The sequence below is a fragment of the Streptomyces sp. NPDC050315 genome (assembly GCF_040655775.1).
In the GTDB taxonomy this organism is placed as follows: Bacteria; Actinomycetota; Actinomycetes; order Streptomycetales; family Streptomycetaceae; genus Streptomyces.
In genome coordinates, this window is sequence record NZ_JBFAKN010000004.1 from 690,244 (window position 1) to 747,914 (window position 57,671).

Sequence of the window (57,671 nt, forward strand, 5' to 3'; positions counted from 1 at the left end):
GGCAGGGCCGGGGGCCGTCACCCGCACCGGCCCGGCCACCGGCTGCTTGTCGATACCGGTCGTTCCGGACGGCGCACCGGTGTACTCGACCGCCTTCGCCGCCCCGACGTTCACACTGAGGATCTTCATAACCAGAATCTAGGCTCTAACGGGACCATTGGGTCGTAGTCGGGCGGCCCGCTGGTGGGTCGCCGCAGAGTTATCCACAGGCTCCGTACCCTCGATTGCAGCGCTCATCCCGACTTGATACATATGACTCCACTTAAGACGACAGTCGTCCAGCCCGGCAGGGGGAGCCTGATGAAGTTCGACATGGGAGCGCAGACGCTGTCGACGCTGCAGTCGAAGTCGCGTGGGTCGAGTGAGGATCTGGGGACGCTGATCCGGCAGCTGGTGGACGCCGCGGCGCCGTTGGAGGGCAAGTTCAACGGTTCGGGCAAGGCCGCCTTCGACCAGTTCAAGGCGCGCTCGGACGAGATCGCGTCTGCGCTGCAGAGTTCTCTGTCGGGGATTCTGGGGGGTCAGGCGGGGATGGATTCGGCGTTCAGCTCCGGTGATCAGGAGCACGGGGACAATGCGCGGCAGCAGATGTCGGCGGCGAATTTCGATGCGGCGCGTTTCGGCGCGCGCTGAACTTTCTGTGTGACGTGACGGGGAGTGTGTGATGGCTGGTGGGCAGGATCGTCGTTCGTATGACACGGCGGCGTCGGGTGATGCGCAGGGCAATATCCAGACGGTGATCGCGCGGCTGGAGCAGGTGATCACGGCGCGCGATGGTCAGGTGAAGGCGGCGATGGCGGATTTCACCGCCGATGGCGTGGCGGATGAGTACCACGGCAAGGAGCTGCGCTGGAACCGTGCCTCGCAGGAGGTCAAGAACATCATCCAGCTGCTGAAGACGACGCTGGAGAAGAACGACGGCACGGCGCAGCACACGCTGTCCCGGGCCAAGGCTGCGGTCGACAACATCGGCTGACCTGCCCGGACAGGGTCCGGTGCGGGCAGTAACGGGGAGCGTGGGTAGGCATGGCGGGCTGGGACCTGCAGCCGCAGGGCATTTCGGGCGTGCTGAAGACGACCGGTGAATTCGCCGGAAAGATCGAGGGACACGCCAAGGCGTACGGCGATCATCTGCAGTCCGCCGCGAGCAGCGCGGGCACGATCACCGCCGAGGGCGGCGGCCAGGGCGGGGAAAAGGCCGCCGGCGGCCTGGTGGCCCTGGCGCTTTCGCAATTTGCCGAGCACACCACCAGCGACCTGAAATTCATCGCCGCCCGGGCCGGAAAGTCCCTCACGGGCGCGGTGGAGGCCACCACCGCTTACCTCAACGGCGACCTGGACATGGCAGCCGAAGCCCAGCGCAAGGCCCTCGGCGTACCGGACCTGGACCCGAAGAAGCCAGGGGTGCAGTCCGCATGAAGATCGAGCTGAAGCCCGACCAGATCCCGCAGTACACCGGTGACCTGGCGCAGCTGGAGAAGGACCATGCCGCGCTGAAGACGGATGCCGGGCACATCCGTACCACCGGCTCGGACGTCCACTCCCACTTCCAGGGCCTGTCCGCGTACTACAAGGCCCCCGAGGCCGAGCAGCTGTTCGCCACCACCAAGCCGGTGCAGGACCGCGCGGACGGCTTCGCCGACGGCCTGGAGACGGTCGCCTCGGCCCTGTCCTCCTACGCCGACGAAATCCGCCCCCTCGTCCCCAAACTGGCGGAGCTGAAGACCAAGGCGCAGAACTTCATCCGCGACCACAAGGACGACGAGGACGGCGACTACGACGAGGACCTGATCGCCGAGCACAACCAGATCCGCGACGACATCACCGCCACCGTCGCCGCCTTCTGGGCGGCGGAACGCACCTGCCACAACAAGATCACCGCCCTGTGGGGCGGCACCCAGATGGTGGCCGGGGACGGCTCGGACAAGAAGAACCAGTACGGCTTCTCGGCCGAGGACATGAAGAACGCCAAGCTCCCCTGGGGCGACCCGGTGGAGGAGCAGCACCACTGGTACGAGGTCGGCCACTGGGTGAAGTCCTTCGTCTGGGACGGCCTGATCGTCGACGGCATCTGGGGCACCATCAAGGGCCTGGGCACCCTGGTGGGCTTCGGCGGCTGGGACGCGATGGGCCAGGCCTGGAAGGGCCTGGCGCAGCTGGCCACCGGCCTGGCCATCTCCTCCATCCCCGGGGTGGGCGCGGCCTTCTGGGCCCTGCCCGACGACAAGCTGCCGTCCTGGCTGCGGGATTCGCGTACCGCGATGAAGGAGACCGGCAAGGCGCTGGTGGCCTGGGACCAGTGGGGCAAGAACCCCGCCCGGGCGGCCGGCGCGGTGACCTTCAACGTCGTCACCACCGTCTTCACCGGCGGCGCGGGCGGCGCGGCGGCCGGCGCGGGCAAGGCCGGAGCCGTCGCCAAGGCGCTGTCGGTGGCCGGCAAGGCGGGCAAGGTCATCGACCCGATGACCTACATCACCAAGGGCGCGGGCGCCGGCCTCTCCAAGATCGGCGACATCACAAAGAGCCTGAAGGGGATCGGCAATGTCGACATCCCCAAGCTCCCCGACGGCTCGGTACAACTCCCCGACGGCCGCCTCCTGGAGCCCAACGGCAACCTGGTAGGCACGAACGGCGTCGTCGAAACAACCCCCATCCCCCACGAAACAATCCCCGGCACCTCCGGCCTCCCGAAGTCCTGGACAATCGACCAACCGGCAATGTCGGGCGCCCACGCCGAGACCGGTTTCCCGGGCCCGGCCCACGCGACCGACCCGGCGCCGATGGGCGGCCACAGCGACACCCCGGTCAACCCCGGCGGCCCAGCGAGCCACGCCCCCAGTACCCCGGCGGGGCACACCCCCGGCACCCCGGCAGGCCACTTCCCGGGCGGCCCGACGAACCACTTCCCGGGTGCCCCGGCAGGTCACGTGCCGGGCGAGGTAGGCACCCACGTCCCGGGCCAGGCAGGCCCACACCTCCCCGAGGGCCCACACACCCCCGGCCACGACCTCCCGCCGACCAGCCACCCGCACACCCCGGATGCTCCGCACGGCCCGAGCCACGACGGCCCCGGCACGCACGGGCACGACGGCGGACACGGCGGCACGCACGGGCACGACGGCACGCACGGCGGCGGACACGGTGACGACGCGGCGGGCCACGGTGACGACGCGACGGGCCACGGCGATGACGCGGCGCACGCCGGTGACCACGGCGGGCACGTGGACCCGCACGGCCTGGGCGACGATGCTCTGCGCGGCGCGGATGACGCGACGGCGGTCGGCCACCACGGCACGGACGCGCCGGGCGCGGGCGGCGCGGCGGACGAGTTCACGTACGAGCCGCACATCTCCGCGGACGACTTCGACGACCTCCCGACGGCCGAGAAGCACAAGGTCGCCGCGGCCGAGCTGTCCGAGGGAACGCTGCCCTTCGCCGACGACGGTGCGGCGAAGACGTACGGCAAGCAGTACTGGAACGACTACGTCGACAATCTGGATCCCGACGCGAAGCGGTCGCTCTGGAACTACAGCGGCGAGTCGTTCCCGTCGTACCACGACATGAACGGCTACCTGCGCGGCATCGACGGCTACGGCCCCGCACCGGAGGTGCTGCGCGACATCGACGGAGTGGACCGCGTCCTGGGGTCCCGGCCGGTGCCTGACAACGTCATGGTCGTACGCGGAACCGGCCTGGGCCATCTCAATCTGCGTTCCCCGCTCGACATGCTCGGCAAGACGTACCCGGACAAGGGGTACTTCTCGACCTCGCTCGGCAATCACCCCGTGCCCAGCTTCGCCGGGAAAGAGGCGATCCTGCATCTCCGAGTACCGAAGGGGACGCCGGCCCTCTGGCTGGAGAAGGTCAGCCAGTTCGGTGACTCGGAGCGGGAGCTGCTTCTCGCCCGGGGTTCGGAATTCAAGGTGACGCGTGTCTTCATGGACAATGGCCAGGCCCACGTCTACGGCGAAGTCCTGCCTGCGAAGTAAGGGAGCAACACACGTATGAGCAGGGAACAGCGGCCCAACCCGCGGCTGAACGAGGACCTGTTGTTCAACGAGGCGCCGGGCGGACCGCCGCGGTACAACCCGCAGACCGACAAGCCCGTCCAGTACCTCACTGTCGCCGACAAGAGCGGCGCGGTGATCGGCTATGTCTGGGCAAATGACGACGATGACGCCGCCGGATGGGAAGTACGCAAGGCCGGCGGCGACGAGGCGTTCAACAAGGGCGGCAGGTGGGCCAGGAAGCTGCACGACGCCAAGGCAAGGGGCATCTCGCCGACCGCGGCCCTCGCGGAAATGATCCAGGAATCGGACCCCAGCAAGAGCAGCCACGTCGTCCCCGGATCGCTGACGGAAGCGCCGAGCCTCACCCATATCGAAGAGCTGGCGGACCGGGATTGAACGGCTCCAGGCCTTGAGCAACATGTCCGACCCCGTGCACTACGTCAGCGTCGCCGCCCCCGATGGGCAGGTGATGGGGTACGCCTGGGGTGGCTCCGGTGAGGTCGGGTGGGTGGATCGTAAGGCGAGCAGTATTGACGCCTACAGGGCGGGGCTGGAGTGGTACGACGCCAAGGTGCGGGACGCGCGTGAACGCGGCGTCGCGCCCCTGGACGTCCTCGGCCGCCTCAGCCGGGAGCCCGGTGTCGGACCCGTCACCGCCGCCCCCGATGTGGCCGCGATCGAGGAGCTCGCCCGTGCCGTCACCCCCGCCGATGACCAGCGTCTGATCGCCGCGCTCGACCGGGGCAACGCGGCGGCCTGGCGCGAGCTCGCCGATGCCTTCGACGCGCTGACGGAGGAGGACCGGAACGTCGCGTGGGGAGGCGGGCAGGAGGACGCCCGCGGCGTGATCCAGTGGCCGTATCCCCGCTACAGCAAGGCGCTGCTGCACGCCGTCAACGCGCTGCGGGGCGTCGCCCTCACGACCGAGTACCGGTGGTCGGCCAACCCCCTTCCCCAGCTGTCGCCGGACGGACGGCTGTCGCCGGCCGATGCCGTCCGCGCGGCCATGGCGCTGGTGCTCGGGGAGCGGATCAGTGAAGGAATGATCGACGAGGCACTGCGGAGCGGCCTCCTGGACGCCGCCGTCGAATCGCTCCGCACCTGGTACGAGGCCGAGGGCGCCCCATAAATGACCGCGGTGTGTCAGCGGTCGGTCGTCCATATCGCGCTGATTCCCGTGGCGGGGATCAGTTTCATGATCTTCCGGGGAGTCGCTCAGTTCCTGATCTCCTGGCCCTCTGCCCCTGGGTGTACTGCTTAGTCGCCGATGCCATATGTTCCAGGGATCAGCACGACCAACAGGACCGACACTACGGACGACGAGACGTATGGCACGGGATTACGACAGCCAGCTTCTGGAGTCGGTGGCGGTGCGCCGGCGGAGGATGCGGGACGCGCTGCTGTTCGGCGCGCAGCGGGCGCGGCGGACGGCGGATGAGCGGATCGGGAAGATGTTCGCCGGTATCGCCATCGCCGCCGTGCTGTGCGCGGGCTGCGTCGGGTGGTCCTTCCTCCAGCACACACTGGCGCAGCAGAAGGCCGAAGAGCAGAAACAGCAGCAGCGGCAGGAACAGCAGTACGAGCAGTCGGTGAAACAGTAGAAATGGTGGGGGATTGTCGGTGTTGGCGACAGTTTGCCGACAACACCGATATCCGTAACTCGGGTGGGTAAAGCGGGAATTCGGCGCATGGGCGGTGGAATTCCCCGCATAAGGGAATGGGCGGGGCACCAGTAACATGGGAACGCCGTACTGGCCCGAGTCCTCAACGTCGCGACGATAGGTTCCCGTAAGTGGTGAGCACAGCAACGACATCCCGGGCGCAACTCAGCCGGGTGACCTTGGTCGGCGAGCGACGCCGGGCCGACATCGTCCTGCCCTCCGACACCCCGATAGGGCAGCTGCTGCCGGACATCCTGCAGCTGCTGGACGACCGGGCCGCGTCCCGGCCGATGACCCGGCAGCTGATCACGTCGGACGGGTCCGCGCTGCCGCACGACAGCACGCTGTCGTCGGCGGAGGTCGCGGACGGCGCCGTGCTCCGGCTCGTCCGGGCCCACTCCGCGCCGCCGGCCCCCGTCGTGCACGACGTGACCGACCTGGTCGCCGACGACCTGGACCTGCAGGCCTGGCGCTGGCGGCCCGCCGCGCGCCGGGTCAGCGCGGGCGTGGCGACGGTCGCCTTCGCGCTGGTCGCCGCGCTGCTCGCGCGCCGCGAATTCGCGCTCGACGCGCTCGTGGGCGTACTCGTCGCGGTCACGCTGCTGCTCCTCGCGGCCGGCGCGCTCGTCGCGAAGATCGGGCAGGGCAACCGCGGGCTCGCCACGGCGCTGCTGCTCGCCTCCGGCGGCCTCGGCGTCCTCACCGCCTGGACCGCCGCCGACGCCTACGACTGGTCGGGGACCACGCGGCTGGCCGCCGTCGGCGGCGCGCTCGTCGTGACGCTGGCGCTCCTCGGGTACTTCTCGCCGCTCGGCCGCGGCGGACTCATCGGCGCCGGGGCCACCGCCGGGATCGCCGTGGTGTGGGAGGCGGTCGCCGCGCTCCAGGACGACCCGGTGCGGCTCGGCGCCGTGATGGCCGTCTGCTCCGTGATCCTGCTCGGCCTGCTGCCGCGGCTCGCGCTGATGGCCTCCGGGCTCACCGCGCTCGACGACCGCCGCTCCGGCGGCACGTCCGTCAGCCGCCACCAGGTGGGCAACGCGCTCGCGGCCACCCACCGCGGCCTCGCCCTCGCGACGATCGTCACCGCGGCCTCCGCGACGGCCGGCGGCTGGCTCCTCACCACGGCCGCGACGCCGACCGTGTGGACCGTGACGCTGCCCGCGCTCGTGGCCCTCGTACTGCTCTCCAGGGCGCGCGCCTTTCCGCTGGTGGCCGAGGTCGTGGCGCTGTTCGCCGCGGCGGCGGTCCTCGTCGTACGGCTGGTCGTGGTGTGGCTGGACCACGCCGGGAGCGCCGGGCCGTTCGTCGTACTGTGCGCGGCCGCGGTGCTGCCGCTGCTCGTTCTGGCGGTGCAGCCGCCCGAGCATGTGCAGGTCCGGCTGCGGCGCGTGGCCGACCTGGTCGAATCCATCGGCGTGATCGGGCTGTTCCCGCTCGCGGTCGGGGCGTTCGGCGTGTACGGACAGCTGCTCAACAAGTTCTGATGCTCAACAGGTCAACACGTGCTGATGCTCAACAGCGTCAACACGTTCTGAGTTCGACGCGCAGGCGCTCCGGGCGGGGCAGCAGGGCGGAAAAGAAGGGCTGACATGCCGAACGGAGACAACTGGCAGGGCGATGTGCTGCGTGACCTGCGGGGCGCAGCCGCGCCGCAGCAGGGCGCGGCACAGCCGACCACGCCGCAGCCGAGCACGCCACAGCCGGGTACGCAGACGCCCGCCGCTGAGCAGCAGGGCACCCCGGGGCACGCCACGCCCCAGCAGAACCCCGCACCCCAACAGAACCCCGCGCCCCAACAGCAGCCCGGCCACCCGGCCGCGCCACTCCCGCCACAGCAGCAGTACCCGCAGCAGGCACCGCACTACGAGCAGCAGCAGCCGCCCCAGTACCAGCAGCAGATGCCCGAGTACCAGCAGCAGGCACCCGCCCAGCCCGGATACGCGCAGGCCGCCTACGCCCCGGCCCGTCCCCACCGCACCCCCGACTCCCGCCCCGTAGTGGACCAGGGCCTCGCCCGGACCGGGCGCAAGCCGCGGCACGGTGAGTCGTTCGCCGCCCGCGCCGCGCGCAATCTGCGGCGTACCGTCTCCTCCTCCGCCGCCCGCGAGGTCGCCGAGACCACCGCCACCGCCGAGGTGCTCCAGCAGCCCGTGACCACCGGCCGGCAGATCGCCGTGACCTCCATCCGGGGCGGCTCCGGCAAGTCGACCGTTGCCGCGCTGCTCGGCACGACGTACGCGCACTACCGGCAGGACCCGGTCCTCTTCGTCGAGGCCGATCCGTCGCTCGGTTCGCTGCCGCTGCGGCTCGGCGCCGAGACGCTGCGCTGGACCACCGGCGATCTCGCGGGCATCGTCGAGCCGCAGATGTCGCTGCTGGACGTCACCGGGTATCTCGTCCAGCTGCCCAACAACGCCTGGCTGCTGCCCGGCAGCCAGGGGCAGATCGGCGCGATGCTGCCGCTCAAGGCGTACGAGCGGGTGATGGTCTCGTTGCGCCGGTACTTCGGCGTGACGGTGGTGGACTGCGAGACGCTGCCCGCCGAGGTCGCCCGGGTCGCGCTCTCCGCCGCCCAGGCGCGCGTGCTGACCGCGCCCGCCACGCTGGAGGGCATCACCAGTACGCATTCGGTACTGCAGTGGATGCAGGGGTTGCCGCCGCACGTGATCGCGGGCACGGTCGTCGTACTCACCGAGCTCGTGCCGCACGGCGGTCTCGATCTCGACGAGGCGGTCAAGCAGCTGACGTCCACCGGGGCGAGCGTGCAGGTCCTGCCGTACGACCGGCATCTGGCGGCCGGCGGTGCGATCCGTACCGAACTCCTCGCGCACTCCACCAGGGAAGCCGCCACCCGCATCGCCGCGGACGCGTTCCGGCTCTCCCAGCAGCGCCACTGATCCCCCGCCCATGCCGATGCCGAGCCCGACCGTGAGTGACGGACGCCGATGAGTACCCGACTGATCCACCGCCCGGCCAGGACCGCACGGCCCCAGGCCGCACCCGAGGCACGCGTCATCGAGGCCCCGCCCAACCTCCCCGAGGGCAAGTCGGGCAATGTCGCGATGTCGCTGCTGCCCGTCGCGGGCGTCCTGTCGTCCGTCGTGATGATGACGGTCGTCCGCAACAGCCAGTTCGCCGGGCTCGGCGCGATCATCGTCGTCGTCACCCTCATCGGCACCCTCGGCCTCGCCTTCTCGCAGCGCGGCAAGGCCCAGCGCACCCGCCGCACCCAGCGCGAGGCGTACCTCGCCTACCTGGAGGACCTGCGCGAGGAGCTGTCCCGCGAGGAGCGCGAGCGGCGCGCGCAGGCCGACGTGCTGAACCCGCCGCCGGACGCGCTGTACGACATCGTGCGCGACCCGGCCCGGCTGTGGGAGCGCCGCCGGCTGGACGGGGACTTCCTGCGGGTGCGCGTCGGCACGGGCGAGATGCCGGTCCGCGATCTGACGGTCGCTCAGCAGGGCTCGTCCGTCCTCACCCCGCCCGACCGCTTCATGCTCAACGAGGCGTCGGCGCTGATGGACCGCTTCCGCACCGGCACCGAACTTCCGCTCACCGTCCCGCTCGACCGGGTCGGCAACATCAGCGTCGTCGGCCCGCGCGAGGACTGCCTGCGCGTCGCCCGCGCGCTGCTCGTACAGACCGCGGCCACCCACGCGCCCGACGACGTGGCGATGGCGCTGGCCGTACCGGGCGACCGGCTCCCCGAGTGGGAGTGGGCCAAGTGGATGCCGCACCTGCTCGACACCGAGCAGTTCGACGGCCCGGTCGCGGCCCGCCGGATCGCCCCCTCCGCGCCCCAACTCGCCCGGCAGATCGGCCCCGAGCTGCGCCGCCGCGCCTCGTACGCGGCCGAGGTGCGCCGCGGCCTGTCCAACAGGGACGCGCTGGCCATGAATTCACGGCTGATCGTCGTGTCCGACGGGCACGGCGAGGACGCCGTGGACCTGCCGCGCCCGGACGACGCGGTCGGCCTGCGCGACATGGGCGTCACCGTGCTGCACCTGCTGGAGCAGCGGGTACAGGAGCCGGGGCAGGTCAGCGCGCGGATCACGGTGAACGGCGACCAGGTGGTCATCGAGGATCTGCGCGAGCCGGAGCCGATCAGCGCGCACGGCACGGTGGACGAGGTCAGCGTCCCGTTCGCCGAGGGCCTGGCGCGGATGCTCGCGCCGCTGCGGCTGTCCGCCGAGTCGCTGGTGGACGCCCCGCTGTCCGGGCCCGTCGACTTCGCCGAACTGCTCGGCATAGACGACGTGGCGCGGCTGGACCTGTCGCGGCTGTGGGCGCCGCGCGGCGAGCGTGCCTTCCTGCGCGTGCCGATCGGCATCAGCGACTCCCGCGAGCCGGTGCTGCTGGACCTCAAGGAGTCCTCCGAGCTGGGCATGGGCCCGCACGGCCTGTGCGTCGGCGCGACCGGTTCCGGCAAGTCGGAGCTGCTGCGTACGCTCGTACTGGCGCTGGTCGCCACCCACCCGCCGGAGGATCTGGCGCTGGTCCTGGTCGACTACAAGGGCGGTGCGACCTTCGCGCCGTTCGCGGACCTGCCGCATGTCGCCGGTGTCATCACCAACCTGGAGAACCAGGCGGGCCTGGTCGAGCGAGTGCACGCCTCGCTCGCCGGTGAGGTCAAGCGCCGCCAGCAGGTACTGAAGGACGCGGGCAACGTCGCCGACATCGGTGACTACGCCACGCTGCGCGCCGAGAAGCGCCCCGACCTGGAGCCGCTGCCGCACCTCTTCGTCGTCATCGACGAGTTCGGCGAACTCCTCACCGCCAAGCCGGACTTCATCGACCTGTTCCTGTCCATCGGCCGCATCGGCCGCTCCATCGGCGTGCACCTGCTGCTCTCCAGCCAGCGCATCGAGGGCGGCAAGCTCAAGGGCCTGGACACCTACCTCTCGTACCGGCTCGGCCTGCGCACCTTCTCCGCGGATGAGTCCCGTACGGTCCTGGACACCACGGACGCCTTCCACCTCCCGCCACTGCCCGGCTTCGGCTACCTCAAGGTCGACACCAGCCACTACGAGCGCTTCAAGGCGAGCTACGTCTCCGGCGCTTACCGCGGCCCCGTGCAGCGCCACGAGGAGGAGGACACCGGCCCGCTGGCCCTGGAGTACGCGGCGTACAACACTCTCGCCGAGCCGGACGCCTCCGCCGAGCAGCAGCCGCAGATGCGCCGCCGCGAGACCGGCCCGACCGAGATGGGCGTCATGGTCGGCCAGCTGGAGGGCGCCGCCGACCCGGTACGCCGCATCTGGCTGCCGCCGCTGCCCGCCGCCATCGCCCTGGACAAGGCGGCCGGTCCGGTGGAGGTCGGCGCGCGCGGCATGCAGCTCGCGGCCCGCCGCGGCCCGCTGCAGATCCCGCTCGGCCTCCTCGACGACCCCACCAAACAGTGGCAGGGCCAGTACGTCCTGGACCTCACGGTCGCGGGCGGTCACGCCGCGATCATCGGCGGCCCCGCCTCCGGCAAGACCACCCTGCTGCGCACCCTCGCGCTCTCGGTCGCGCTGACCCACACCCCCCAGGAAGTCGGCCTCTACGGCCTGGACCTGGTGGGCGGCGGCCTCCAGGCGCTGTCCGGCCTGCCGCACGTGGGCGGCGTCGCGGGCCGCGCCGACCGCGAACGCGCGGGCCGCACGGTCGAAGAAGTACGCAACATGCTGGCCCTGCGCGAAGAGCTCTTCCGACAGCACGGCATCGACTCCGTCGACCAGCTCCGCGTGCTGCACGCCGCGGGCCGCCTCCCGCAGCTCGCCTCCGCCGAGATCGTCCTCGTCATCGACGGCTTCGGCGCGTTGCGCGACGACTTCGAGGAGCTGGACGAGGCCGTCGTCGACATCCTCAAGCGGGGCAGCGGTTACGGCATCCACGTCGTCGCGGGCATGACCCGCTGGAACGACGTCCGCATCGCCACCCAGTCGCACTTCGGCACCCGCGTCGAGCTGCGGCTCAACGACCCCAGCGAGTCCAGCATCGACCGCAAGCTCGCCGAGACCCTCTCCCCCGACGAGCCCGGTCGCGTCCTGACCGACGGCAAGCTCTTCGCGCAGATCGCGCTGCCGCGCACGGACGGGCTGGCCGACACCTCGGAGCTGGGCGCGGTCCTGGAGCGTACGACGCGTACGGTCCGCGCCACGTGGAGCGGCGAAGTGGCCCAGCCGGTACGGGTCCTGCCGCGCGTCCTGGAGCCGCAGCTGCTTCCGAGCCCGGCCGCCGAGCCCCACCGCGTCCCGATCGGCCTGGACCAGACGGCCCTGGCCCCCGTCCTCCTCGACCTCTTCGAGCACGACCAGCACCTGCTGATCCTGGGCGACAGCGAGTGCGGCAAGACCAACCTCCTCAAGACCGTCTCCCAGGGCCTCATCGAGCGCTACGGCGAGGACGACCTGGTCTTCGCGGTCATGGACCCGCGGCGCGGGCTGCGCGGTGCGATCCCCGAGGAGTTCCGCGGCGGCTACGCGTACAACCCCAAGATGTGCGCGGGCCTCGCCCACGGCGTCGCCGGGCAGCTGGAGAAGCGGCTGCCGGGGGACGGTACGGACGTGGCGGACCTGGAGCCGGGCAGCTGGGGCGGCGGCCCGCGGATCGTCGTCCTCATCGACGACTACGACGTCCTCACGACGGCCGGGCAGTCCCCCCTCGAACCCTTCCTCCCCTACATCCCCTCCGCGGCCGACATCGGACTCCACTTCGTCCTGACGCGCCGCGTCGCGGGCGCCTCGCGCGGCATGTACGAGCCGCTGCTGCTGAGCCTGCGCGAGTCGGGCGCCTCGGCGCTCCTGATGTCGGGCGACCGCAGCGAGGGCCAGCTGTTCCCCGGTACGTACGCCTCGCTGCAGCCGCCGGGACGTGGCGTCTTCATGCAGCGGGGACGGCCCAACCGGCTGATCCAGACGGTGTACACGGAGGGCTGACCGACCATGACTGCGACCACCACCAGGAACCGGACGGCCCCATGACCAAGGACGTCATCACCCTCACCCAGAAGATGCCGGACCCGCTGACCGTGCTCGCGGGCCTGCTCTCCGGCGGCCCCGACAAGTTGGTCGGGACGACGGGCGAGGACGCCGTCGTGCAGCTCTGCGACGCCGAGGGCCGCCCCCTCGTCTCCGTCGAGGCGCCGGTCCTCGTACAGGTCGAGGGCGAGGCCGAGCGGCTGCTCGGGGCCACGCCGCCGCCCGTCCCCTTCTGGTGGACCGAGGCCCGCGCCACGACCGGCGTCGGGGAGGCCGAGCGGCTCGCGGGCACCTTCTCCGCGCGGCTCGCCTCCCTGTCCGGCGGCTCCGCCTGGCCACCGGAGGCCGCCCGCTCGCTCGCCGTCGTGGAGACCGACGGGGTGAGCGTCGCGCCCACCCCGGCCGCCGCGCAGCCCGCCGTCGACGTCCTCACCGACAAGGTCGCCGTCATCATCCAGGACCGCCCGGTGGTCGCCATGACGGCCTGGCTCTCCGACGCGTTCCGGGCCGCCGCCAATGCCGAACTGGGCCTCCAGATCGTCACCAGCCCGGGCGCCACCCTCTCCCCCGCCGTCCGCAACAGCCTCCCCGGCTGGCCGTCCCGCTGGGTCGTGCAGGACGAACGGGACGGTTACTACGACGGCCTGTCCGGCGCCGTACTGCGCTTCGCCAACGGCCTGTTCGCCCCCATCGAGGGCCCGGGCGCCACCCCGGAGGACGCCCGTACCCCGCTGGCCGCCACCTTCCAGGAGGTCAGCGACACCGGCGAACGCCAGCTGGCCGTCTCCTTCCGTACGGTCCACCCGGCCGACGACCGCCTGGTCCTCGGCGGCGCGCTGGAGTCGGTCTGGCGCGAGCTGACCGGCGAGCCCCCGGCCGGCTGGGGCACCGCCGAACCCGCCAACCTCCCCTGGTCCCTCCGCGGCCTCACCGACCTGGCCCGCGACCGCGCCCCCGACCCGACCTGGCTCGTGGTCGTCGGCAGCCCGGCCCGCCCCGGCCTGGCCACGGTCCGCATCAACCGCACCACGGCCGGCATCGAGGAGGACATCACCCTCGCCTTCGGCTACGGCCCCGACGAGGAACTCCCGCTGGACGCTCTCCCCCGCGCCGCCGAGATCCTGGCCACCCGCCACCACCTGCAGTCCATGCTGGTCCAGCTCCGCAAGGCCCGCCGCGACCTGGCCGTCCCGCCCCGCTTCGAAGGCCCCGGCGTCCCGCTGGCCTTCGTACTGGGCGCGGAGGAGGTCCGCGCCATGCCGGGCGACCGCGCCCGCCGCACCCCTCTCGCCGAGCGCCCGGTCCACCTCGGCCCGAAGACCCGCCCGGCCCTCTACTACCCCCTCCCCGGCGACCCGTCCGACCTCTCGGGCTGGCAGGACTTCGAACGGCTGATGCGGCATTTGAAGGGGGCGTGAGGGGCGGCTATTGCGGGGGCGTGCAGGGTGCGGGCCGCGTCACGCCTGTGACGGGCAAGCCGAGTGACGTGGATCGCTCACCGGGTCGCTATTTCTTGGTCCCCTTCTCGAGCTGCTTCGCAAGGTCCAGGTCGGCCTTCGTCGCTTCGCGGTACACCGTGTCGGCCATGTCCGCCAGGCCGGACAGCTGCTTGTCGATGTCGCCGCGGCCGTCTTCCCAGTTCGACTCGAAGCTCTCCATTTTGTCCACGACGCCGTCGTCGCCGATGTCCTCCGCGTAGGACTCGAACAGCTTCTTGGTGCCGTTCATCCGGCCCTTGATGGACCGCAGCCGGCTGCCAAAACCTTCGAGCTCGCTCAGCGGTATCGCCAGCCGCCCCTCGTCGCTCACCCGGAACCTCCCCTGTAGCAACGCTCTTACTCGGTCACGCGAGCAGCCAGCGTATGCGCAGGCACCCACCACCGCGCCACCACGGCCCCGCCCGTAAGGTGGGCAGCCGCCCCGGCTGCAAGATCGGGTTACGGGAGGGGAGCGGGCGATGAGCCGTAGCAGCGAAGCGCAGACCATTGAGCGCAGCGGATTTCACATCAAGGTGCCGAAGTCCTGGTGGGAGTTCGACATCCGGCCCGCCTCGCGGGACGACACCATTCGGCAGCTGGTTAACGAACGCGTACGGCAGCGCCCGGAGTTGGCCGAGCACCGGGATGCTTTTTCCTCGTTTCTGCGGAAGGCCGCCAAGGACGCCTGGCAGTCCGGCGCGCTGTACTGCGGCTGCATGGCGGAGTCCTACGGTGGCGCGGCACCCGTCACCGCATCGGTGACCGTGTCGGTGATCGGCGCGCGGACCGACGACGGGGAGATCCTGCCCACCGATCCTCAGCTCATCGCCCAGCAGATCAGCCCGCGGAAGGCGAAGCGCGAGGGCGATGCGTGGCGCGAGGTCACCACCGTGAAGATCCCGCAGGTGGGAACCGTGGCACGGACCCATGGGATCGAGGACATCGCCATCCCCGGCGACGAGCGCACCGTGCGGGCGGTGCTGATGCAAACCTTCATTCCCGTCCCGGAACAGCAGGGCACGGTGGCGCTGGTGTCCGGCAGCAGCCAGGTACTGGATCTGGCGGACTCCTTCTTCGACATGTTCGACGCCATCACCTCCACGTTCCGCTTCACATAAGCCCTCCGCTCTTCCGGTCTTCCGGTCTTCCGCCGAACCACCCTTCGTCCGTGTCAGTGGCGAGAGTTAGGGTGGCTCCGCAAGATCACGTTGACTGAAGTTGAGTGTGTTACGGGGGCGTTGACGTGGGCCACCGGCCGACGGACTGGCACGTGCTGGACCTGGAGAAGGACCCGACTCCCGGTGATCCGGAGCGGGTACGCAAACTCGCCCGCGAGCTGCACGAGTTCGCCGAGGACGTCGGTACGGCCCTGCGGCAGATCACCGACATGGCGTCCGAGGACGCGGTCCTGAAGTGGTCCGGCAAATCGGCGAAGAAGTTCAAGGAGGAGTTCGACGGCGTCCCGGGAAACCTGCGGAAGCTGCGGACCTCGTACGACATGGCGGGCGATGCCATCGCCGCCTACTGGCCGAAGCTCGAACGCGCCCAGTCCCTGGCCGACCGGGCCCTGAAGAAGGGCCGCGAGGCCCGCGACGACCTGAACGCCGCCCAGGGCCGGCTGGACTCGGCAAACGACTGGGTCAAGACCGCCACCTCCCAGACCAAGGCGTACGACGAGGCCAAGGGCCCCGAGGCCCCCGACGAGGCCAAGGTCCGCGCCGCCACGCGCAACGCCCAGCAGGCCAACTCCGCCCAGAGCGACGCCCAGGGCGCGGTCGACAGCGCCCAGTCCGCCCTGGATGCCGCCAAGGCAATGGCCGCCGAGGCCAAGGAGCTGCGCGAGGACGCCGCCCGGGTCTGTCAGGACAAGCTGGAGGAAGCCTCCGACGCCGGTATCCAGAACCGCAGCTGGTGGGAGGAGATCGTCAAGTTCGTCACCGACAGCTGGGACGCGATCGTCTCCGTCTGCAAGGTCATCGTCGCCGTGCTGGGCATCGTCGTGATGATCGTCGGTGGCCCGGTCCTCGCCGCCATCGTGGTCGTCGCGGCCGTGATCGTACTCGCCGACACCCTCTCGAAATTCGCGAGCGGGAAAGCCAGTCTTTTTGACGTCGGCCTGGCGGCGCTGGACTGCATTCCCGGCATGAAGGGCCTGACCACCATCGCGGGAGTGGCCAAGGGGCTCAAGGGAGCGACCACGGGCCTCAAGGCAGCGGCGAAGGCCGTGCGCTCCGGCGGGCTGCGCAACGCCGTACGCGCGGGTGGCCAGAAGCTGCTGGCGAAGGCCAAGCCGACCAAGGGCCGGTGCCTCAACGGCGATCCCATCGACATGATCTCGGGCGAGATGGTGATGGAGGAGACGGACGTCGTCCTGCCGGGCGTGCTGCCGCTCGTCCTCCAGCGCACCCACCTGTCCACCTACCGCTGGGGCCGCGGCTTCGGCGAGTCCTGGGCCTCCACGCTCGACCAGCGCGTGGAGCTCGACAGTGAAGGGGCCGTGTTCGCCACCGAGGACGGGATGCTCCTGGCCTATCCCGCCCCCGAGCCGGATCACGCCGTCCTGCCCGCGGCAGGCCCGCGCTGGCCGCTGGAATGGGACGGCACCCCCACCGGTGCGTTCACCATTTCCGACCCGGACTCCGGTCTGATCCGCCGCTTCACACCGCCCCCGGCGCTTCCGGAGCAGGACAGCGGCTCCGATGCCCCGGAGCATGCTCCGGAGGAGGTGACTCTCCTCCTCCAGTCGATCACCGACCGGAATGGCAACGCGGTCACCTTCGAGTACGACGACGCAGGCATGCCGACCGCGATCCGGCACACCGGCGGCCACCACATCGCCGTCGACACCGCGGACGACCGAATAACGGGCCTCCGCCTGCTGAGTCCGGACGCAGGACCCGAGGGGATCCAGCTCCTGCGGTACACCTATGACAGCGACGGCCATCTCCACGAGATCTACAACTCGTCCGGCCTGCCGTTCCAGCTCACGTACGACGCCGACGCGCGCATCACCTCGTGGACCGACCGCAACGGCTCCTGGTACCGCTTCAGTTACGACAACGAGGACCGCTGCATCCGTGGCGCGGGCATCAACGGAATTCTGAGCTGTGCCGTCTTCTACGACACCGACAACAACGTCACCCGGTACACGAACTCCCTCGGCCATACGGCCACGTACCGCTACAACGAGCGGCTGCAGCTCGTCTCCAGTACCAATCCGCTCGGCGAGTCGCTGACCAACGAATGGGACAGCAATGACCGGCTGCTGTCCCAGACCGACGCCCTCGGCAACACGACCAGCTATGCCTACGACGCGGCCGACAACATGACGCGGATCACCCGCGCCGATGGCCGCACGGTCGAAGCCACGTACAACGAGCTGGGCCTGGCGACCGAGAGCGTGGACGCCGACGGCGCGATCTGGCATCGCGAGTTCGACTCCTGTGGCAACCTCACCGCCCTGACCGACCCGACCGGAGCGGTGACGCGCTACACGTACACTCCCGCCGGCCACCTGGCCTCGATCACGGACGCGCTGGGCCATGCCGTCCACATCAGATGCAACGCGGGCGGGCTCCCCCTGGAGATCGCCGACCCGCTCGGTGCCGTCACGCGCTACGAGCGCGATGTCTTCGGCCGCCCGGTGGCGATCACCGACCCGGCCGGCGCCACGACCCGCACGGAATGGACGATCGAGGGCAGGCCGGCCCGGCGTATCGACTCCACCAGTGCGGAGGAGAGGTGGACGTACGACGGCGAGGGCAACTGCATCAGCCACACCAGCGCCACCGGCAGCACCTCCCGCTTCGAGTACGCCTACTTCGACCTGCTCACCGCCCGCATCGACCCCGATGGTGCGCGGTACGAATTCGCCTACGACACCGAGCTGCACCTCAGCCGCGTCACCAACCCCCAGGGCCTGACCTGGGACTACGCCCTCGATGCGGCCGGACGTCCGGTGTCCGAGAGAGACTTCGACGATCGGCGTCTCGCCTACGAGCACGACGCCGCGGGCCGGCTCACCGCCCGCACCACCCCGGCGGGAGAGACCATCCGCTACGAGCGGGACGCCCTCGGCAGGGCCGTCCGGAAGGACGCCGCAGGCGCGGTCACCGTCTACGCCTACGACCCGGCCGGACGACTCGTCTCGGCGGGCGGCCCCGAGGCCGAGCTGCACATCGAACGTGACCCCATGGGCCGCGTTCTCACGCAAACCCTCAACGGCCGCACCACACACCACACTTACGACCAGCTCGGCAACTCGCTGAGCCGTGTCACCCCCTCCGGAGTCGTCTCGGAGTTCACCTACGACGCAGCGGGCAACCGCACATCCGTGACCGCCTCCGGCCGCACGCTGGAATCCACCTTCGACGCCGCCGGACACGAGGTGCGCCGCTCCGTCGGGGAGATCGCGCTCGACCAGGTCTGGGATCCGGCAGGCCGCCTCGCGTCCCTGTCGGTGGCCGGCATCGACCGGTCCTTTGCCTACCGCGCGGACGGTCACCTCGTCGGCATCGACGACAGCCTGCGCGGCGCGCGCCACTTCGACGTCGACCCCATGGGCCGAGTGACGGCCGTACGCGCCTCCGACTGGACGGAGCAGTACGCCTACGACACCGCCGGCAACCAGACGTCGGCCGACGTCCCCCGGTCCGCGGACGATTCGGGCGCGCGCTCCTACGCCGGTACACGCCTGCTGAGCGCGGGCCGCAACCACTACGAACACGACGAGGCCGGACGCCCCACCGTCCGCACCCGGACAACCCTCTCCGGCAAGCGCGAGACCTGGCACTACACGTGGGACACGGAGAACCATCTCACCTCAGTGACCACCCCGGACGGCACCCGCTGGCGTTACCTCTACGACCCCCTCGGCCGCCGCATCGCCAAGCAGCGTCTCGACGACGCCGGGCAGGTGGCCGAGCGGGTGGACTACGCCTGGGACGGCGGCACCCTCATCGAGGAAACCTCCACCGTCACCGGGACCCCGCACGAGGTCACCCTCACCTGGGACCACGACGGTCTCCACCCCGTCGCCCAGACCGAGCGGATCACCGACGCGACGTCCCAGCGGGAGATCGACGCCCGCTTCTTCGCCATCGTCACCGACCTGGTGGGCACCCCGACCGAACTGCTCGACGAGACGGGCGACATCGCCTGGCGCAGCCGCGCCACGCTCTGGGGCACCACCGCCTGGAAACGCGGCGCCACCGCATACACGCCCCTGCGCTTCCCGGGCCAGTACGCCGACCGCGAGACCGGCCTCCACTACAACGTCCACCGCTACTACGACCCCGCCACGGGCCGCTACCTCACCCCCGACCCCCTCGGCCTCCTCCCCGCCCCCAACCCGGCGACCTATGTCGACAACCCGCACACCTGGTCCGATCCGCTCGGCCTGGCACCCAAGGGGTGCACCGACAGTGGCGGCTGGTACGGGGGCATGACCCCGGCCCGGGACGGAAACGAGATCAACCACATGCCGGCCAAGTCGGCCTACAAACATCTCTCCGACCCCAAACTCACTCCACACATGGGCCCCTCCATTCGTATGGAGAAGCCGGACCACAGGCTGGTGACCAGCACCGGTTACGGTCGTGAGGCTCGCGAATGGCAACAGAAGCAACGCGACCTCATCAACGCGGGGCGCTTCGACAAGGCGATGAAGATGGACATCGACGACATTCGCAGCCGCTTCGGAACGAAATACGACCAGCACATCGCCGATATGGTTGCTAGCCTTCCGCACAACGCTGGGCTCCAGGAAGTGCTCACCAGCAACGGCTGGACCATCGATTACAACCTGCTCAAGTGAGGGCGATAATGCAACTGCCTCTCAACCCGCCCACCGGTGCCGGCCCGTTGCGCTTCGGCATGCCGATCGCCGAGGCCACGGAGATTGCTTCCGCGTGGGGCGAGACAAGGAAGGCCGGCCCCACTCAGGGACGCACGGCATTCAAGGTGTTGATCGTTCACCCCGAATTCGAAGTAGTCCTCTTGGCGGACGACGGCGAGACCCTCACGGGAGTCGAAGCCTGGCGCTTCGAGAAAGACGACGCCGACGTGCGCGTCGAATTCAATGGACTGGACATCTTCCGCACCCCCGCCCGCGAACTCATCCAGCAAATCAGCGACGCCGGCCACGAGGCAGACACCAGCGACGAAGAGGTAGCCATTTACCCCGATCTCGCCCTGCTGCTCTCCCGCGAAACCAGCCGCGAGGTCCCCCTCGACCCACACGACGATCTGCCCTTGTACTTTCACTACGCACTCGCGGCCCCCAGCGGTTATTTCGACTGAGGCCCGAATCTGCCCGAGAGCTGAGACGCGGGCAAGAACGCGCGAGGCTGGGGACGACCTGTTCCAGAGGGGCACGTACAGGGGCAGCTATCAGGTCTCCGGCACCCATGGTGGAGTGGACTTGATGGGCTACCTGGAGAAGGGCGCCGACGGGATATACAGGCCGTCGACGTTCTTCCCCGCATGAGCAGGGCTAGGAAGCGTGAGCAGCGTCAAGTGGAGTTTCGTGCACGACAACGGCTTCTGGATGCCCCACCGGGAGCCGGAGGCAGCCCCCCCCGGCGCCGCCTACGGGTAGGCGATTACCGCGTGATTTACACGATCGACAATGGAGAGCTGGTGGTGTGTTCCGGCACCGGTCCAGCACGGGATCGGTGAAGGGGCCGGGCTCATGAGAGCCCGGCCCCTTCTGGCCTGCATGTTTGCCGCATCAGCGACGTGGTGTTATTTCATCCGCTCAGACGTTGAAGCGGAATTCCACCACATCGCCGTCCTGCATCACATAGTCCTTGCCTTCCATGCGGGCCTTGCCGGCGGCGCGGGCGTCGGCTACTGAGCCGCATTCGACGAGGTCGTCGAAGGAGATGACCTCGGCCTTGATGAAGCCCTTTTGGAAGTCGGTGTGGATGACGCCGGCGGCCTCGGGGGCCGTGGCGTTCTTCTTGATCGTCCAGGCGCGGGATTCCTTGGGGCCGGCCGTCAGGTAGGTCTGCAGGCCGAGGGTGCGGAAGCCGACGTGGGCGAGGGTCGCCAGGCCGGGCTCCTCCTGGCCGACGGACTGGAGGAGTTCGAGGGCCTCCTCCTCGTCGAGCTCGGCGAGGTCGGCCTCCAGCTTGGCGTTGAGGAAGATCGCCTCGGCGGGGGCGACGAGCGCGCGCTGCTCGTTCTTGAAGTCCTCGTCGGTCAGCTCGTCCTCGTCGACGTTGAAGACGTAGAGGAAGGGCTTGGTGGTGAGGAGGTGCAGGTCGTGCAGGAGCTCCTCGTTGCCCGAGCCCTGGACGATGCCCGCGGAGAAGAGCGTGTCGCCCTTCTCCAGGATGGCCTTGGCCTCCTCGACGGCCTTGACCTTGGGCTGGATGTCCTTCTTGATGCGCGATTCCTTCTGGAGGCGCGGGAGGACCTTCTCGATGGTCTGGAGGTCGGCGAGGATCAGCTCGGTGTTGATCGTCTCGATGTCGTCCTTGGGCGAGACCTTGCCGTCGACGTGCACGACGTTCTCGTCCTTGAAGGCGCGGATGACCTGGCAGATCGCGTCGGACTCACGGATGTTCGCGAGGAACTTGTTGCCCAGGCCCTCACCCTCGGAGGCGCCGCGCACGATGCCGGCGATGTCGACGAAGTCGACGGTGGCCGGGAGGACCTTCTCGGAGGAGAAGATCTCGGCGAGCTTGGCCAGGCGGGGGTCGGGGACGCCCACGACGCCGACGTTGGGCTCGATGGTGGCGAACGGGTAGTTGGCCGCCAGTACGTCGTTCTTGGTCAGGGCGTTGAACATGGTCGACTTGCCGACATTCGGCAGACCGACGATTCCGATCGTGAGCGACACGTTGGCGACTCGACTTCCGACGGGAGGGGGCGGGGTGGGCAGTGACCCGATGGGCACCGGCCCCGGTGGGCAGTGACCCTGGTGGGCCGATCCACCAGTCTACGGGGAGGGGCGGGTGGGCCGTGCGCCGTACCGGCGGCCCCGCCGCCACGCCGCCCGGAAGGGCCCGGAAGGCATGCCCGACCCCGTACGTACCCGCTCCAGCACGGCCCGTAGGTACCCGCCCCCGGACGGCCCGTGCGTACCCGCCTCCGTACCGAATCCGTAGCGCGGGCGAGCGCCATCGTCGTGGAATCCGAGGTCATCGTCGGGGAAAGCGCGTGTCCTACGGGCTATTAATCCCACTTAGCGGCCTACCGTTGGCGAGTGGAGCAACACGAAGCGCGCGCACCTCAGCACAGCCCGTCCCGGACCGGGCGGCCGCCCGCGGCCCGCGGCGGCCGGTCCGGCGCGCAGCCCCCCGCGCCGGCCGCCGGTCCCGCCATCGCCGAGACCTCGACCGTTTACCGCGCGGGCGCCCGCCGCGTGCTGCCCGGCCCGCTCGCCGCGCTGGCCCGCAAGGTGCCGGCGCCGAAGCTGACCGGACTGGGCTGTGCGCTGCTGACCACCCTCGCGCTGCTGGTCCTGGCCTGCCTGGACCGGCTGCTCGCGGGCGGCTCGCCGACCGTGTACGGCGTCGGCTTCGTGCTGGCGGGGGCCGCCGGAGCGCTGTGGGTACGCCCGTACGACCTGGTCGTCGCGCCCGTGACGCTGCCGATCGCGTACACCGTCGGCAGCCTGCCCGTCGCGCGCGGCGGGGACGGCGCGGGCAGCCTGCTGATGGGCGTCTTCACCCTGCTCGCGGTGAACGCGGGCTGGCTCTACCTCGGCACGGCCCTCAGCGTGCTGATCGTCGGCGTACGGAAGGGCCTGCTCATCCTCCGGCGGCGGGCGCAGCGTCACGAGGTCCACCGGGGCGGGGGTCGGCGGCCCCGAGACCGGCGTCCTGACCAGGGGCGGGAGCGACAGCAGCCGGGTGGAAAGCCCGCCGGGCGGCCATTGCGGCCCCCACGATCCCCGCGTTGTTCTGAAGCTGCGCAGGCACGATCTCGGCCCTGACGCCCTCGATCAGCGGCAGGAACTTGTGGGCCTTGCGGCTCACCCCGCCGCCGATCACGAACAGCTCGGGCGTGAAGAGCATCTCGACGTGCCGGAGGTACTTCTGCAGCCGGGGCGCCCACTCGTGCCAGCTCAGGTCCTCCTCGTCCTTGACCCGCGTCGAGGCGCGGGTCTCGGCGTCGTGACCGTCCAGTTCGAGGTGGCCGAGCTCGGTATTGGCGACCAGCTGCCCGTCGGTGAAGACGGCGCTGCCGATGCCGGTGCCCAGGGTCAGCATGATGACCGTGCCCATGCGGCCGCGCGCCGCCCCGAAGTGCATCTCGGCGAGCCCGGCCGCGTCCGCGTCGTTCAGTACCGTGACCTCGCAGCCGCCGGCCTCGCCGCCGAGCCGGGAGGTCAGCAGGGAGACGGCGTCGGTGCCGATCCACGACTTGTGGACATTGGCCGCCGAACGGGTCACCCCGCCCGTGACCACCCCCGGGAACGTCGCCCCCACCGGCCCCGACCAGCCGAAGTGCTCGACGACCTGCTGGACGCCGTCGGCGACCGCTTCCGGGGTGGCCGGGTGCGGGGTGAGCACCTTGAAGCGCTCCTCCGCGAGCTCGCCGCGTTCCAGGTCCACGGGGGCGCCCTTGATGCCCGAACCGCCGATGTCCACGCCGAATACGTTCATGGGGAAAGGCTAGGCGGGGAGGGGCCGCTTCACCCCGCAAATCCGCCCCTCAAATTCCTCCGCAAAAGGCGAACCGGCCGGTCCGAAGGCGAACCGGCCGGTGTGGGTGTGCCGTCGGGTCACTCCGCGGCGGACTCGCCGTCCGTCGCCGCCTTGGCCTCCGCGCGCAGGTCGCGGCGGAGCTCCTTGGGCAGCGAGAAGTGGATGGACTCGGTGGCGGAGGTGATCGTCTCCACGTCCTCGTACCCGCGCTGCGCCAGCCACTCCAGTACGCCCTCGACCAGGACCTCCGGGACGGAGGCGCCGGAGGTGACGCCGACCGTGCCGACGCCTTCCAGCCAGGCCTCGTCGATCTCGTCGGCGCCGTCGACCAGGTGCGCGTCCTTGGCGCCGGCGCCCAGCGCGACCTCGACCAGGCGGACGGAGTTCGAGGAGTTCTTGGAGCCGACGACGATCACGAGGTCGGAGTCGGCGCCCATCTGCTTCACGGCCGTCTGGCGGTTCTGCGTGGCGTAGCAGATGTCGTCGCTGGGCGGGGAGAGGAGGTTCGGGTAGCGGCCCTTCAGGGCGTCGACCGTCTCCATGGTCTCGTCGACGGACAGGGTGGTCTGGGAGAGCCAGACGACCTTGTCCGGGTCCCGGACCTCGACGTTCTGCACGTCCTCGGGGCCGTCGACCAGGGTGATGTGGTCGGGGGCCTCGCCGCTGGTGCCGATGACCTCTTCGTGGCCCTCGTGGCCGATCAGGAGGATGTCGTAGTCCTCCTTGGCGTAGCGGACGGCTTCCTTGTGGACCTTGGTGACGAGCGGGCAGGTGGCGTCGATGGTGGCGAGCTTGCCGCGCTTGGCCTCGTCGTGGACGACCGGCGCGACGCCGTGCGCGGAGAAGATGACGATGTTGCCCGGGGGCACTTCCTCCGTCTCTTCGACGAAGATCGCGCCCTTCTTCTCCAGCGTCTTGACCACATATTTGTTGTGGACGATCTCGTGACGTACGTAGACGGGCGCGCCGTACTGCTGCAGGGCCTGCTCGACGGCGATGACGGCTCGGTCCACGCCGGCGCAGTATCCACGGGGGGCGGCGAGGAGGACGCGGCGGGAAGTCGGGGTGGTCATGGTCCCCATCGTACGGGTCGGGGTGGCGGCGGACGGAAGGCATGGCCAGAGGTCGGAACGCAGCGCTTACAGGGCAGATGCCGGTACGGCAGGGCGGCTTGCCCGAAACGGCGGTACGGCCGACGATCATGTGAGGCCGTCGATCGCCGACGGCCCGTTCGTACTGCAGAGGTGTCCGCCATGTCCCCAACGGCCGAGCCGCAGCCCCCGTCCGGCGGCGCTCCCGACCCCGACGGCTCCGCGGACACCGACGGCGCCGGCGCCACCCTGGCCGCCGGGGCCCGGCTGAAGCGGTCCCTGTCCTTCCGGGACCTGATCGTCTACGGGCTGCTCTTCATCGCCCCGATGGCGCCGGTCGGCATCTTCGGGACGCTGCAGGCCAAGTCGCACGGCGCGATCACGATCGTGTACGTCGTCGCGACGATCGCGATGGCCTTCACGGCGTACTCGTACGCGCAGATGGTGCGGGTCGCCCCGCAGGCCGGCTCGGTCTTCACCTACGCCCGGATCGGGCTGGGCGAGGGCGCGGGCTTCATCGCGGGCTGGATGGCGATGCTGGACTACCTGCTGATCCCGGCGGTGGCGTACCTCTTCTCCGGGATCGCGCTGCACTCCCTGGTGCCGTCGGTGCACCAGTGGATCTGGACGGCGGTGGCGGTGGTCGTCACCACGCTGCTGAACCTGTGGGGCGTACGGACCGCGGCCGTGGTGGGCTTCCTGGTGCTGGCGATGGAGATCGCGGTGCTGGTGGTCTTCGTCGTGGCGGCGGTGTGGGTGCTGGCGACGGACGGCGCGCAGCGCGGCTGGACGGTGCCGCTCACGGGCGAGGGCGGCTTCTCTACGAGCGCGGTGCTGGCGGCGGTGTCGGTGGCGGTGCTGTCGTACCTGGGCTTCGACGCGATCGCCGCGTTCGCGGAGGAGGCGTCCGGGGGCGGCCGGCGGGTGGCGCGGGCGGTGCTGACCTGCCTGGTGGTGGCGGGCGTGCTGTTCGCCGTGCAGACGTACCTGGCCGCGCTGCTCGCGCCGATGTCGGCGGCCGAGCTGGCGGCGAAGCCGGCCGAGCAGGGCGACGCCTTCTACGCGACGGCGAACGCGGCGGCCGGCGAGTGGCTGCAGAAGCTGGTCGCGGCGAGCAAGGCGATCGGCGCGGCGTTCGCGGCGCTGGCCGGGCAGGCGGCGGCCGGCCGGCTGCTGTTCGCGATGGCCCGGGACCGGCGGCTGCCGGGGGCGATGGCGAAGGTGGACGCGGGCAGCGGGGTACCGCGCCGGGCACTGCTGGGCGCGGCGGTGGTGACGCTGGTCGCGGCGGTATGGGCGGCGCGCCGGGACGACGGCCTGGACCACCTGTCCTCGATCGTGAACGTCGGCGCACTGACCGCCTTCGGCCTGCTGCACGCCTCGGTGATCGGCTACTTCTGGCTCCGCAAGCGAGCCGCGTCCCGGGGCGTACTGGCCCACGTGATCATCCCGCTGCTGGGCCTGGCGGTGGTGGCCGCGGTGATCGTCGAGGCGTCTCCTACTGCCCAGGTGGTGGGCGGGGCTTGGCTGGTGGTGGGGTTGGTGGTGCTGGCGGCGCAGTACGCGAAGCGTGGGAAGCCGAGCACGTCCGCGCGGTAGCTCCGGCCCGTCACGGCGACACATCGAGCGCGTAACGGCGGCAAAATCAAGCCCGTCCGGCGATTGAGGACCGGGGGTCCGGGGGCAGCGCCCCCGTGCAACGGCGCCGCACTGTCAGCCCCCGCCGATACGCTCGGCGCATGGCACTACAGACCTCCGCAGAGACCCCCATCCCCGTAGGCGAGGTATCTCGCCTCATCGGCGGATGGATCGACCGGCTCGGCGCGGTATGGGTCGAAGGGCAGATCACCCAGCTCTCCCGGCGCCCCGGCGCGGGCGTCGTCTTCATGACGCTGCGCGACCCGTCGCACGACATCTCGGTGAGCGTGACGTGCTACCGCCAGGTCTTCGACAAGGTCGCCGACGTGATCAGCGAGGGCGCCCGAGTCGTGGTGCACGCGAAGCCGGAGTGGTACGCGCCGCGCGGCCAGCTCTCGCTGCGGGCCGCCGAGATCAAGCCGGTCGGCGTCGGCGAGCTGCTGGCCCGGCTGGAGATGCTGAAGAAGGCGCTGGCCGCCGAGGGCCTGTTCGCGGCGGAGCGCAAGCGCCCGCTGCCGTTCCTGCCGCAGCTGATCGGCCTGGTCTGCGGCCGGGCCAGCGCGGCCGAGCGGGACGTACTGGAGAACGCCCGGCACCGCTGGCCCGCCGTCCGCTTCGAGGTGCGGAACGTCGCGGTGCAGGGGGTGCACGCCGTACCGCAGGTCATCGAGGCGGTGCGGGAGCTGGACGCCCGGCCGGACGTGGACGTGATCATCGTGGCGCGGGGCGGCGGCAGCGTGGAGGATCTGCTGCCGTTCTCCGACGAGCAGCTCGTACGGACCGTCGGCGAGGCGCGTACGCCCGTCGTGTCGGCGATCGGGCACGAGCCGGACAGCCCGCTGCTGGACCTGGTCGCCGACCTGCGCGCCTCGACGCCGACGGACGCGGCGAAGAAGGTCGTACCGGACGTGGGCGAGGAGCTGGTCCGCATCCAGCATCTGCGGGAGCGCGCGCTGCGCTCGGTCACCGGCTTCCTGGACCGCGAGGAGCGCGGCCTCGCGGGCGCGCTGAACCGCCCGTGCATACGAGAGCCGCACCGCATGGTGGAGGCCCGCGAGGAGCAGGTCACCGCCCTGCTGGAGCGCGGCCGGCGCACGCTGGGGCATCTGCTGGACCGGGCCGACTCCGAGCTATCGCACACCCTGGCGCGGGTGGTGGCCCTCTCCCCCAAGGCGACGCTGGAGCGGGGATACGCGGTGCTGCAGCGCTCCGACGGCAGCGCGGTCCGCTCGCCCGAGGAGGTCTGCGCGGACGAGGAGCTGCGCGCCCGGGTCGCCGAAGGCGACTTCACGGTCCGCCGCGTGGACGGCGACGCCGGGGACAGCGGCGCTGTCACACCCCGCACTTAGGCTGGGGCGCATGGCCAAGGCGAAGACGGACACGGGCATGGACACGGACGGCGAAGCAGGCGCCGGGGCGGCGGGCGCTTCGGAGGTGACGTCCACGCTCGGGTACGAGCAGGCGCGGGACGAGCTGATCGAGGTGGTCCGCAGCCTGGAGGCGGGCGGCACGACGCTGGAGGAGTCGCTCGCGCTGTGGGAGCGCGGCGAGGAGCTGGCGAAGGTGTGCCGCCGCTGGCTGGACGGCGCGCGTGCCCGGCTGGACGCGGCACTGGCGGAGGAGGAAGAGGCCGGGGCCGAGGAGTAACCGGGGCCTCCCCCGGGCGCGGCCGGGCCCGTCCGGGTACGGCAGCACCCGCCCCACACCTCACAACCGCTCATGTGAATCCACTCACAACGAGCGCGTTTTAGTTGAAGGTTAATCTATCGACGCTAAAGTGGAGGGTGTACAAACCGGACCGTCCCGGCCCGGAACCACCACGAATCACCGAGGTGCCCTCCATGACTCTCGCCCTTGACGCCGCCACTGCTGACCTCCTGTTCCGCGAGGCCCAGACCGCCAACACGTTCACGGACGAGCCGGTCACCGACGAGCAGGTTCAGGCCATCTACGACCTGGTGAAGTTCGCCCCGACCGCCTTCAACCAGTCGCCGCTGCGCCTGACGCTGGTCCGCTCCGAGGACGCCCGCAAGCGCCTCGTCGAGCACGCCATGGGCGCCAACGGCCCGAAGACGCTGGCGGCCCCGCTGACCGTGATCCTCTCCGTGGACCTGGACTTCCACGAGAAGCTGCCGGAGCTCTTCCCGCACGCGCCGGGCATCAAGGACACGTTCTTCTCCGAGGCGGCCGCGCGCGAGGTCGCCGGCACCCAGAACGCCACCCTGCAGGCCGGTTACTTCATCCTCGGCGTCCGCGCCGCGGGCCTGGCCGCCGGCCCGATGACCGGCTTCGACTTCACCGCCGTCGACAAGGAGTTCTTCGGCGACGGCAAGCAGAAGTCCTTCATGGTGATCAACATCGGCAAGCCGGGCCAGGACGCGTTCTTCCCGCGCTCCCCGCGCCTGTCCTTCGAGGACGCCGCCACCACGGTCTGAGTCTCGGGCCCTCGCGTACGACAAGAGGCCGCCGCACCCGCTCCGGGTGCGGCGGCCTCTGCCGTACGTCGTGCCGCTGCTACTTCTCGCTCTTGAGCGCGCCCGCCAGCTCCGCCAGCCCGTCGTAGGACGCGGTGCCGGTGACGACCGTGGTGTGGCCGGACTCCTTGCGCACGAGGGCCTTGTACGTGTCGCCCTTGTACTTGTCCCAGCGGACGCCGTCGACCTCGCGGCTGCCGCCGGCCGGCGTGGCGTTCAGCGTGACCTTCTTGATGTACTCGCGCGCCGGCGCATCGCTCTGCTCGACCGCCGCGTACTGCTCCTTCGGGCTGAGGAAGCCCAGGTGCCAGGCGCCGCCCCGGCCGTCGTCGCTGGCCTGGTACGAGACGGAGGTGGCGCGCCAGCCCTTGGGCAGCCCCTCGGGCGCCGCGACCGGATACGTCGCCGCGCGCCGGGCGGTCGACAGCTCGACCCGATAGCTGACCGTCTTCACCGCGCTGTTCTGGGCGTTCTTGCTGTCGTCGTGCGGGATGAAGAAGTAAATCGCCGCGACGACCACGCCGATCACCGCCATCGACAGGACCATGTCCCGCACCGTCTGCTTGCCTCGCATACCAGCCACGCCCTCTATCGTCCCCCATGCCGGGAACGGACCGGACAAGGCCCCCACCCACCGCAACTCAGCCGCACCTCAGCCGCACCCCGGCCGACTAGCGGTGCTCATCCGTGGACCCCTCTGCTCATTTTCTCGACATAGCGATAAGGTCAAGCGAACCCTCACCTAACCGGCCGTCGCCGTACAGAAAGGTGCGCTCCGATGACCGAGCATCATCTGCCGTCCCAGCTCGAGGTCAGCCCAGAGGCCCCCGATCGCAACCTCGCACTCGAACTGGTCCGGGTCACCGAGGCCGGTGCCATGGCCTCGGGCCGCTGGGTCGGCCGAGGCGACAAGAACGGCGCGGACGGCGCCGCGGTCAAGGCCATGCGTGCCCTGATTCACACCGTCTCCATGAACGGCGTGGTCGTCATCGGCGAAGGCGAGAAGGACCACGCGCCGATGCTGTACAACGGCGAGCGCGTGGGCGACGGGACCGGCCCCGAGTGCGACGTGGCCGTGGACCCCGTGGACGGTACGACGCTGACGGCCAAGGGCATGGCCAACGCCGTCTCCGTCCTGGCCGTCGCCGACCGCGGCTCCATGTTCGACCCGTCCGCGGTCTTCTACATGGACAAGCTGGTCACCGGGCCGGAGGCGGCGGACTACGTCGACATCAACGCCCCGGTCGGCGTGAACATCCGCCGTATCGCCAAGGCGAAGAAGTCCAGCCCCGAGGACGTCACCGTCGTCGTGCTGGACCGGCCCCGGCACGACGGCATCGTCAAGGAGATCCGCGAGGCCGGCGCCCGCATCCGGTTCATCGCCGACGGCGACGTGGCCGGCGCGATCATGGCCGTACGCGAAGGCACCGGCGTGGACCTGCTGCTGGGCATCGGCGGCACCCCCGAGGGCATCATCACGGCCTGCGCGATCAAGTGCCTGGGCGGCACGATCCAGGCCAAGCTGTGGCCCAAGGACGACGAGGAGCGGCAGCGCGCCATAGACGCGGGCCACGACCTGGACCGCGTACTGCACACCGACGACCTGGTCAGCGGCGACAACGTGTTCTTCGTCGCCACCGGCATCACCGACGGCGAGCTGCTGCGCGGCGTCCGCTACCGCGCGGAGACCGCCACCACCCAGTCCCTGGTGATGCGCTCCAAGTCCGGCACGATCCGGCAGATCGACTCCGAGCACCGGCTCTCCAAGCTGCGCGCCTACAGCTCGATCGACTTCGAGCGGCCCAGCTGAGGCTCCGCCCGGCAGACCGACGGCCCGGTGCCCCACCGCTCTCGCGGTGGGGCACCGGGCCGTCGCTATGGGTCGTACTGAGGTCAGCCCGCGGCCGGCATCCGGGCCGCGCGCTGCAGCTCGGCGTCGCGGCGCCGGCGGCGGGCCAGGACGACGCGGCGCTCGGCGGCGGTCAGGCCGCCCCAGACGCCGTACGGCTCGGGCTGGAGCAGGGCGTGCTCGCGGCACTCGATCATCACTGGGCAGCGGGCGCAGACCCGCTTCGCGGCTTCCTCCCTGGCCAGCCGGGCGGCCGTCGGCTCCTTCGACGGCGCGAAAAAGAGTCCCGCCTCGTCCCGTCGGCACACCGCCTCGGAGTGCCAGGGTCCCGCCTCGTCCCTGGCGGGCACTCGCTGGGCGGGCACGACGGCGGCGTCCTGCAGGGGCTGATGCGGTAGCAGCACGGTCTACTCCTGACGACGGCTCGGCGATTTCAGTCACCACTTGCCCGTCTCGCTGCGCACGACGTTTCGCACACCCCGCAGCCGTACGAGAGACGATGCACCAGCCCTACCCGCTGTACGCGGCTCTATGCACACCGTGGCGTATGCGTTGAAAGCAGCGTCGGATGCGGCGCCCCTTACAGGTGTGCATTACATGTGCCCGTGTCGCCGTTCGTCTCGATCCCGCTTCCGGCCGTGCATCCGGTCCTGCATCCGGCCGTGCAGATCGCGTACCCACTTGCCGCGCTTGGGCTTGGCCTCGACGCTGCCGAGCACGGCGAAACCGTGCACCGTGATCACGGGAGCGGCCGGGTCGTCCGACTCGTACGTCTCGGCCTCGAAGGCGCCCAGCACGCCGGAGCCGCCGCAGCGCAGCGTCACGTTCTCCGGTACCCGGATCTCCACGCTGCCGAGGACGGAGACGGCGTTGATGTGGAGGTGCTGGTGCGTGAAGAGGGCCTCGGTCAGATCGATCTCCACGGAGCCGAGGACGGCCACCGCGGAGATCCGTGCGGGCGCCCGCCAGCGGCCCTTGCGGACCGCCGAGCTGAGGATGCCGACGAGGGTGGTGACCCCGGAGCCGGCCGGGGACGGCTCCGGGGTGTACGCGGCCACCGTCCGGTCCGCGTCCGTCCGCTCCCGCCCCGCGGGCAGATCGCCGATCAGCGGCTCCAGCTCGCCCATGGTCTTGGCGCGGTAGACGCCGTCGATGCGCTCGGCGTGCTCCTCGGCGTCCAGCCGGCCCTCGGCCAGCGCCTCGCGCAGGATCGCGGCGATACGGTCCCGGTCGGCGTCCGACGCCCGGATCGCGGGCTCGGCGGGCGGGGCCTGCGCGGGCTTGGTGAGGTCCACGGGCATGGGTGCGGGGCGCTGTCCCCCGTTGTCAGATGCGTCCACATCCGCAGCGTAGCGAAACGCGATAGATCGCGACTAGGGGACAGCGCCGGAGCGCCGGGGCTCAGCTCTCCGGGCAGAACCGCTGCGGCCCGTCCAGCCCGCGGCCGGTGGCCTGGACGCAGCCGCCCGGCAGCCCGCGGTACGCCTCACTGCCGAAGTTGGCCGTGATCTTCAGGCCGCTGTGACCGCCGAAGGTCGTCCGCTGGACCTGGTGATCGGCGGTGAGCGTACGGAAGTCCGTCATGGCCTCGGTCCCCGCGGCCTTCTGGATACCGGCGAAGAAGCGCTGCAGGTCCGCGATCTCCTTGCCGTGCTCGTCCAGCACCTTGCCGTCGAGCGCGAGATTGACCGGGGTGTTGTAGAGCATGGCGAGCAGCGCGCGGTCCTTCTTCTGCTCCGGCAGCTTGTAGAGGGGGAGCTCCCAGCGGTCGGTGCTGACCACCGAGTCGTGCAGCACCGTCTCGTACAGCGGCACCCGGTATGCGGGGTCGAACATGGCCTTCGCGACGGACTTGTCGAGCGTCGCGGGCTTGAAGAACATGCCGGGCCGTCCCTTGGGCCAGTAGCCGCCCCAGGTGTCCTTGTCGCGCTCGGCCTTCCAGAGCCCGTCGTGGACCGGCGTGCTGGAGCCATGACTGAAGTCGATCACCTGGTTCGCCCAGGAGCCGGCCGACTCCGAGCCGAGGACGTACGGGCGGCCGCCGGTGAGGGCGCCCCCGGAGACCCCGCGCATCCGCTGCAGGCGGTTCTCGCGGTCCTCGGCCTGCGTCATCGGGTGGCTCGGGGTGTGGTCCCGGAAGAGCTCGCCGGTGGCGTCGACGTCGAGGAAGTAGCTGTTCACGCCGTTGGCGGTCATGTTCTTCGTGCGGTCGGCGAGGTAGTGGTGCTTCGGCTCGGCGTTGGCAAGCGCCTGCGAGCTGAGGTAGCAGCCGCGGCCGCCGAAGCCGCCCTCCGGCTTGCCGTCCGCGTCGTGCACACAGCCGTCCGGCCACAGCCGGTCCGGCCACTTCGAGACGCTGGTGTCGGCGCTCTTCGGGTCCTGCGCGTTGTCCCAGCTGTCGTACGGGCCGACGAGGTAGCCCGCCTTCTTGGCCGCGGCGACGGCCTCCTTCGACATGGGGTCGCCGTCGGCGTCGTAACCGAGCCACATGCGGGAGATGCCGAGCTTCTTGAGCCGCTCGATCGTCTTCGCGCTGCGGCCGTCGCCCCACACGTACGCGTGCGGGGCACCGATCAACTTGGCGACCTCGGGGTTCTTCCGGATCTTCTGCTTCAGGCTGCCGAGCTGCCCCTTCGAGGCGAGGTACCGGCGGTAGTCCTTGGCCGCGGCGACCGGCGAGCCGTCGGTCAGCGAGAAGGCCACGGTGTAGTCGTCGGTACCGGCCGCGCGGTCGAAGTCGTGGGTGGCGGCGGTCCGCAGCTGCCCGCCCTTGGAGACGAACCGCAGATTGGTGCCCAGGTCGGTGGGGACGAGGGTGCTGACGCCGTGGGACCCTGACGTCGTCCCCCAGAACGGCATCGTCAGGTCCTTGAGGTCGATGCCGTCCTGGTTCGTCAGGCCGGCCTCCGGGGAGTTCCAGAAGGGGTCGGCCGCGGGGATGCGCAGGCCCTCGCCGCGCGGCAGCTCGTACGCGGTGCCCTTGGGCTGACCGGCGCCCGCCGACGGCCAGCCCAGGCTGCCGTCCTTCTTCGCGTGCAGGTCGACGACGAGCCGTCCGTCGCGGGCGGCCGCCGAGACGGTGAGCCCGCGGTCAGGGTAGGACCAGCTCGCGGTGGCACCGTGGCGGGTCACCGGGGAGACGGCCCCGAGCGACTCCCCCGCCGCCGCGGAGAGCACCGACTCCGTACCGCTCGCCGTACGGGCCGTGATCCGCAGCGTCCGGGGGTCGATGTGCGCCTCGCCGCCCTTGATGCGCAGCGCGACCGTACCCCCGTCGTCACCGGAGTCCGCGGGCCCGGCGTACGCCTGGAGCGCGGTGAACGTGCTCGCGGTCAGCGCGGTGCCGGCCAGCGCGGCGAGCGCCGCCCGACGCTTACGGGAACGTGTCGCGGCTTTCAGGAAACGTGTCATGCGACGGCACTGTGCGCAGCATTTCTAAGGGAGATCTAAGAGCGGGAACTGAGCCTTACCTCACAACCGCGACCGGCGCACGGGGTTCTAGGCTGTTGAGGCTGCCGTTGATGACAGCGAAGTCACCGTCGAGTGAGGATTGGCCGCAATGCCGGAATTCGCCTATACCGACCTTCTGCCCCAGGGCGAGGACAAGACCCCGTACCGCCTGATCACCAAGGAGGGTGTCAGCACCTTCGAGGCGGACGGCCGGACGTTCCTCAAGGTCGAGCCCGAGGCGCTGCGCAAGCTGGCGGAAGCGGCGATCCACGACATCCAGCACTACCTGCGCCCCGAGCACCTCGGCCAGCTTCGCAAGATCATCGACGACCCCGAGGCGTCCGGCAACGACAAGTTCGTCGCCCTGGACCTCCTCAAGAACGCGAACATCGCGGCGGCCGGCGTGCTCCCGATGTGCCAGGACACCGGCACCGCGATCGTCATGGGCAAGCGCGGCCAGAACGTGCTCACCCAGGGCCGCGACGAGGAAGCCCTGAGCCGCGGCATCTACGACGCGTACACGCAGCTGAACCTGCGGTACTCGCAGATGGCCCCGCTGACCATGTGGGACGAGAAGAACACCGGCTCGAACCTACCGGCGCAGATCGAGCTGTACGCGAACGACGGTGACGCGTACAAGTTCCTCTTCATGGCCAAGGGCGGCGGCTCGGCCAACAAGTCCTTCCTCTTCCAGGAGACCAAGGCGGTCCTCAACGAGGGCTCCATGATGAAGTTCCTGGAGCAGAAGATCCGCTCGCTCGGCACGGCCGCGTGCCCGCCGTACCACCTGGCGATCGTGGTCGGCGGCACCTCCGCCGAGTACGCGCTGAAGACCGCGAAGTACGCCTCCGCGCACTACCTCGACGAGCTGCCCACCGAGGGCTCCCCCACCGGCCACGGCTTCCGTGACACCGAGCTGGAGGAGAAGGTCTTCGAGCTCACGCAGAAGATCGGGATCGGCGCGCAGTTCGGCGGCAAGTACTTCTGCCACGACGTCCGCGTCGTCCGCCTGCCGCGGCACGGCGCGTCCTGCCCGGTCGCCATCGCGGTGTCCTGCTCCGCCGACCGCCAGGCCGTCGCGAAGATCACCGCCGAGGGCGTCTTCCTGGAGCAGCTGGAGACCGACCCGGCGCGCTTCCTGCCGGAGACCACGGACGAGGAGCTGACCGAGGGCGCGGGCCCGGACCTCGACGCGGTGAAGATCGACCTGAACCGTCCGATGGACGAGATGCTCGCCGAGCTGACCAAGCACCCGGTCAAGACCCGGCTGTCGCTGACCGGGACGCTCGTCGTCGCCCGTGACATCGCGCACGCGAAGATCAAGGAGCGGCTGGACGCCGGCGAGGAGATGCCGGAGTACCTGAAGAACCACCCGGTGTACTACGCGGGCCCGGCCAAGACGCCCGAGGGCTACGCCTCCGGCTCGTTCGGCCCGACGACGGCCGGCCGGATGGACGCGTACGTCGAGCAGTTCCAGGCGGCCGGCGGCTCGAAGATCATGCTGGCCAAGGGCAACCGCTCGCAGCAGGTCACCGAGGCCTGCCATGCGCACGGCGGCTTCTACCTGGGCTCCATCGGCGGCCCGGCGGCCCGCCTCGCCCAGGACTGCATCAAGAAGGTCGAGGTCCTGGAGTACGAGGAGCTCGGCATGGAGGCGGTCTGGAAGATCGAGGTCGAGGACTTCCCGGCGTTCATCGTCGTGGACGACAAGGGCAACGACTTCTTCCAGGACCCGGCCCCGGCCCCGACCTTCACCAGCATCCCGGTGCGCCAGGGCGCGTAACACCCCGGCCGTCCTCCGGAACTCCCGGCTCCCAGATGTGGTGATCAGCGGTCCGGCGGCGCACCCTGGAAAGAGGGACCGCTGGAGGTGAGCCACCATGCAGACACACACGCTGGTCGGCTGGCACGTCGACATGGAGTTCGCGGAGGACGGCAACCGCACCAAGGCCGCCGCCCTGCTGCGGCTCAGCGACGGCACGGAATGCCGCGGCCACGGCCGCGCCGACCGCCACCCCACGGACCCGGAACAGCTCCGGGTCGGTGAGGAGATCGCGGGCGCACGCGCGCTCATGGACATCGCCGGACAGCTGATGGACAAGGCGCACGCGGAGATCGACGAGGTCGTGGGGCATCCGACGCACCCGCTGCGGTGGGCGGCGCTGGACGACTCGCGCGACGACGCCCGCCGCGCCCGCCGCGAGTGGTGAAGTGCCAAAGCGGCGCCGCCGGAAGGTGAGGCACGCCGCATTCGCCGAATCGGATCAGTACCCGGGAACAGATGTCCGTCCCCGGGTACTGACATAGGCATGAGCGACAACGGCACATCCTTGAGCGCGTCGGGCGACTTCCGGATCGAACACGACTCCATGGGCGAGGTACGGGTCCCCGCCGACGCGAAGTGGCGGGCGCAGACCCAGCGCGCGGTGGAAAACTTCCCCATCTCGGGACAGCGGCTGGAGCGGGCGCACATCGAGGCGCTGGCCCGGATCAAGGCCGCGGCGGCGAAGGTCAACGCCGAGCTGGGGGTGGTGGACGCGGATGTCGCGCGGGCGATCCAGGAGGCCGCGGCGGAGGTCGCCGAGGGCCGCTGGGACGACCACTTCCCCGTCGATGTCTTCCAGACCGGCTCCGGCACGTCCTCCAACATGAACACCAACGAGGTACTGGCCACCCTCGCGACCGAGCGGCTGGGCCGGGACGTGCACCCCAACGACCACGTCAACGCCAGCCAGTCCTCCAACGACGTCTTCCCCTCCTCGATCCACATCGCGGCCACCGCCGCCGTGACGGCCGACCTGATGCCCGCCCTGGAGCACCTCGCGGCCGCGCTGGAGCGCAAGGCCGAGGAGTTCAAGGAGGTCGTGAAGTCGGGCCGGACGCACTTGATGGACGCCACGCCCGTGACGCTGGGCCAGGAGTTCGGCGGGTACGCGGCGCAGGTGCGGTACGGCGTGGAGCGGCTGACCGCCTCGCTGCCCCGGCTCGCCGAACTCCCGCTGGGCGGCACGGCGGTGGGTACCGGCATCAACACCCCGCCCGGCTTCGCCGCCGCGGTGATCGCGGAGGTGGCGCGGGCCACGGGGCTGCCGCTGACCGAGGCCCGGAACCACTTCGAGGCGCAGGGTGCGCGGGACGGCATCGTGGAGACCAGCGGCCAGCTGCGGACCATCGCGACCGGCCTCACGAAGATCGCCAACGATCTGCGCTGGATGGCGTCCGGGCCGCGTACCGGCCTCGCGGAGATCACGCTGCCGGACCTTCAGCCCGGCTCGTCGATCATGCCGGGGAAGGTCAATCCCGTCATTCCCGAGGCGGCCTTGATGGTGGCCGCACAGGTGACGGGGAACGATGCGACGGTCGCCGCGGCGGGCGCGGCAGGCAATTTCGAGCTGAACGTGATGCTCCCGGTGATCGGCAAGAACGTCCTGGAGTCGGTACGACTTCTGGCCAATGTCGCGCGGCTTTTGGCGGACCGTACGGTCGACGGGATCACCGCGAATGCCGAACGGGCCCGCGAGTACGCCGAGTCCTCCCCTTCCGTGGTCACCCCGCTCAACAAGTACATCGGCTACGAGGAAGCGGCCAAGGTGGCCAAGAAGTCACTGGCCGAGCGGAAGACCATCCGCGAGGTGGTGATCGAGTCCGGATACATCGAGCGCGGCGCCCTGACAGAGGCCCAACTGGACGAGGCCCTGGACGTGCTGCGCATGACGCATCCGTGACGTTCACTGCGGCCCATGTCACGGCGGTGCGCCGGTTCCCCGCCTAAGATCTGCGCATGACAGCGGATACGGTGGAGACGAGGGACGGCCATACGTCCGGTACCGCGCGCTGGGCGCCGGGCGAACACATTCTGTGGCGCTATCGCGGCAATGCCACCGACCGCTTCCACATCTGCCGGCCCGTCACCGTCGTCCAGGACACCGACGAGCTGCTTGCCGTCTGGCTGGCGCCGGGCACCGACTGCGTGAAGCCGGTGCTCGCGGACGGCACGCTCGTCCACCGCGAGCCGCTCGCCAGCCGGTACACCAAGCCGCGGCGCGTGGTGCGGGACCGCTGGTTCGGCACCGGCGTGCTCAAGCTCGCCCGTCCCGGGGATCCGTGGTCGGTGTGGCTTTTCTGGGAGCGCGGCTGGCGGTTCAAGAACTGGTACGTGAACTTGGAGGAGCCGCGCCGCCGCTGGTCCGGCGGCGTGGACTCCGAGGACCACTTCCTGGACATCGCGGTCTACCCGGACCGGCACTGGGAGTGGCGGGACGAGGACGAGTTCGCGCAGGCGCAGGCCGACGGGCTGATGCCGGCCGCGCAGGCCGAGGAGGTACGGGCCGCGGGCCGGGCCGCGGTCGAGCGGATCACCGCGTGGGACGCGCCGTTCACGGACGGCTGGGAGCACTGGCGGCCCGATCCTCAGTGGAGCCTGCCGGTGCTGCCGGACGACTGGGACCGCGCGCGGGACCCCTCCCCCTCATGACGCCCTCGCGTGACCGGCCGCCAAAAAGCGGCCGCTTGTGCGAAATCCGCACCCGCAAGAGTGGCAAGTCCGGCCGCGGAGGCGACGGAAGCGCCCGAAATGCAGCGACTTCGGGGAACATGCGTTCCCTTTGAAACGATGCTCAGGGGCGAGCCCCCTTGCTGCACACCACTGGTTCAAACGTAGGATCGTCCTCCGCAAGAGGGCGCAAGAAGGCACAGACGCAACTCCAGAACTGGAAACCGAACTTGACCGCGGTCGCAGGAGGGGCGGGGTCGTGAGCGACAGCTACGACGGGTACGAGGGCCTGAACCGGTTAGCACTGGACCGGGCCGGGCAGGCCGAGGCGTTCAACGCGATCGCCGGGGCCTACGACAGCGCGTTCCCCCATAAAGAGGGGCAGCGCGCCGCCGGAGCCTGGCTCGCCGCATCGCTGCCGGACGGCTCCCGCGTGCTGGACGTCGGCTGCGGTACGGGCCTGCCCACCGCCGCCCAGCTGTCCGGCGCCGGCCACCGTGTCGTGGGCGTCGACCTCTCCGCCACCATGATCAAGAATGCGCGGGAGAACGTTCCGTCCGCCGAGTTCCACCACCTCGACCTCGCGGACCTGCGGGACGGCCGGCTCGGCGGTCCCGGCTCCTTCGACGGCGCCGCCGCCTTCTTCTCCCTGCTGATGCTGCCGCGCGCGGAAATCCCGTACGCGCTGCGGATGCTGCACTGCCTGCTGCGGCCGGACGGGCTGCTCGCCCTGTCGATGGTCGAGTCCGACGTGGACGACTACCCGATTCCGTTCCTGGGCCACACGATCCGGGTATCGGGTTACCTGCGGGACGACTTGCGCCATGTCGTGCGCGACGCGGGTTTCGAAGTCACCGGGGAGGACTCGTATGCGTATGCCCCGGCCAGTACGGACGTGCCACCCGAAATCCAGCTCTTCCTGCACCTGCGACGCGCTTGAGACGCAGCGCGCCAGGCGCGCAGCCCCGGACGGATGGAATCCCACGCGTGACGGAGCACCCCACCTCCCACCAGCCGCGACCGGCAGCTTTGCCGGCCGCGCCCCCGGCCATGCCGCCGAGAGGGCTGCCGGACCCGACGGCGCACGGCGCCGCCGATCCGCGCGACGCCCTGCGGCGGCCCGTCGGCCCCGCCCCTGCCGATCTCCCCGGCACCGGCCTGCCCGGCTCCGTGGCCGCGGGACCGCCGGGGCGTACCACCGGTGGTTCCGGTGAGCTGCCCGCGCCCCCGAGGCGCAGCGGGAAGAAGCGCCGGCGGCCGCGGGACCGGCGGACCGCCGACGCAGCCGACCGCAATGCCGCGCAGGGCGCCGGCGGCCACACCCAGGCCGGCGCCCCGGGCGGTGACGCCAACGGCGGCCCCACCGGCGTCTCCGACGGCGGCGCTGCGCACGGCTCGGCCGGCCGGGCCCGGTCCCGTGCCGAGGAGCCGGGCGACGCTCCCGGCCCGCACGAGGGCGGCGGCCCGGGCGGCATCGGACGGCCGCGGGACGGCGAAGGCCGCGCCCGGCAGCGGCCCCAGGAGCCCGCGGTACCGCCTCCGGCGCCGCACCGCGGCCAGGGCGGTGGCGGCCGGCGCCAGGCCGCGGAGCCGGCGCGCCCGGAGGCGCCGCCGGCCCGGTCGGCACATCCGTCCGAGGGGGGTGAGCCGATGCCGGCCCGGCAGCCCGGCGGCGACCGGCTGCGCTTCGTCGGCGCGGCCACCCGGCGGATCGCGCGCGGCATCGACCTGGACGAGATCGTGCTGGGCCTGTGCCGCGCGACGGTCCCGACGTTCTCCGACGCGATCCTGGTGTACCTGCGCGACCCGCTGCCGGTGGGCGACGAGCGGCCGGCCGGCCCCGTCGTCCTGCGGCTGCGGCGCACGGACCGCATCCCCGAGGAGGCCGACACCAACGGCGGCCGGCTGCCCACCCTGCCCGCGCAGCCCGATCTGGGCCCGGCGATGGGCGGGATGGCGGCGGAGCTCGCCGAGGTCGTGCCCGGCGGGCCGCTGGCCGAGGTGCTGCGCGGGGTGCGCCCGCTCTTCGGCGAGGCGCAGGCCGCCCAGGCGGCGCTGCCCGAACTGCTCGGCACCGGCACGCGGATGCCGCAGGGCCAGCGCGTCATCCTGGCGCCGCTGCGCGGCCGCCGCCGGGTGATCGGCGCCGCGGTCTTCCTGCGCCGCCCGGACCGCCCGGCGTTCGAGCCGGACGACCTGCTGGTGGCGGCGCAGCTCGCGACGCACACGGCGCTCGGGGTGGACAAGGCGGTGCTGTACGGGCGCGAGGCGTACATCGCCGACGCGCTGCAGCGCACGATGCTGCCCGACTCCCTCCCCCAGCCCACGGGCGTGCGCCTCGCCAGCCGGTACCTCCCGGCCGCGGAGACCGCGCGGGTCGGCGGCGACTGGTACGACGCGATCCCGCTGCCGGGGTCCCGAGTCGCCCTGGTCGTCGGCGATGTGATGGGGCATTCGATGACCTCGGCGGCGATCATGGGGCAGCTGCGCACGACGGCGCAGACCCTCGCCGGGCTCGACCTGCCGCCGCAGGAGGTGCTGCACCACCTCGACGAGCAGGCCCAGCGGCTCGGCTCGGACCGGATGGCGACCTGCCTGTACGCGGTCTACGACCCGGTCGCGCACCGCATCATCGTCGCCAACGCGGGGCATCCGCCGCCGGTCATGCTGCACCGCGGCGGCCGCGCCGAGGTCCTGCGCGTACCGCCCGGCGCCCCGATCGGCGTCGGCGGCGTGGACTTCGAGGCGGTCGAGCTGGACGCGCCCGCGGGCGCGACGCTCGTCCTGTACACGGACGGCCTGGTGGAGTCCCGCATACGGGACGTGTGGACCGGCATAGAGCAGCTCCGCGAGCGGCTGACGGAGACGGCCCGGCTGACCGGGCCGAACCCGCCGCCGCTGGAGCCGCTCTGCGACGAGGTGCTGGACATGCTCGGCCCGGGCGACCGGGACGACGACATCGCGCTGCTCGCGGCCCGCTTCGACGGGATCGCGCCGAGCGATGTGGCGTACTGGTACCTCGACCCGAAGGCGCAGACCGCCGGGCAGGCGCGTCGGCTGGCCCGCAGGGCGCTGCAGCGCTGGGACCTGGAGGAGCTGACGGACCAGGTCGAGCTGCTGGTCAGCGAGGTCGTGACGAATGCCGTGCGGTACGCGGAGCGGCCGATCACGCTGCGGCTGCTGCGCACGGACGTACTGCGCTGCGAGGTCGGCGACGATGTGCCGCAGCTGCCGCGGCTGCGCCAGGCCCGCCCGTCCGACGAAGGCGGCCGGGGCCTGTACCTGGTCAACCGCCTCGCGCGGCGCTGGGGCGCGACCCGGCTGAGCACCGGCAAGGTGGTGTGGTTCGAGATCTCGATGCCGCCGGTGGCGCGGCGGCTGCCGGGCCGGGAGTAGACCGGCACGCAATGACGCCCGCGGCCCTCGTCCTCCGAAGAGGGCGGGGGCCGCGGGCGTACGGGTCGTCAGCCGAGCATCGGGCGTCTGCCGTTCCCATTCCCGGTGTCCTGCTCCTCCTCATCCCCGCCGCCGTCCGGCAGCGGGATGTCCGAGGACTCGCTCGGCGAGGGGGAGGCCGACTCCGAGGGCTCCTCGCTGGTCTCCGACTCGCTGGGCGAGGGGGACGGCGAGGGCGAGGTGGACTCGGAGCTCTCCGACGGGCTCGGCGACGGGGACTCCGACTCCTCGGTCGGGGTCGGCGTCGGGGTGGGGGTCGGCGCGACCCCGGCACCGAGGTCGGTGTCCAGGTCGAAGCGGGCCGACACCTCGCTGCCCAGGGCGTTCTGGGTGTAGGCGGCCCAGATCTCCGCGGGGTAGCCACCGCCGTTGACCCGGCCGCCGCCGCCCGCGCCCTTGAGCGTGACCTGGGGGTGCGGCGGCTTCGAGTCCTCGCCGAAGAGGCCGACGGCGGTGACCAGCCGAGGCGTGTAGCCCACGAACCAGGCGGACTTGTTGTCGTCGGAGGTACCGGTCTTGCCGGCGATGTCGTAGTCGGTGTTGCGGACCGCGGTGCCCGTACCGTCCTGGACCACGCCGGTCAGTACGGAGGTCACGGTGTCCGCGGTCGTGCGGCTGATGACCTGCTCGCCGATCGGCTCCGGCAGGTCGACCGGGGCCTCCTCGCCGCGCTGCGCGGAGGTCACCAGCTGCGGGGTGACCTTCTTGCCGTGGTTGTCGAGGGTGGCGTAGACGCCGGCCATCTGGAGCGGGCTGGCGCCCATCGAGCCGAGCGTCATGGCCGGGCGGGCGGAGATCTTCTCCGCGTCCATGCCGAGCCGCCCGGCGGTCTGCCGTACCGACTCAAGCCCCACGTCCACGCCCATCTGCGCGAAGACGGAATTGACGGAGTTGTTCATGGCCGTCTGGACGCTGATCGGACCGTAGTCCTTCTCGTCCTCGTTGGGCGGCGCGAAGCCGATGGCGCTGCCCTTGACGGGGCGGCGGCTGGTGCCGTCGTAGACGGTGTCCGGGGTGATCGGGGTGCCGTCCTGGGTGGTGGAGTTCTTCTCCAGGGCGGTGGCGAGGATCAGCGGCTTGAAGGTGGAGGCCGGCTGGTAGTCGGCGCGGGTGGCGTTGTTGAGGTAGTGCTCCAGGTAGCCCTTGCCGCCGTACAGCGCCACGATGTGGCCGGTCTCGGGGTCGACGGAGACCGCGCCGGCCTGGGCGTCGGCGTCCACGTCACGGGTCTTGGGGTCGAGCTTGCTGGTCAGCTTCTCCTGGACGGCCGACTCCAGCGCGCTCTGCCGCTTCTTCTCGATGCCGAGGTTGATGGTCCAGCCGCCGGCCGCGAGGTCCTCCTCGGTGATGCCCTGCTTCGCCAGCTCCTGTTCGGCGAGCTTGACCAGGTAACCCTTCTGGCCCTTCAGACCGGCGGTGGGCTTGGGCTTCTCCGGCACCGGGAACTTCAGGCCCTGCCGCTTCCCCGCGTCCAGCCACTTCATCTCGACCATGTTGTCGAGGGTGTAGTTCCAGCGTGCCTGGACCCGCTTCTTGCCGGCGTCGCTGGCGACGGCCCAGTCGTACTGGCTGGGCGCCTGGAGCAGCGAGGCGAGGTAGGCGCCCTGTTCGACCGTCAGGTCCCGGGTGTGCACGCCGTAGTACGCCTGCGCCGCGGCCTCGATGCCGTACGCGCCGCGGCCGTAGTAACTGGTGTTGATGTAGCCGGCCAGGATCTCGTTCTTGCTGAGCTTCTGGTCGACCTTCAGGGAGATCACGATCTCCTTGAGCTTGCGGCTGACCGTCTGATCCTGCGTCAAGTAGTAGTTCTTCACGAACTGCTGGGTGATGGTCGAGCCGCCCTGCTTGCCCTGGCCGCGCAGGGTGTTGAGGATGCCGCGGGTGGTGCCCTTCAGGTCGACGCCGGAGTCCTGGTAGAACGTCTTGTTCTCGGCGGCGACGAAGGTGTGCTGGACGTCCTTGGGGATGTCGCTGATCGGCACGCTCTCGCGGTTGAAGCCGGTGCGGGCCAGGACGGAGCCGTCGGCGTACTTGTAGACGTTGGCCTGCGCGGTGGCCTGGCCGTTGGCGGAGGCCGGCACGTCGACGACGAGGTAGAGGCCGATGAAGCCGAGGATGCCCAGCAGGCAGACGGTGAAGAACGCGCCGAGCAGCTTCTTGAAGGTGAAGAAGCGGACTGTGCCGCCGCCTCTTTTGCGTTTCGCCCGGCGGCTGCCCCGCTTCCGCGCCCGTCTCGCTTCGGCTCGTCCCATCGCTCGTGTCACTCCAGTCGTTCCGCCCCCATGAACCCAGCCTCCGAAGCTAACCCCCCGGTGTCATCACATAGGCATCGATCAAGCCTTTTCCGGACGTGAGAATGAGCACCTCTTTCCTGTGCAACCGTTCGGAAGTTTCCGCGTCCGCCCTTGCGCCGCCCAGCCTGCTGGCCTTAAATAGCTATCACTTTGCTAGACCAGCGAAAGCACGCGAGTACGGCCCGACCGCCGTACGGAACGGGGGAACCCCATGTCCGAGCACCCGCCCACCACCACCGAGCCCGACACCCCGGTCCTGCCTGAGCCACAGGTCAGAGAGGTGACCGCGCACAGCATCCCGGGCGGCCTCGGCCTGCTGCTGACCGTGCTCGGCGTCTTCGCCGGCATCGCCCTGGCGATTCTCGGCGCCACCTCCGCCTCGGACGGGGACAAGGGGCTGGGCGGCACGATGATCGGCGTCGGCATCCTGCTGCTGTTCGTCTCCCTCTTCTGCATGGGCGGCGTGAAGATGGTCGCGCCCGGTGAGGCCCGGGTCATCCAGCTCTTCGGCCGGTACGTCGGCACGATCCGCACCGACGGCCTGCGCTGGATCAACCCGCTCACCAGCGCCACCAAGATCTCCACCCGGGTGCGCAACCACGAGACCGCGGTCCTGAAGGTCAACGACGCCTACGGCAACCCCATCGAGCTTGCCTCGATCGTGGTCTGGAAGGTCGAGGACACCGCGCAGGCGCTGTTCGAGGTGGACGACTTCCTGGAGTTCGTGGCCACCCAGACCGAGGCGGCCGTCCGGCACATCGCGATCGAGTACCCCTACGACGCGCACGACGAGGACGCCCTCTCGCTGCGCGGCAACGCCGAGGAGATCACCGAGAAGCTCGCCGCCGAGCTGACCGCGCGGGTCGAGGCGGCCGGCGTCCGGATCATCGAGGCGCGCTTCAGCCACCTCGCGTACGCCCCCGAGATCGCCTCCGCGATGCTCCAGCGGCAGCAGGCCGGCGCGGTCGTCGCGGCCCGCCAGCAGATCGTCGAGGGCGCGGTCGGCATGGTCGAGTCGGCCCTGGACCGGATCAGCCAGCAGGGCATCGTCGAGCTGGACGAGGAGCGCAAGGCGGCCATGGTCTCGAACCTGATGGTGGTGCTGTGCGGGGACCGTGCCGCGCAGCCCGTCCTGAACACGGGCTCGCTCTACCAGTGAGCCCCAAGAGCGAGGAGCCCGGGACGCCGGGCCGGCGGCCGCAGCAGCGCAAGCAGATGCTGCTGCGGCTCGACCCGTCGGTGCACGACGCGCTGGTGCGCTGGGCCGGTGACGAACTGCGCAGCGCCAACGCGCAGATCGAGTTCCTGCTCCGCCGCGCGCTGGCGGAGGCGGGGCGGCTGCCCAAGGACGCGGGAGCGATGCGGCGCCGGGGGCGCCCACCGAAGACGGAAGAGCCGCCTCCGGCGGACGAGTAGCCGCTCTGCACCCGACGTATACGTGGCGTGAATAGCCGCCTAGGCTGGGCGTCATGTCAATCGGTCACACCCTGCTGGGCCTGCTGGAGTCCGGCCCCCGTCATGGCTACGACCTCAAGCGGGCCTTCGACGAGCACTTCGGGCAGGACCGCCCGCTGCACTACGGCCAGGTCTACTCGACCATGTCCAGGCTCCTGAAGAACGGCCTGGTCGAGGTGGACGGCATCGAGGCCGGCGCCGGGCCCGAGCGCAAGCGGTACGCCATCACCGACGCGGGCGTGACCGACGTGGCCCAGTGGCTGCGGAGCCCGGAGAAGCCCGAGCCGTACCTGCACTCCACGCTCTACACGAAGGTCGTGCTCGCCCTGATGACCGGCCGGGACGCCGCCGAGCTGCTGGACACCCAGCGCGCCGAACACCTCCGGCTGATGCGCGGACTGACCGAGCGCAAGCGCCGGGGCGACCTGGCCGACCAGCTGATCTGCGACCACGCCCTGTTCCACCTCGAAGCGGACCTGCGCTGGCTGGAGTTGACCGCGGCCCGCCTCGACAAGCTCGCCCAGTCGGTACGCGGATGACGCCGGACGGCTCGATACTCTCCGGCGAGAGGCTGCACAAGGCATACGGGCAGACGACCGCGCTGGACGGCGCGGACTTCTCCGTCCACCCCGGCGAGGTCGTCGCCGTCATGGGCCCCTCCGGCTCCGGCAAGTCGACCCTGCTGCACTGCCTCGCGGGCATCGTCCGGCCGGACTCGGGCAGCGTCCGCTACGACGGCCGGGAGCTGACCGCGCTGCCGGACGCGGAGCGCAGCGCCCTGCGCCGCACGGACTTCGGCTTCGTCTTCCAATTCGGCCGGCTGGTACCCGAGTTGACGTGCCTGGAGAACGTCGCGCTGCCGCTGCGACTCAACGGCACGAAGCGGAAGGCCGCCGAGGCCGCGGCACGCGAGTGGCTGACCCGCCTGGAGGTGGAGGACATCGCGGGCCACCGCCCCGGCGAGATATCCGGCGGCCAGGGCCAGCGGGTGGCCGTCGCCCGCGCTCTCGTCGGCCGCCCCCGTGTGCTGTTCGCCGACGAACCGACCGGCGCCCTGGACTCCCTCAACGGCGAACGCGTCCTGACCCTGCTGACCGACGCGGCCCGCGACACCCGCGCCGCCGTCGTCCTCGTCACCCACGAGCCGCGCGTCGCCGCCTACTCCGACCGCGAGATCACCGTCCGCGACGGGCGGGTCAGGGAATCCCTGGCGGGCCTGTGACACCTCTGCTCGGCACGCGCCCCGCCGCCTGGCTGCGCGATCTCGCCATGGGCGCCCGGTTCGCGGTCACCGGCGGCCGCGAGGGTTGGTTCCGTACGGCGCTCAGCGCGCTCGGCGTGGGCATCGGCGTCGCCGTCCTGCTGCTCGCCTGCTCCGCCCCGTCGGTACTCGATGCCTGGCACGGCCGCGAGAAGGCCCGCGAGAACCTCGGCCAGGCGCACGAGCCGCGCGCCTCGGACCGCACCGTGCAGTACGCCCAGGCCGACACCGCCTTCCACGGCGAGCCCGTACGCGGCCGTCTGGTGCGGCCCGACGGCGCCCACCCGCCCGTACCACCGGGCATCGAACGCCTCCCGGGGCCCGGCGAGATGGTGGTCTCCCCCGCCCTGCGCGAACTGCTCGCCGCACCGGACAGCGCGCAGCTGCGCGCACGGTTGGACTACGAGGTCGTCGGCACCATCGGCGACAAGGGGCTGCTCGGCCCGCAGGAGCTGACGTTCGTCGCGGGGCTGGACGACCGGTCGGCGGGCGAGGCGTACCGCATCAGCCGCTTCGGCAAGCTCTTCGACCCGCAGCCGCCGAGCGCCCGGCTCGTCCTGCTGACCGTCCTGGCCTGCGTGGTCCTCCTGATGCCGGTCGTGGTCTTCATCGGCACCGCCGTACGCTTCGGCGGCGACCGCCGCGAGGCCCGGCTGGCCGCGCTCCGGCTGGTCGGCGCCGACATCCCCACCACCCGCCGGATCGCGGCGGGCGAGGCGGTGGTCGGCGCGCTGCTCGGCCTGGCGGTCGGCCTGCTGATCTTCCTGGCCGGGCGGCAGGCGGTCGGCGCCGTCACCCTGTGGGGCGTCAATGCCTTCCCCGCCGACGTGGTGCCGTCCCCGGGCCTCGCCGCGCTGGTCGCCGTCCTCGTCCCCGCGGCCTCCGTCCTGGTCACGCTGTTCGCGCAGCGCTCGGTGACCGCCGAGCCGCTGGGCGTCGTACGCAACCGCCCGGTGCGGCGCCGCCGGCTCGGGTGGCGGCTCGCGCTGCCGCTGACCGGCCTCGCGCTGCTCCTCTCGCTGGCCCGGGACCCGCAGGCGCCCGACGACTGGTTCCGCGTCGTACGGCTCGCGCTCGGCGCCGCGCTGCTGCTCCTCGGCGTCACCGCGCTGCTGCCCTGGCTCGTCGAGGCCGTCGTGGCACGGCTGCGCGGCGGCCCCGTGCCCTGGCAACTGGCCGTACGGCGGCTCCAGTTGAACAGTGGCGCCGCCCAGCGCGCGGTCGGCGGCATCACCGTTGCGGTCGCCGGGGCCATCGCCCTCCACATGGTCTTCACCACCTACCAGGTCGGCTACGCGCAGGCGTACGAGGAGTCGGCGAGCCGCCCGGTGATCCAGCTGAGCGGCGGCGCCTCGGACCGGCAGGGGACCCGGGACGTACTGACCACGCTGCGCCGCACGCCCGGCGTGACCTGGGCGCACGGCACGGTCCGCGCGCCGGTGAGCCCGGCGGGCGACCGCGGCACCCGCGACGCCGACGGCTACCGCTCCGTGCAGACCGCCATGGTGACCGTCGGCGACTGCGCCGAGCTGCGGCGCAAGGCCCGGATCGGCGCCTGCCGGGACGGCGATGTCTTCGTGTCGAAGAACCAGGGCGGCCGCGCCACCGACCCCGCCTTCGTACACCCCGGCGTCCGGCTGAACCTGAACCCGCCGGAGGGATACGAGGACACCGGCCCGCCCCGGCCGTGGACCGTGCCGGACTCCGCGCGCCGGGTGCAGACCGTCCGCCACCCCGGCGAGGACCTGCCCGGCGACATCCTCGCCACCCCCGGCGCGCTCTCCCCGGCCCGGCTGCAGGACCCCACGACGGAGCTGCTCGTCGGCTACGACAAGGCGCGCGAGACCGAGGCCGTGGAACGCATCCGCACGGTGGCGTTCCAGGTGAACCCGGGGCTGCGGGAGCTGTCCGCGGTCGACAACCCGCACGACCGGCAGTACGACGGGGTGCGCACCGCGCTCTTCCTCGGCGCCGTGCTCGTCCTGCTGCTCATCGGCGCCGGGCTGATCGTCTCCACCGTCGAGCAACTGCGCGAGCGTCGGCGGCTGCTGTCCGTACTGGACGCGTTCGGCACCCGCCGCGCCACGATGGGCTGGTCGCTGCTGTGGCAGACCGCGATCCCGGTAGCGCTGGGCCTCGTACTCGCGGTGATCGCCGGCACCGGCCTCGGCACGGTACTGCTGACGCTCTCCGGCGCCGAAGTGCACCTGGACGGGGCCGTGATCGCGGGCGTCGCGGGCAGCGCCGCCGGGGTGGTCCTGCTGGTCACCGCGCTGAGCCTGCCGCCGCTGTGGCGCATGATGCGGCCGGACGGGCTGCGTACGGAGTGAGCCCACTCGGGCCTCGGTTACCGGCCCTCAGTCCGCGATCCGTACCGGCAGTGGCCGCAGCGCCGTCCGCAGTGCCTGGGCGAACTCCTCGAACTCGCGCTGCCGTGCCGCGCCCGTCCGCATGGCCAGCGCGATCCGCCGGGAGGGCGCCGGGTCGTCGAAGTACCCGGTGGTCAGCTCCTCGTTGCGCCCCGTCTCGACGCGGAGCGCCGTGCGCGGCAGCAGCGTGACGCCCATCCCGCCGGCCACCAGCTGGACGAGCGTGGAGAGTCCGGCCGCGCTGGTGGTCACCGCGGCCCCTTCGTCGCGCCCCGCCTCCCGGCAGATGTCCAGCGCCTGGTCGCGCAGGCAGTGCCCCTCGTCCAGGAGCAGCAGGTCCAGCTCCCGGAGCGCCTCGCGCGGGATGTCGCCGCGGCCGCCGAGCCAGTGCTCCTTGGGCGCGACGAGCACGAAGTCCTCGTCGAAGAGCGGGAGTTCGGTGACGCCCGCGACGCCGAGCGGCACGGCGAGCAGCAGCAGGTCCAGCCGCCCCTGCGCCAGGCCGTCCAGCAGCGAGGCGGTCTGCTCCTCGTGCACCTGGAGATCGAGGTCCGGGTACGTGCCGTGCACGAGCTTCAGCACGGTCGGGAGCAGGTAGGGCGCGACGGTCGGGATGACGCCGAGCCGCAGGACGCCGGTGAAGGGCGCGCGGGCCGCCTCGGCCTCCTCCATGAGATCACCGACCGCCGCCATCACTGTGCGTGCACGGGCCGCCACCCGCTCCCCTGCGGGCGACAGCAGTACTTTTCGGGTCGTACGCTCCAGAAGCTGCACCCCGAGCGCGTCCTCCAGGGCCGAGACCGCACCGGAGAGCGCGGGCTGGCTCATGCCGATCTCGGCGGCCGCCTCGCGGAAGTGCAGATGCTCGGCCACCGCGGCGAACGCGCGGAGCTGCGAGAGCGAGGGCTGCCGAGGGCGTCCGGCAGCCGGGGTCGTGGGCTGGGCCACTGATAACCACCTCCGATCAACACCACCGAGTCTAGCTATTTCACTGATCAATGCAGCCTGTGGCAGTGTGGTGAACGTCCAACCCCCAGGAAAACCCCAAAAGGGATTTCCTACCTTGCAAGGAGTGCGTGTGCTCACTGTCGGTGACAAGTTCCCCGAGTTCGACCTGACTGCCTGTGTCTCGCTGGAGAAGGGCAAGGAGTTCGAGCAGATCAACCACAAGACCTACGAGGGCAAGTGGAAGATCGTCTTCGCGTGGCCCAAGGACTTCACCTTCGTGTGCCCGACCGAGATCGCGGCCTTCGGCAAGCTGAACGAGGAGTTCGCCGACCGTGACGCCCAGATCCTCGGCTTCTCCGGCGACTCCGAGTTCGTGCACCACGCCTGGCGCAAGGACCACCCGGACCTGACCGACCTGCCCTTCCCGATGCTGGCCGACTCCAAGCACGAGCTCATGCGTGACCTGGGCATCGAGGGCGAGGACGGCTTCGCGCAGCGCGCCGTGTTCATCGTGGACCAGAACAACGAGATCCAGTTCACCATGGTGACCGCCGGCTCCGTCGGCCGTAACCCCAAGGAGGTCCTGCGGGTCCTGGACGCCCTGCAGACCGACGAGCTCTGCCCCTGCAACTGGAGCAAGGGCGACGAGACCCTCGACCCGGTCGCGCTGCTCTCCGGCGAGTGAACGGAGCCTTCTGACATGGCACTCGACGATCTGAAGTCCGCCGTTCCGGACTACGCCAAGGACCTGAAGCTGAACCTCGGTTCGGTGATCGGCAACAGCGACCTGCCGCAGCAGCAGCTGTGGGGCACCGTTCTGGCCTGCGCCATCGCGTCGCGCTCGCCGAAGGTGCTGAGCGAGCTGGAGCCGGAGGCCAAGGCCAACCTCTCCCCCGAGGCGTACACCGCCGCGAAGTCGGCCGCCGCCATCATGGCGATGAACAACGTCTTCTACCGGACCCGGCACCTGCTGTCGGACCCCGAGTACGGGACGATGCGCGCCGGTCTGCGGATGAACGTCATCGGCAACCCCGGCGTCGACAAGGTCGACTTCGAGCTGTGGTCGCTGGCCGTCTCCGCCATCAACGGCTGCGGCATGTGCCTGGACTCGCACGAGCAGGTGCTGCGCAAGGCCGGTGTGGACCGCGAGACGATCCAGGAAGCGTTCAAGATTGCTTCCGTGCTGCAGGCGGTCGGCGCGACGCTGGACGCCGAGGCGGCGCTGGCGGGCTGACCCCAGCCGCATACATGCGAAGGCCCCCGCGGACGTATGTCCGCGGGGGCCTTCGCCGTCAGGGGCGCGGGGAACTGCGCGAGCAACCAGCGCGGCGCGAGAGCCGGGCGACGGGCTCAGGCCCCACGGCGGCTAGCCGTCGGCGCCCCGGGACGGCACCGGCGCCCGACGCAGGGCCTGTTCATGCGCGTACGAGCGCAAGTACGACACCACCGTGTTCGTGACGGCCACCAGCGGCACCGCCACCACCGCGCCGCCGATGTCCGCGATCAGTCCGCCCGCCGCGACCGAGAGGATCACGGCCAGCGGATGCACCCGTACCGCGCGGCCAAGAATGAACGGCTGCAGGATGTGGCCCTCGATCTGCTGCACGGCCAGCACGACCACCAGCACCATCAGCGCCGTGAACACGCCCTGCGTCACCAGCGCGACCACGCACGCCAGCGCGCCCGAGACCACCGCGCCCACCAGCGGGATGAAGGCGAAGAGGAAGATGAACACCGCGAGCGGCACGGCGAGCGGCACGTTCAGGAAGTACAGCCCGATGCCGATGAAGATCGCATCGATCAGCGCCACGATCACCGTGCCCCGCACATACGCGGTCAGCGTCCGCCAGGCCCGCGGCCCGGCCCCCGCCACGCCCTCCCGCGCCGCGCTCGGCACGAGCTTCAGCAGCCACTCCCAGATGCGCCGCCCGTCGAAGAGCAGGAAGAGCGTGGTGAACATCGCCAGGAGGATGCCGGTGAGCATCTCTATGACGACCGTGACGCCTTCCAGGCCCGCGCTGGTGATCTCCTCGGTGTTCGAGCCGATCGCGTCCTGGAGGTTCTTCGCGATGTCGTTGATCTGACCCTCGGTCACATGGAACGGGCTCCTCAGCAGCCAGTCCTTCAGCTCGCTGATGCCGTCCTGGACCCGGCTGGAGACCGAGTCGATGTTGTCCATGACCTGCCAGACCACGAACCAGCCGACCAGGCCCATGATGACGAACCCGGTGATGAACGTGATGGCCGTCGCCGGGCCCCTGGGCAGCCCGCGGTGCTTGAGCCAGGCCACGGTCGGCTGCAGCAGCGCGGTGATCAGCAGCGCCGCGACGAACGCCAGCACCACCAGCTGGATTCCGGTGATGGCGCGCGCGATGACGTACACGGCGGCGGCCAGTACGAGGAGCCGCCAGCCCGCCTCGGCGGCGACCCGTATCCCCCACGGCACCGCGTCCACGGGCTCGGGCCGGGACGGCACGGCGGGCGCGTACGCGGGCGGCGCGGGCACGGACGCCGGTGCGGCCTCCTGAGGGGGCGTCGATGGCTTCGGGGGTACCGGGGAAGCAGCAGCGGCCTCTGTGGCCTCAGAGGCGTCCGTGGCGCGCGTGGCGCCCCCGTCCTCCGAAGGAGTACCGGCGGCGGCCCCCGCGCCCTCCGAGGGAGCACCACCGGGCACGACCGGCGGTTCCGACGGCATGGGCGGTTCGAGCGGCTTGGGCGGTACCGCGTGGCCGTGCACCGCGCCGTGCCCCAGCCGGCCGTCGCCGTCGCCGTCGGCCGCCGCGGCCTCCGTACGCCGGCGCCGTTCCTCCAGGCGCGCGGCGAGCCGCGTCAGGCCGGCCCCCGCCCCGCCGACCCACTGAGGCAGTCTGGACATGTCGCTTCCTCTTCCCCCCTCGGTTCACTGTCGGGACGACGTTACCTGTGCGGAAAGCGCGAAACCCCCGACCCTGTTCGGTCGGGGGTTTCGCGTCGCTGTACTGCGGGCCGGTCTAGTACCAGCTGTTGGCCTGCCAGAACGACCAGGCGCCGCAGGGGCTGCCGTAGCGGTCGTTCATGTAGCCCAGGCCCCACTTGATCTGGGTGGCCGGGTTGGTCTGCCAGTCGGAACCCGCGGAGGCCATCTTCGAGCCCGGGAGTGCCTGGACCAGACCGTAGGCGCCCGAGGAGGCGTTGACGGCCTTGTAGTTCCAGCCCGACTCGTGGTCCACGATGTTGCTGAAGCACTGGAACTGGTCGGCCGGCATCATCTGCCGGGCCATCGCCTGGGTCTCTGCGATCGTGTACGACGACTTGACGGCGATGTCACCCAGAGCGCCGCGCTCGGCGGAGCGGCTGGCGGCCTGCTTGGCCTCCTCGCGCTCCTTGGCGGCCTGCTTCTCTGCCGCGAGCTGACGCTCGGCCGCGTCCTTCTTGGCCTGTGCGCTCTCGGCTGCCGCCTTGCGGGCCGCCTCCTGGGCGGTCTTCAGGGCGGCGGCGTTCGCCTGGGTGGACTGGTCATCCGCCTGCTGCACGAGGGACGCCGTCTCCACCTGGGCCTGCTGGCCCGCGGGGATGTCGGCGATCGTCGCGTCGGCAGCCGCTGCCTCGGTGTTGGCGACCGAGCCCGGCTGAGCGCCCGACGCGACGCCGACAACGGCGCCGACTGTGGTGACCGCGGTGGCGGAGGCCACGGCGAATCCCCGGACCGAAATCCGGCTCACACGTTTTCCTTCCAGCGTCGTCCGCGTAGGTGACCATCGCGGACGCAATCGTGCCCCTGGCGCTGGCCTCCGTATTGCTCCGTCCCCGAAGTGCGGGTGGGGTCGGCTGGTCACAGGAGGCGCTGGCCCGGTGCGTCCCCCTCGGGGGTCCGCGTGGTGCTCGGGCGGCATACGGCGAACGCTGTTCAGTTCTGTGGTTCTACACCGCTGGGGGTGCTGATGTGCCGTATGCGGGGCCTGACAGGTCCCAGACTCTGCCCGAAGCGGACGCGCGGAATCAATTCTGAGCCGGGTGTGAAAGCTCACACCTCGTTTACGCCACTGAGTTTCCGGATATCTCCGCGCGCGACGACGCCGCCCGGCTAGGCTCTCTGGCTTCGCCGGACGGCGCAGGTCACACAACGGGTCGGAGCCGCGCCGACCTCCCCATACAGGGCGCGGCCCCTATAGAGGATCAGATCCGCCCGTCCTCCAGCATTTCGGTCACCAGGGCCGCGATCGGCGACCGCTCCGAGCGGTTGAGCGTGATGTGCGCGAAGAGCGGATGGCCCTTCAGCTTCTCCACGACCGCGACCACACCGTCGTACCGCCCGACCCTCAGGTTGTCGCGCTGCGCGACGTCATGGGTCAGAACGACGCGCGAATTGGCCCCAATTCGGGACAGAACGGTCAGCAGAACGTTCCGCTCCAGGGACTGCGCCTCGTCGACGATCACGAACGCGTCGTGCAGCGACCGGCCGCGGATGTGGGTGAGCGGCAGCACCTCCAGCATCCCGCGGCCCACCACCTCCTCGATGACATCGGCCGATGTCACGGACGTGAGGGTGTCGAAGACGGCCTGCGCCCACGGGCCCATCTTCTCCGCCTCCGTGCCCGGCAGGTAACCCAACTCCTGCCCGCCCACGGCGTACAGCGGCCGGAAGACCATCACCTTTCTGTGCTGCCGGCGCTCCAGTACGGCCTCCAGGCCCGCGCAGAGCGCCAGCGCCGACTTGCCCGTGCCGGCCCGGCCGCCCATCGAGACGATCCCGACCTCCGGGTCGAGCAGCAGGTCCAACGCGATCCGCTGCTCGGCGCTGCGGCCGTGGATGCCGAACGCCTCGCGGTCGCCGCGCACCAGCCGCACCCGGCCGTCGGCCGTGACCCGGCCGAGCGCCTTGCCGCGCTCGGACTGGAGCACCAGCCCCGTGTGCACGGGCAGCTCAGCGGCCTCGGGGACGTATGCGCTCTCCGCGGCGAAGAGGTCGTCGATCTCCTCGGCGCCGATCGTCAGCTCCGTCATGCCCGTCCAGCCGGAGTCGGTGATCGCCAGCTCGGCGCGGTACTCCTCCGCCAGCAGGCCGACCGAGGACGCCTTGATGCGCAGCGGCAGGTCCTTGGAGACGACGGTGACGTCGTACCCCTCGGCCTGGAGGTTGCGCGCCACGGCGAGGATCCGCGAGTCGTTGTCCCCCATCTGATAGCCGACGGGGAGGACCCCCGGATCGGAGTGGTTCAGCTCGACCCTCAGCGTGCCGCCGACCTCGCCGATCGGGAGGGGCGCGTCCAGGCGGCCGTACCGCACGCGGTACTCGTCCAGCTGGCGCAGCGCCTGCCGGGCGAAGTAACCGAGCTCGGGATGGTGCCTCTTGGCTTCCAGCTCCGTGACCACTACTACCGGCAGCACGACTTCGTGCTCCTCGAAGCGGGCCATGGCGCCTGGATCCGCCAGCAGGACGCTGGTGTCGAGGACGTAGGTGCGCCGGTCGGCCTCACGGCGCTGCTTGCTGTTCACCACGGGTGGACGAACCCCCTCGGATGAGGTCGGGGTGCGACGGCGTCGCGGGGGATGGGGCCGGGCTCGGGCCGCGATGCGCGGGCCGGGCACCGGCCCTCCGCGTCGGCCGTGCGGTCCGCACGATCGTCCGTGATGCGCAAAGGGCCTCCCGGGCGGACGGCGGCATGCCGCCCGCTGCAGAGCGGCACCCACTGGACCTGGCTCTTCGGGTGCCGTCCTGGAAGGGATATTCCCGCGAACACCTGCTGCCATGCCCCGGCATATGACGCACGGCCAGTGAATTCGTGCTTACCGGTGAATGGCAGGCCCCATGTGACGTGTCACGCCCCGGCCCTGACAGGCCGTCGCCACCCCGTGGCGGGCGGGGTCAGACCCCGTAACGCCGGTGCCGGTAGGCGTAGTCGCGCAGGGCACGCAGGCTGTGCCTTCCCGGGGGATAACCCCCGGGCCCCCAGCAGTGCCGCACGTCAGACCCCGTAACGCCGGTGCCGGTAGGCGTAGTCGCGCAGGGCACGCAGGAAGTCGACCTTGCGGAAGGCGGGCCAGAAGACCTCGCAGAAGTAGTACTCCGAGTGGGCGCTCTGCCACAGCATGAAGCCGGACAGCCGCTGCTCGCCGCTCGTGCGGATCACCAGGTCCGGGTCGGGCTGGCCGCGGGTGTACAGGTGCTCGGAGATCTTCTCGACGTCGACGGTCTCGGCGATGTCCTCGACCGAGGCGCCGCGCCCGGCCTCGTCCAGCAGCAGCGAGCGGACCGCGTCCGCGATCTCCTGGCGGCCGCCGTAGCCGACCGCGACGTTGACGACGATGCCGCCGATGTGGTCCGTGGCCTCCTCGGCCTCCTTCAGCACCTGCTGGGTGCCGGCGGGGAGGAGGTCGCGGTTGCCGACGTGGTGCACCCGCCAGCGGCCGTCGGCCGCGAGCCGCCGCACGGTGTTCTCGATGATGCCGAGGAGCGGCTTCAGCTCCTTCTCCGGCCGGTCGAGATTGTCCGTGGAGAGCATCCACAGGGTGACGACCTGGACGTCGGTCTCCCCGCACCAGCCGAGCATCTCTTCGATCTTCGCCGCGCCCGCCTGGTGCCCCTGCTCGGTGGTCAGACCGTCGGCGCGGGCCCAGCGGCGGTTGCCGTCCAGGATGACGCCGATGTGCTTGGGCACCTGGGAGTGGTCCAGCCGGCGCTCCACGCGGCGCTCGTACAGCTTGTACACGAACTCCCGCACAACAGGGGGATACGGGATACCCATCCCGGAAGATCGCAGCATGTGTGGTCCAGCCCCTCCGTGCCTATTTGGCGGTCGCCCCCGTCGCCTCAAGTCCGCAACTTTACGTCTCGGGTGTCGCAATGACCCAATCAGGTGTGTCACAACTCCGTGATAAGGAGATGGTCATGACTGGCACCTCTGACTACCGCGCGGCAGATTCGCGCTACGACTCCATGGAGTACCGCCGTACGGGCCGCAGCGGCCTGAAACTCCCGGCGATCTCTCTCGGACTCTGGCACAACTTCGGCGACGACCGCACTCTGGCGTCGCAGCGCGCGATCCTGCGGCGCGCCTTCGACCTGGGCGTCACCCACTTCGACCTGGCGAACAACTACGGCCCGCCGCCCGGCTCGGCGGAGCTGAACTTCGGCAAGATCT

Annotated in this window: 49 protein-coding genes and 1 pseudogene (2 of these 50 only partly in view); 35 read left to right on the forward strand and 15 right to left on the reverse strand. The window is 70.9% G+C overall.

Annotated features, from left to right (window positions below):
- A protein-coding gene (locus tag AB0I82_RS18345) for an MOSC domain-containing protein (protein WP_363258269.1) crosses the window boundary here: on the reverse strand, positions 1-129 show its 5' end (the start). 579 nt of this gene lie to the left of the window's left edge; only the first 129 of its 708 coding nucleotides appear in the window; the start codon lies at positions 127-129; its stop codon lies off the left edge, out of view.
- A 171-nt stretch (positions 130-300) separates the two neighbouring features.
- Between AB0I82_RS18345 and AB0I82_RS18350 the strand changes: the two genes are divergently transcribed.
- The 11 genes from AB0I82_RS18350 (at position 301) to AB0I82_RS18400 (ending at position 14,054) form a co-directional block, all read left to right on the forward strand.
- Positions 301-633 (forward strand): hypothetical protein, encoded by a 333-nt coding sequence (locus AB0I82_RS18350; RefSeq protein WP_363258270.1) that lies wholly within the window; start codon positions 301-303, stop codon positions 631-633.
- Positions 634-664: 31 nt separating this feature from the next.
- Positions 665-976 carry a pore-forming ESAT-6 family protein gene (locus AB0I82_RS18355; protein ID WP_363258271.1) on the forward strand — a complete coding sequence of 104 codons (312 nt, stop codon included), beginning with the start codon at positions 665-667 and terminating at the stop codon, positions 974-976.
- Between the two features lie 50 nt (positions 977-1,026).
- The gene (locus AB0I82_RS18360; protein ID WP_363258272.1) at positions 1,027-1,419 is read left to right on the forward strand and encodes a DUF6507 family protein; all 393 of its coding nucleotides are present in this window, start codon (positions 1,027-1,029) and stop codon (positions 1,417-1,419) included.
- A complete protein-coding gene (locus tag AB0I82_RS18365) occupies positions 1,416-3,989 on the forward strand; it encodes an ADP-ribosyltransferase (RefSeq protein ID WP_363258273.1) in 2,574 nt (857 codons plus the stop codon). The genes AB0I82_RS18360 and AB0I82_RS18365 overlap by 4 nt, the downstream gene beginning before the upstream one ends.
- A gap of 15 nt (positions 3,990-4,004) precedes the next feature.
- Positions 4,005-4,406 (forward strand): hypothetical protein, encoded by a 402-nt coding sequence (locus AB0I82_RS18370; RefSeq protein WP_363258274.1) that lies wholly within the window; start codon positions 4,005-4,007, stop codon positions 4,404-4,406.
- Between the two features lie 22 nt (positions 4,407-4,428).
- Complete coding sequence (locus AB0I82_RS18375; protein WP_363258275.1) at positions 4,429-5,139, forward strand: DUF6508 domain-containing protein; 711 nt, start codon at positions 4,429-4,431, stop codon at positions 5,137-5,139.
- Positions 5,140-5,338: 199 nt separating this feature from the next.
- Entirely contained in the window at positions 5,339-5,611 is a 273-nt protein-coding gene (locus AB0I82_RS18380) for a hypothetical protein (protein ID WP_363258276.1), read from the forward strand.
- Between the two features lie 191 nt (positions 5,612-5,802).
- Complete coding sequence (gene eccD / locus AB0I82_RS18385) at positions 5,803-7,158, forward strand: type VII secretion integral membrane protein EccD (protein ID WP_363258277.1); 1,356 nt, start codon at positions 5,803-5,805, stop codon at positions 7,156-7,158.
- Positions 7,159-7,263: 105 nt separating this feature from the next.
- A complete protein-coding gene (locus AB0I82_RS18390; protein ID WP_363258278.1) occupies positions 7,264-8,571 on the forward strand; it encodes a MinD/ParA family protein in 1,308 nt (435 codons plus the stop codon).
- Positions 8,572-8,619: 48 nt separating this feature from the next.
- Positions 8,620-12,594 (forward strand): type VII secretion protein EccCa, encoded by a 3,975-nt coding sequence (eccCa, locus tag AB0I82_RS18395; protein WP_363258279.1) that lies wholly within the window; start codon positions 8,620-8,622, stop codon positions 12,592-12,594.
- Between the two features lie 41 nt (positions 12,595-12,635).
- Complete coding sequence (locus tag AB0I82_RS18400) at positions 12,636-14,054, forward strand: DUF6177 family protein (protein ID WP_363258280.1); 1,419 nt, start codon at positions 12,636-12,638, stop codon at positions 14,052-14,054.
- Positions 14,055-14,142: 88 nt separating this feature from the next.
- On the opposite strand, the gene AB0I82_RS18405 is transcribed toward AB0I82_RS18400, so the two are convergent.
- Positions 14,143-14,445 carry a hypothetical protein gene (locus tag AB0I82_RS18405; RefSeq protein ID WP_363258281.1) on the reverse strand — a complete coding sequence of 101 codons (303 nt, stop codon included), beginning with the start codon at positions 14,443-14,445 and terminating at the stop codon, positions 14,143-14,145.
- 148 nt (positions 14,446-14,593) lie between these two features.
- On the opposite strand from AB0I82_RS18405, the gene AB0I82_RS18410 reads away from it, so the two are divergent.
- The 4 genes from AB0I82_RS18410 to AB0I82_RS18425 all read left to right on the forward strand — a co-directional run bounded on the left by AB0I82_RS18410 (position 14,594) and on the right by AB0I82_RS18425 (position 20,792).
- Positions 14,594-15,232, forward strand: a complete 639-nt coding sequence (locus tag AB0I82_RS18410; protein ID WP_363258282.1) for a hypothetical protein — start codon at positions 14,594-14,596, stop codon at positions 15,230-15,232.
- Between the two features lie 125 nt (positions 15,233-15,357).
- The gene (locus AB0I82_RS18415; RefSeq protein WP_363258283.1) at positions 15,358-19,929 is read left to right on the forward strand and encodes an RHS repeat-associated core domain-containing protein; all 4,572 of its coding nucleotides are present in this window, start codon (positions 15,358-15,360) and stop codon (positions 19,927-19,929) included.
- 8 nt (positions 19,930-19,937) lie between these two features.
- The gene (locus AB0I82_RS18420) at positions 19,938-20,414 is read left to right on the forward strand and encodes a hypothetical protein (RefSeq protein ID WP_363258284.1); all 477 of its coding nucleotides are present in this window, start codon (positions 19,938-19,940) and stop codon (positions 20,412-20,414) included.
- A 183-nt stretch (positions 20,415-20,597) separates the two neighbouring features.
- Positions 20,598-20,792: a type II toxin-antitoxin system RelE/ParE family toxin gene (locus AB0I82_RS18425; protein WP_363258285.1), complete on the forward strand. Its 195-nt coding sequence runs from the start codon at positions 20,598-20,600 to the stop codon at positions 20,790-20,792.
- Between the two features lie 79 nt (positions 20,793-20,871).
- Here the strand turns inward: AB0I82_RS18425 and ychF are convergent, their stop codons facing one another.
- Positions 20,872-21,960, reverse strand: coding sequence for a redox-regulated ATPase YchF (ychF, locus tag AB0I82_RS18430; RefSeq protein ID WP_363258286.1), 1,089 nt, complete (start codon positions 21,958-21,960; stop codon positions 20,872-20,874).
- Positions 21,961-22,521: 561 nt separating this feature from the next.
- Here ychF and AB0I82_RS18435 point away from each other — a divergent pair.
- Positions 22,522-22,857, forward strand: a pseudogene (locus tag AB0I82_RS18435) (DUF6542 domain-containing protein); the annotation flags it as partial.
- A gap of 16 nt (positions 22,858-22,873) precedes the next feature.
- Here AB0I82_RS18435 and ppgK read toward each other — a convergent pair.
- Entirely contained in the window at positions 22,874-23,731 is an 858-nt protein-coding gene (ppgK, locus tag AB0I82_RS18440; protein ID WP_363258287.1) for a polyphosphate--glucose phosphotransferase, read from the reverse strand.
- Between the two features lie 119 nt (positions 23,732-23,850).
- Positions 23,851-24,846, reverse strand: a complete 996-nt coding sequence (locus AB0I82_RS18445) for a 4-hydroxy-3-methylbut-2-enyl diphosphate reductase (RefSeq protein WP_363258288.1) — start codon at positions 24,844-24,846, stop codon at positions 23,851-23,853.
- A gap of 180 nt (positions 24,847-25,026) precedes the next feature.
- Between AB0I82_RS18445 and AB0I82_RS18450 the strand changes: the two genes are divergently transcribed.
- The 4 genes from AB0I82_RS18450 (at position 25,027) to AB0I82_RS18465 (ending at position 28,937) form a co-directional block, all read left to right on the forward strand.
- The gene (locus AB0I82_RS18450; protein ID WP_363258289.1) at positions 25,027-26,463 is read left to right on the forward strand and encodes an APC family permease; all 1,437 of its coding nucleotides are present in this window, start codon (positions 25,027-25,029) and stop codon (positions 26,461-26,463) included.
- 140 nt (positions 26,464-26,603) lie between these two features.
- The gene (gene xseA / locus AB0I82_RS18455) at positions 26,604-27,851 is read left to right on the forward strand and encodes an exodeoxyribonuclease VII large subunit (RefSeq protein WP_363258290.1); all 1,248 of its coding nucleotides are present in this window, start codon (positions 26,604-26,606) and stop codon (positions 27,849-27,851) included.
- 10 nt (positions 27,852-27,861) lie between these two features.
- Positions 27,862-28,149: an exodeoxyribonuclease VII small subunit gene (locus AB0I82_RS18460; protein WP_363258291.1), complete on the forward strand. Its 288-nt coding sequence runs from the start codon at positions 27,862-27,864 to the stop codon at positions 28,147-28,149.
- Positions 28,150-28,343: 194 nt separating this feature from the next.
- Positions 28,344-28,937 (forward strand): malonic semialdehyde reductase, encoded by a 594-nt coding sequence (locus AB0I82_RS18465; RefSeq protein WP_363258293.1) that lies wholly within the window; start codon positions 28,344-28,346, stop codon positions 28,935-28,937.
- A 79-nt stretch (positions 28,938-29,016) separates the two neighbouring features.
- On the opposite strand, the gene AB0I82_RS18470 is transcribed toward AB0I82_RS18465, so the two are convergent.
- Positions 29,017-29,550, reverse strand: coding sequence for a DUF4245 domain-containing protein (locus tag AB0I82_RS18470; RefSeq protein ID WP_363258422.1), 534 nt, complete (start codon positions 29,548-29,550; stop codon positions 29,017-29,019).
- A gap of 204 nt (positions 29,551-29,754) precedes the next feature.
- Here AB0I82_RS18470 and glpX point away from each other — a divergent pair, with 204 nt between their 5' ends.
- Complete coding sequence (glpX, locus tag AB0I82_RS18475; RefSeq protein ID WP_363258294.1) at positions 29,755-30,786, forward strand: class II fructose-bisphosphatase; 1,032 nt, start codon at positions 29,755-29,757, stop codon at positions 30,784-30,786.
- Between the two features lie 83 nt (positions 30,787-30,869).
- On the opposite strand, the gene AB0I82_RS18480 is transcribed toward glpX, so the two are convergent.
- The 3 genes from AB0I82_RS18480 to AB0I82_RS18490 form a co-directional block, all read right to left on the reverse strand.
- Entirely contained in the window at positions 30,870-31,229 is a 360-nt protein-coding gene (locus AB0I82_RS18480; protein WP_363258295.1) for a WhiB family transcriptional regulator, read from the reverse strand.
- A 189-nt stretch (positions 31,230-31,418) separates the two neighbouring features.
- Positions 31,419-32,126 (reverse strand): DUF1707 domain-containing protein, encoded by a 708-nt coding sequence (locus AB0I82_RS18485; protein ID WP_363258423.1) that lies wholly within the window; start codon positions 32,124-32,126, stop codon positions 31,419-31,421.
- Between the two features lie 100 nt (positions 32,127-32,226).
- Positions 32,227-34,236 (reverse strand): glycoside hydrolase, encoded by a 2,010-nt coding sequence (locus tag AB0I82_RS18490; RefSeq protein WP_363258296.1) that lies wholly within the window; start codon positions 34,234-34,236, stop codon positions 32,227-32,229.
- Positions 34,237-34,384: 148 nt separating this feature from the next.
- On the opposite strand from AB0I82_RS18490, the gene AB0I82_RS18495 reads away from it, so the two are divergent.
- From AB0I82_RS18495 to AB0I82_RS18520, 6 genes are all read left to right on the forward strand, one after another.
- Positions 34,385-36,058 carry a fumarate hydratase gene (locus tag AB0I82_RS18495; RefSeq protein WP_363258297.1) on the forward strand — a complete coding sequence of 558 codons (1,674 nt, stop codon included), beginning with the start codon at positions 34,385-34,387 and terminating at the stop codon, positions 36,056-36,058.
- Positions 36,059-36,155: 97 nt separating this feature from the next.
- Positions 36,156-36,485, forward strand: a complete 330-nt coding sequence (locus tag AB0I82_RS18500; protein ID WP_363258298.1) for a DUF1876 domain-containing protein — start codon at positions 36,156-36,158, stop codon at positions 36,483-36,485.
- 99 nt (positions 36,486-36,584) lie between these two features.
- Positions 36,585-38,000 (forward strand): class II fumarate hydratase, encoded by a 1,416-nt coding sequence (locus tag AB0I82_RS18505; RefSeq protein ID WP_363258299.1) that lies wholly within the window; start codon positions 36,585-36,587, stop codon positions 37,998-38,000.
- 56 nt (positions 38,001-38,056) lie between these two features.
- A complete protein-coding gene (locus tag AB0I82_RS18510; protein ID WP_363258300.1) occupies positions 38,057-38,749 on the forward strand; it encodes a DUF402 domain-containing protein in 693 nt (230 codons plus the stop codon).
- A 277-nt stretch (positions 38,750-39,026) separates the two neighbouring features.
- Positions 39,027-39,707, forward strand: coding sequence for a class I SAM-dependent methyltransferase (locus AB0I82_RS18515; RefSeq protein ID WP_363258301.1), 681 nt, complete (start codon positions 39,027-39,029; stop codon positions 39,705-39,707).
- Positions 39,708-39,754: 47 nt separating this feature from the next.
- Positions 39,755-42,163: a SpoIIE family protein phosphatase gene (locus AB0I82_RS18520; protein ID WP_363258302.1), complete on the forward strand. Its 2,409-nt coding sequence runs from the start codon at positions 39,755-39,757 to the stop codon at positions 42,161-42,163.
- Positions 42,164-42,231: 68 nt separating this feature from the next.
- Here the strand turns inward: AB0I82_RS18520 and AB0I82_RS18525 are convergent, their stop codons facing one another.
- Positions 42,232-44,475 (reverse strand): transglycosylase domain-containing protein, encoded by a 2,244-nt coding sequence (locus AB0I82_RS18525; protein WP_363258303.1) that lies wholly within the window; start codon positions 44,473-44,475, stop codon positions 42,232-42,234.
- A gap of 253 nt (positions 44,476-44,728) precedes the next feature.
- Here AB0I82_RS18525 and AB0I82_RS18530 point away from each other — a divergent pair, with 253 nt between their 5' ends.
- From AB0I82_RS18530 to AB0I82_RS18550, 5 genes are read left to right on the forward strand one after another with little or no spacing between them, the layout of a single operon-like run.
- On the forward strand, positions 44,729-45,676 hold the full coding sequence (locus AB0I82_RS18530; RefSeq protein WP_363258304.1) for an SPFH domain-containing protein: 948 nt from the start codon (positions 44,729-44,731) through the stop codon (positions 45,674-45,676).
- Positions 45,673-45,933 carry a hypothetical protein gene (locus AB0I82_RS18535; RefSeq protein WP_363258305.1) on the forward strand — a complete coding sequence of 87 codons (261 nt, stop codon included), beginning with the start codon at positions 45,673-45,675 and terminating at the stop codon, positions 45,931-45,933. Before AB0I82_RS18530 ends, AB0I82_RS18535 begins: the two co-directional genes overlap by 4 nt.
- Positions 45,934-45,986: 53 nt before the next feature.
- Positions 45,987-46,511, forward strand: coding sequence for a PadR family transcriptional regulator (locus tag AB0I82_RS18540; protein ID WP_363258306.1), 525 nt, complete (start codon positions 45,987-45,989; stop codon positions 46,509-46,511).
- Positions 46,508-47,194 (forward strand): ABC transporter ATP-binding protein, encoded by a 687-nt coding sequence (locus AB0I82_RS18545; RefSeq protein ID WP_363258307.1) that lies wholly within the window; start codon positions 46,508-46,510, stop codon positions 47,192-47,194. Before AB0I82_RS18540 ends, AB0I82_RS18545 begins: the two co-directional genes overlap by 4 nt.
- On the forward strand, positions 47,191-49,563 hold the full coding sequence (locus tag AB0I82_RS18550) for an ABC transporter permease (protein WP_363258308.1): 2,373 nt from the start codon (positions 47,191-47,193) through the stop codon (positions 49,561-49,563). Before AB0I82_RS18545 ends, AB0I82_RS18550 begins: the two co-directional genes overlap by 4 nt.
- 27 nt (positions 49,564-49,590) lie before the next feature.
- Here the strand turns inward: AB0I82_RS18550 and AB0I82_RS18555 are convergent, their stop codons facing one another.
- On the reverse strand, positions 49,591-50,550 hold the full coding sequence (locus tag AB0I82_RS18555; protein WP_363258309.1) for a hydrogen peroxide-inducible genes activator: 960 nt from the start codon (positions 50,548-50,550) through the stop codon (positions 49,591-49,593).
- Positions 50,551-50,680: 130 nt separating this feature from the next.
- Between AB0I82_RS18555 and AB0I82_RS18560 the strand changes: the two genes are divergently transcribed.
- On the forward strand, positions 50,681-51,235 hold the full coding sequence (locus tag AB0I82_RS18560; RefSeq protein WP_030265371.1) for a peroxiredoxin: 555 nt from the start codon (positions 50,681-50,683) through the stop codon (positions 51,233-51,235).
- A gap of 15 nt (positions 51,236-51,250) precedes the next feature.
- Complete coding sequence (locus AB0I82_RS18565; protein WP_363258311.1) at positions 51,251-51,784, forward strand: alkyl hydroperoxide reductase; 534 nt, start codon at positions 51,251-51,253, stop codon at positions 51,782-51,784.
- Positions 51,785-51,916: 132 nt separating this feature from the next.
- On the opposite strand, the gene AB0I82_RS18570 is transcribed toward AB0I82_RS18565, so the two are convergent.
- The 4 genes from AB0I82_RS18570 to AB0I82_RS18585 all read right to left on the reverse strand — a co-directional run bounded on the left by AB0I82_RS18570 (position 51,917) and on the right by AB0I82_RS18585 (position 57,275).
- Complete coding sequence (locus AB0I82_RS18570) at positions 51,917-53,425, reverse strand: AI-2E family transporter (protein WP_363258312.1); 1,509 nt, start codon at positions 53,423-53,425, stop codon at positions 51,917-51,919.
- A 115-nt stretch (positions 53,426-53,540) separates the two neighbouring features.
- Positions 53,541-54,251, reverse strand: coding sequence for a transglycosylase SLT domain-containing protein (locus tag AB0I82_RS18575; protein ID WP_363258313.1), 711 nt, complete (start codon positions 54,249-54,251; stop codon positions 53,541-53,543).
- Positions 54,252-54,705: 454 nt separating this feature from the next.
- On the reverse strand, positions 54,706-56,028 hold the full coding sequence (locus AB0I82_RS18580) for a PhoH family protein (protein WP_363258315.1): 1,323 nt from the start codon (positions 56,026-56,028) through the stop codon (positions 54,706-54,708).
- A gap of 467 nt (positions 56,029-56,495) precedes the next feature.
- A complete protein-coding gene (locus AB0I82_RS18585; protein ID WP_363258424.1) occupies positions 56,496-57,275 on the reverse strand; it encodes an isoprenyl transferase in 780 nt (259 codons plus the stop codon).
- Positions 57,276-57,418: 143 nt separating this feature from the next.
- Here AB0I82_RS18585 and mgrA point away from each other — a divergent pair, with 143 nt between their 5' ends.
- A protein-coding gene (gene mgrA / locus AB0I82_RS18590) for an L-glyceraldehyde 3-phosphate reductase (protein WP_363258316.1) crosses the window boundary here: on the forward strand, positions 57,419-57,671 show its beginning. Its footprint extends 782 nt past the window's final position; 253 of the gene's 1,035 nt are visible here — the first part of the coding sequence; its start codon is at positions 57,419-57,421; its stop codon lies beyond the right edge, outside the window.

Excerpts from the sequence above, each read along its gene's own strand:
- AB0I82_RS18500 (WP_363258298.1), top strand. The coding sequence starts at position 36,156 with ATGCAGACACACACGCTGGTCGGCTGGCACGTCGACATGGAGTTCGCG.
- AB0I82_RS18510 (WP_363258300.1), top strand. The coding sequence starts at position 38,057 with ATGACAGCGGATACGGTGGAGACGAGGGACGGCCATACGTCCGGTACC.
- AB0I82_RS18495 (WP_363258297.1), top strand. The coding sequence starts at position 34,385 with ATGCCGGAATTCGCCTATACCGACCTTCTGCCCCAGGGCGAGGACAAG.
- AB0I82_RS18355 (WP_363258271.1), top strand. The coding sequence starts at position 665 with ATGGCTGGTGGGCAGGATCGTCGTTCGTATGACACGGCGGCGTCGGGT.
- AB0I82_RS18380 (WP_363258276.1), top strand. The coding sequence starts at position 5,339 with ATGGCACGGGATTACGACAGCCAGCTTCTGGAGTCGGTGGCGGTGCGC.
- xseA (WP_363258290.1), top strand. The coding sequence starts at position 26,604 with ATGGCACTACAGACCTCCGCAGAGACCCCCATCCCCGTAGGCGAGGTA.
- AB0I82_RS18530 (WP_363258304.1), top strand. The coding sequence starts at position 44,729 with ATGTCCGAGCACCCGCCCACCACCACCGAGCCCGACACCCCGGTCCTG.
- AB0I82_RS18425 (WP_363258285.1), top strand. The coding sequence starts at position 20,598 with ATGAGCAGGGCTAGGAAGCGTGAGCAGCGTCAAGTGGAGTTTCGTGCA.
- AB0I82_RS18460 (WP_363258291.1), top strand. The coding sequence starts at position 27,862 with ATGGCCAAGGCGAAGACGGACACGGGCATGGACACGGACGGCGAAGCA.
- AB0I82_RS18350 (WP_363258270.1), top strand. The coding sequence starts at position 301 with ATGAAGTTCGACATGGGAGCGCAGACGCTGTCGACGCTGCAGTCGAAG.
- ppgK (WP_363258287.1), bottom strand. The coding sequence starts at position 23,731 with ATGAACGTATTCGGCGTGGACATCGGCGGTTCGGGCATCAAGGGCGCC.
- AB0I82_RS18365 (WP_363258273.1), top strand. The coding sequence starts at position 1,416 with ATGAAGATCGAGCTGAAGCCCGACCAGATCCCGCAGTACACCGGTGAC.
- AB0I82_RS18485 (WP_363258423.1), bottom strand. The coding sequence starts at position 32,126 with ATGCCCGTGGACCTCACCAAGCCCGCGCAGGCCCCGCCCGCCGAGCCC.
- AB0I82_RS18410 (WP_363258282.1), top strand. The coding sequence starts at position 14,594 with ATGAGCCGTAGCAGCGAAGCGCAGACCATTGAGCGCAGCGGATTTCAC.
- AB0I82_RS18525 (WP_363258303.1), bottom strand. The coding sequence starts at position 44,475 with ATGGGACGAGCCGAAGCGAGACGGGCGCGGAAGCGGGGCAGCCGCCGG.
- eccCa (WP_363258279.1), top strand. The coding sequence starts at position 8,620 with ATGAGTACCCGACTGATCCACCGCCCGGCCAGGACCGCACGGCCCCAG.
- AB0I82_RS18570 (WP_363258312.1), bottom strand. The coding sequence starts at position 53,425 with ATGTCCAGACTGCCTCAGTGGGTCGGCGGGGCGGGGGCCGGCCTGACG.
- AB0I82_RS18370 (WP_363258274.1), top strand. The coding sequence starts at position 4,005 with ATGAGCAGGGAACAGCGGCCCAACCCGCGGCTGAACGAGGACCTGTTG.
- AB0I82_RS18445 (WP_363258288.1), bottom strand. The coding sequence starts at position 24,846 with ATGACCACCCCGACTTCCCGCCGCGTCCTCCTCGCCGCCCCCCGTGGA.
- AB0I82_RS18420 (WP_363258284.1), top strand. The coding sequence starts at position 19,938 with ATGCAACTGCCTCTCAACCCGCCCACCGGTGCCGGCCCGTTGCGCTTC.
- AB0I82_RS18545 (WP_363258307.1), top strand. The coding sequence starts at position 46,508 with ATGACGCCGGACGGCTCGATACTCTCCGGCGAGAGGCTGCACAAGGCA.
- AB0I82_RS18585 (WP_363258424.1), bottom strand. The coding sequence starts at position 57,275 with ATGGGTATCCCGTATCCCCCTGTTGTGCGGGAGTTCGTGTACAAGCTG.
- AB0I82_RS18540 (WP_363258306.1), top strand. The coding sequence starts at position 45,987 with ATGTCAATCGGTCACACCCTGCTGGGCCTGCTGGAGTCCGGCCCCCGT.
- AB0I82_RS18565 (WP_363258311.1), top strand. The coding sequence starts at position 51,251 with ATGGCACTCGACGATCTGAAGTCCGCCGTTCCGGACTACGCCAAGGAC.
- AB0I82_RS18505 (WP_363258299.1), top strand. The coding sequence starts at position 36,585 with ATGAGCGACAACGGCACATCCTTGAGCGCGTCGGGCGACTTCCGGATC.
- AB0I82_RS18400 (WP_363258280.1), top strand. The coding sequence starts at position 12,636 with ATGACCAAGGACGTCATCACCCTCACCCAGAAGATGCCGGACCCGCTG.
- AB0I82_RS18465 (WP_363258293.1), top strand. The coding sequence starts at position 28,344 with ATGACTCTCGCCCTTGACGCCGCCACTGCTGACCTCCTGTTCCGCGAG.
- AB0I82_RS18375 (WP_363258275.1), top strand. The coding sequence starts at position 4,429 with ATGTCCGACCCCGTGCACTACGTCAGCGTCGCCGCCCCCGATGGGCAG.
- AB0I82_RS18390 (WP_363258278.1), top strand. The coding sequence starts at position 7,264 with ATGCCGAACGGAGACAACTGGCAGGGCGATGTGCTGCGTGACCTGCGG.
- glpX (WP_363258294.1), top strand. The coding sequence starts at position 29,755 with ATGACCGAGCATCATCTGCCGTCCCAGCTCGAGGTCAGCCCAGAGGCC.
- AB0I82_RS18470 (WP_363258422.1), bottom strand. The coding sequence starts at position 29,550 with ATGCGAGGCAAGCAGACGGTGCGGGACATGGTCCTGTCGATGGCGGTG.
- AB0I82_RS18450 (WP_363258289.1), top strand. The coding sequence starts at position 25,027 with ATGTCCCCAACGGCCGAGCCGCAGCCCCCGTCCGGCGGCGCTCCCGAC.
- AB0I82_RS18490 (WP_363258296.1), bottom strand. The coding sequence starts at position 34,236 with ATGACACGTTTCCTGAAAGCCGCGACACGTTCCCGTAAGCGTCGGGCG.
- AB0I82_RS18360 (WP_363258272.1), top strand. The coding sequence starts at position 1,027 with ATGGCGGGCTGGGACCTGCAGCCGCAGGGCATTTCGGGCGTGCTGAAG.